At 50.0% G+C, this 55,884-nt stretch carries 54 protein-coding genes and 1 riboswitch (1 of these 55 cut by a window edge); of the genes, 8 read left to right on the forward strand and 46 right to left on the reverse strand.

Annotated elements, in window-relative coordinates:
• Positions 1-490, forward strand: the 3' portion of a protein-coding gene (locus PGU50_RS10045) for a hypothetical protein (protein ID WP_270246862.1). It extends 218 nt beyond the left edge of the window; only the last 490 of its 708 coding nucleotides appear in the window; its start codon lies off the left edge, out of view; it ends in the stop codon at positions 488-490.
• A gap of 98 nt (positions 491-588) precedes the next feature.
• A complete protein-coding gene (locus PGU50_RS10050) occupies positions 589-924 on the forward strand; it encodes a hypothetical protein (RefSeq protein ID WP_215634337.1) in 336 nt (111 codons plus the stop codon).
• A gap of 482 nt (positions 925-1,406) precedes the next feature.
• Here the strand turns inward: PGU50_RS10050 and PGU50_RS10055 are convergent, their stop codons facing one another.
• The 13 genes from PGU50_RS10055 to PGU50_RS10115 form a co-directional block, all read right to left on the reverse strand.
• A complete protein-coding gene (locus PGU50_RS10055) occupies positions 1,407-4,208 on the reverse strand; it encodes an RICIN domain-containing protein (RefSeq protein ID WP_270246863.1) in 2,802 nt (933 codons plus the stop codon).
• 16 nt (positions 4,209-4,224) lie between these two features.
• Positions 4,225-4,623 carry a hypothetical protein gene (locus PGU50_RS10060; RefSeq protein ID WP_270246865.1) on the reverse strand — a complete coding sequence of 133 codons (399 nt, stop codon included), beginning with the start codon at positions 4,621-4,623 and terminating at the stop codon, positions 4,225-4,227.
• 152 nt (positions 4,624-4,775) lie between these two features.
• Positions 4,776-5,036 carry a Txe/YoeB family addiction module toxin gene (locus PGU50_RS10065; RefSeq protein ID WP_118199932.1) on the reverse strand — a complete coding sequence of 87 codons (261 nt, stop codon included), beginning with the start codon at positions 5,034-5,036 and terminating at the stop codon, positions 4,776-4,778.
• A 9-nt stretch (positions 5,037-5,045) separates the two neighbouring features.
• The gene (locus PGU50_RS10070) at positions 5,046-5,297 is read right to left on the reverse strand and encodes a type II toxin-antitoxin system RelB/DinJ family antitoxin (protein ID WP_118199933.1); all 252 of its coding nucleotides are present in this window, start codon (positions 5,295-5,297) and stop codon (positions 5,046-5,048) included.
• Between the two features lie 148 nt (positions 5,298-5,445).
• Positions 5,446-6,357, reverse strand: a complete 912-nt coding sequence (locus PGU50_RS10075; RefSeq protein WP_270246866.1) for a type II secretion system F family protein — start codon at positions 6,355-6,357, stop codon at positions 5,446-5,448.
• A 12-nt stretch (positions 6,358-6,369) separates the two neighbouring features.
• The gene (locus PGU50_RS10080; protein WP_173825516.1) at positions 6,370-7,275 is read right to left on the reverse strand and encodes a type II secretion system F family protein; all 906 of its coding nucleotides are present in this window, start codon (positions 7,273-7,275) and stop codon (positions 6,370-6,372) included.
• Positions 7,275-8,570, reverse strand: a complete 1,296-nt coding sequence (locus PGU50_RS10085; protein WP_270246869.1) for a CpaF family protein — start codon at positions 8,568-8,570, stop codon at positions 7,275-7,277. The genes PGU50_RS10080 and PGU50_RS10085 overlap by 1 nt, the downstream gene beginning before the upstream one ends.
• Positions 8,571-8,573: 3 nt before the next feature.
• Complete coding sequence (cpaB, locus tag PGU50_RS10090; RefSeq protein WP_270246870.1) at positions 8,574-10,070, reverse strand: Flp pilus assembly protein CpaB; 1,497 nt, start codon at positions 10,068-10,070, stop codon at positions 8,574-8,576.
• Positions 10,071-10,190: 120 nt separating this feature from the next.
• On the reverse strand, positions 10,191-10,793 hold the full coding sequence (locus tag PGU50_RS10095; RefSeq protein ID WP_270246872.1) for a hypothetical protein: 603 nt from the start codon (positions 10,791-10,793) through the stop codon (positions 10,191-10,193).
• Positions 10,790-11,278 carry a TadE/TadG family type IV pilus assembly protein gene (locus PGU50_RS10100; RefSeq protein WP_158571902.1) on the reverse strand — a complete coding sequence of 163 codons (489 nt, stop codon included), beginning with the start codon at positions 11,276-11,278 and terminating at the stop codon, positions 10,790-10,792. The genes PGU50_RS10095 and PGU50_RS10100 overlap by 4 nt, the downstream gene beginning before the upstream one ends.
• Complete coding sequence (locus tag PGU50_RS10105; RefSeq protein ID WP_270246873.1) at positions 11,272-11,787, reverse strand: TadE/TadG family type IV pilus assembly protein; 516 nt, start codon at positions 11,785-11,787, stop codon at positions 11,272-11,274. The genes PGU50_RS10100 and PGU50_RS10105 overlap by 7 nt, the downstream gene beginning before the upstream one ends.
• 91 nt (positions 11,788-11,878) lie before the next feature.
• The gene (locus PGU50_RS10110) at positions 11,879-12,118 is read right to left on the reverse strand and encodes a hypothetical protein (protein ID WP_173825528.1); all 240 of its coding nucleotides are present in this window, start codon (positions 12,116-12,118) and stop codon (positions 11,879-11,881) included.
• A 113-nt stretch (positions 12,119-12,231) separates the two neighbouring features.
• Complete coding sequence (locus PGU50_RS10115; RefSeq protein WP_173825530.1) at positions 12,232-13,263, reverse strand: hypothetical protein; 1,032 nt, start codon at positions 13,261-13,263, stop codon at positions 12,232-12,234.
• Positions 13,264-13,470: 207 nt separating this feature from the next.
• Between PGU50_RS10115 and PGU50_RS10120 the strand changes: the two genes are divergently transcribed.
• A complete protein-coding gene (locus tag PGU50_RS10120; protein WP_270246875.1) occupies positions 13,471-14,286 on the forward strand; it encodes an antirestriction protein ArdA in 816 nt (271 codons plus the stop codon).
• Between the two features lie 46 nt (positions 14,287-14,332).
• On the opposite strand, the gene PGU50_RS10125 is transcribed toward PGU50_RS10120, so the two are convergent.
• The 32 genes from PGU50_RS10125 to PGU50_RS10280 all read right to left on the reverse strand — a co-directional run bounded on the left by PGU50_RS10125 (position 14,333) and on the right by PGU50_RS10280 (position 45,315).
• Positions 14,333-14,842, reverse strand: coding sequence for a hypothetical protein (locus tag PGU50_RS10125; RefSeq protein ID WP_270246876.1), 510 nt, complete (start codon positions 14,840-14,842; stop codon positions 14,333-14,335).
• Positions 14,839-15,357, reverse strand: a complete 519-nt coding sequence (locus PGU50_RS10130) for a hypothetical protein (protein ID WP_270246877.1) — start codon at positions 15,355-15,357, stop codon at positions 14,839-14,841. The genes PGU50_RS10125 and PGU50_RS10130 overlap by 4 nt, the downstream gene beginning before the upstream one ends.
• A 275-nt stretch (positions 15,358-15,632) precedes the next feature.
• Positions 15,633-16,112 (reverse strand): hypothetical protein, encoded by a 480-nt coding sequence (locus tag PGU50_RS10135; RefSeq protein ID WP_270246879.1) that lies wholly within the window; start codon positions 16,110-16,112, stop codon positions 15,633-15,635.
• A gap of 106 nt (positions 16,113-16,218) precedes the next feature.
• Entirely contained in the window at positions 16,219-16,605 is a 387-nt protein-coding gene (locus tag PGU50_RS10140) for a hypothetical protein (protein WP_270246880.1), read from the reverse strand.
• Positions 16,606-16,767: 162 nt separating this feature from the next.
• Positions 16,768-16,935, reverse strand: coding sequence for a hypothetical protein (locus PGU50_RS10145; protein ID WP_270246881.1), 168 nt, complete (start codon positions 16,933-16,935; stop codon positions 16,768-16,770).
• A gap of 74 nt (positions 16,936-17,009) precedes the next feature.
• Positions 17,010-19,154: a DNA topoisomerase gene (locus PGU50_RS10150; RefSeq protein ID WP_270246882.1), complete on the reverse strand. Its 2,145-nt coding sequence runs from the start codon at positions 19,152-19,154 to the stop codon at positions 17,010-17,012.
• Between the two features lie 41 nt (positions 19,155-19,195).
• A complete protein-coding gene (locus PGU50_RS10155) occupies positions 19,196-20,263 on the reverse strand; it encodes a nucleotidyl transferase AbiEii/AbiGii toxin family protein (RefSeq protein WP_173825536.1) in 1,068 nt (355 codons plus the stop codon).
• Entirely contained in the window at positions 20,253-20,867 is a 615-nt protein-coding gene (locus PGU50_RS10160) for a hypothetical protein (protein ID WP_008370646.1), read from the reverse strand. Before PGU50_RS10160 ends, PGU50_RS10155 begins: the two co-directional genes overlap by 11 nt.
• A 156-nt stretch (positions 20,868-21,023) precedes the next feature.
• Positions 21,024-22,349: a hypothetical protein gene (locus PGU50_RS10165; RefSeq protein ID WP_270246884.1), complete on the reverse strand. Its 1,326-nt coding sequence runs from the start codon at positions 22,347-22,349 to the stop codon at positions 21,024-21,026.
• A 25-nt stretch (positions 22,350-22,374) separates the two neighbouring features.
• On the reverse strand, positions 22,375-23,331 hold the full coding sequence (locus tag PGU50_RS10170; protein ID WP_270246885.1) for a MuF-C-terminal domain-containing protein: 957 nt from the start codon (positions 23,329-23,331) through the stop codon (positions 22,375-22,377).
• A gap of 32 nt (positions 23,332-23,363) precedes the next feature.
• Positions 23,364-23,846 (reverse strand): hypothetical protein, encoded by a 483-nt coding sequence (locus PGU50_RS10175; protein ID WP_270246887.1) that lies wholly within the window; start codon positions 23,844-23,846, stop codon positions 23,364-23,366.
• Between the two features lie 16 nt (positions 23,847-23,862).
• On the reverse strand, positions 23,863-24,729 hold the full coding sequence (locus PGU50_RS10180; RefSeq protein ID WP_270246889.1) for a 3'-5' exonuclease: 867 nt from the start codon (positions 24,727-24,729) through the stop codon (positions 23,863-23,865).
• 2 nt (positions 24,730-24,731) lie between these two features.
• On the reverse strand, positions 24,732-26,105 hold the full coding sequence (locus tag PGU50_RS10185; protein WP_270246890.1) for a DUF4313 domain-containing protein: 1,374 nt from the start codon (positions 26,103-26,105) through the stop codon (positions 24,732-24,734).
• Positions 26,106-26,143: 38 nt separating this feature from the next.
• Entirely contained in the window at positions 26,144-26,998 is an 855-nt protein-coding gene (locus PGU50_RS10190) for a hypothetical protein (RefSeq protein ID WP_270246891.1), read from the reverse strand.
• 6 nt (positions 26,999-27,004) lie between these two features.
• Complete coding sequence (locus PGU50_RS10195; protein ID WP_270246892.1) at positions 27,005-28,336, reverse strand: hypothetical protein; 1,332 nt, start codon at positions 28,334-28,336, stop codon at positions 27,005-27,007.
• Positions 28,337-28,348: 12 nt separating this feature from the next.
• Positions 28,349-28,930, reverse strand: a complete 582-nt coding sequence (locus PGU50_RS10200; protein ID WP_173825554.1) for a hypothetical protein — start codon at positions 28,928-28,930, stop codon at positions 28,349-28,351.
• 158 nt (positions 28,931-29,088) lie between these two features.
• A complete protein-coding gene (locus PGU50_RS10205; protein ID WP_173825556.1) occupies positions 29,089-29,907 on the reverse strand; it encodes a hypothetical protein in 819 nt (272 codons plus the stop codon).
• 44 nt (positions 29,908-29,951) lie between these two features.
• The gene (locus PGU50_RS10210) at positions 29,952-30,587 is read right to left on the reverse strand and encodes a DUF3846 domain-containing protein (RefSeq protein WP_270246893.1); all 636 of its coding nucleotides are present in this window, start codon (positions 30,585-30,587) and stop codon (positions 29,952-29,954) included.
• Positions 30,588-30,707: 120 nt separating this feature from the next.
• A complete protein-coding gene (locus PGU50_RS10215) occupies positions 30,708-31,658 on the reverse strand; it encodes a hypothetical protein (RefSeq protein WP_270246894.1) in 951 nt (316 codons plus the stop codon).
• Between the two features lie 37 nt (positions 31,659-31,695).
• Entirely contained in the window at positions 31,696-32,754 is a 1,059-nt protein-coding gene (locus tag PGU50_RS10220) for a type IV secretion system protein (RefSeq protein ID WP_118199825.1), read from the reverse strand.
• Positions 32,755-32,764: 10 nt separating this feature from the next.
• Positions 32,765-33,610 carry a hypothetical protein gene (locus PGU50_RS10225; protein ID WP_118199826.1) on the reverse strand — a complete coding sequence of 282 codons (846 nt, stop codon included), beginning with the start codon at positions 33,608-33,610 and terminating at the stop codon, positions 32,765-32,767.
• A gap of 18 nt (positions 33,611-33,628) precedes the next feature.
• Positions 33,629-35,347: a phage tail tip lysozyme gene (locus PGU50_RS10230; RefSeq protein ID WP_118372789.1), complete on the reverse strand. Its 1,719-nt coding sequence runs from the start codon at positions 35,345-35,347 to the stop codon at positions 33,629-33,631.
• Between the two features lie 30 nt (positions 35,348-35,377).
• A complete protein-coding gene (locus PGU50_RS10235; RefSeq protein ID WP_270246895.1) occupies positions 35,378-38,350 on the reverse strand; it encodes a VirB4-like conjugal transfer ATPase, CD1110 family in 2,973 nt (990 codons plus the stop codon).
• Positions 38,268-38,714 (reverse strand): PrgI family protein, encoded by a 447-nt coding sequence (locus PGU50_RS10240; protein WP_118372788.1) that lies wholly within the window; start codon positions 38,712-38,714, stop codon positions 38,268-38,270. The genes PGU50_RS10235 and PGU50_RS10240 overlap by 83 nt, the downstream gene beginning before the upstream one ends.
• A gap of 15 nt (positions 38,715-38,729) precedes the next feature.
• Complete coding sequence (locus tag PGU50_RS10245) at positions 38,730-38,948, reverse strand: hypothetical protein (RefSeq protein WP_118218913.1); 219 nt, start codon at positions 38,946-38,948, stop codon at positions 38,730-38,732.
• Between the two features lie 42 nt (positions 38,949-38,990).
• Positions 38,991-39,191, reverse strand: a complete 201-nt coding sequence (locus tag PGU50_RS10250) for a hypothetical protein (protein WP_118199847.1) — start codon at positions 39,189-39,191, stop codon at positions 38,991-38,993.
• A gap of 65 nt (positions 39,192-39,256) precedes the next feature.
• On the reverse strand, positions 39,257-41,218 hold the full coding sequence (locus PGU50_RS10255) for a VirD4-like conjugal transfer protein, CD1115 family (RefSeq protein ID WP_118218911.1): 1,962 nt from the start codon (positions 41,216-41,218) through the stop codon (positions 39,257-39,259).
• Between the two features lie 11 nt (positions 41,219-41,229).
• Positions 41,230-42,498: a hypothetical protein gene (locus tag PGU50_RS10260; RefSeq protein WP_173825564.1), complete on the reverse strand. Its 1,269-nt coding sequence runs from the start codon at positions 42,496-42,498 to the stop codon at positions 41,230-41,232.
• Between the two features lie 92 nt (positions 42,499-42,590).
• Positions 42,591-42,839 (reverse strand): hypothetical protein, encoded by a 249-nt coding sequence (locus PGU50_RS10265; RefSeq protein ID WP_118199844.1) that lies wholly within the window; start codon positions 42,837-42,839, stop codon positions 42,591-42,593.
• Positions 42,840-42,856: 17 nt separating this feature from the next.
• Positions 42,857-43,495: a hypothetical protein gene (locus PGU50_RS10270; RefSeq protein WP_195501719.1), complete on the reverse strand. Its 639-nt coding sequence runs from the start codon at positions 43,493-43,495 to the stop codon at positions 42,857-42,859.
• 118 nt (positions 43,496-43,613) lie between these two features.
• The gene (locus PGU50_RS10275) at positions 43,614-44,963 is read right to left on the reverse strand and encodes a helix-turn-helix domain-containing protein (RefSeq protein ID WP_118372783.1); all 1,350 of its coding nucleotides are present in this window, start codon (positions 44,961-44,963) and stop codon (positions 43,614-43,616) included.
• Positions 44,935-45,315, reverse strand: coding sequence for a helix-turn-helix domain-containing protein (locus PGU50_RS10280; protein ID WP_118198266.1), 381 nt, complete (start codon positions 45,313-45,315; stop codon positions 44,935-44,937). The genes PGU50_RS10275 and PGU50_RS10280 overlap by 29 nt, the downstream gene beginning before the upstream one ends.
• A 490-nt stretch (positions 45,316-45,805) precedes the next feature.
• Positions 45,806-45,881, forward strand: a riboswitch (cyclic di-GMP riboswitch).
• An 87-nt stretch (positions 45,882-45,968) separates the two neighbouring features.
• Between PGU50_RS10280 and PGU50_RS10285 the strand changes: the two genes are divergently transcribed.
• The 5 genes from PGU50_RS10285 to PGU50_RS10305 all read left to right on the forward strand — a co-directional run bounded on the left by PGU50_RS10285 (position 45,969) and on the right by PGU50_RS10305 (position 54,302).
• Entirely contained in the window at positions 45,969-46,784 is an 816-nt protein-coding gene (locus PGU50_RS10285) for a substrate-binding periplasmic protein (protein WP_117823105.1), read from the forward strand.
• Complete coding sequence (locus tag PGU50_RS10290; protein WP_118217259.1) at positions 46,768-48,924, forward strand: ATP-binding protein; 2,157 nt, start codon at positions 46,768-46,770, stop codon at positions 48,922-48,924. The genes PGU50_RS10285 and PGU50_RS10290 overlap by 17 nt, the downstream gene beginning before the upstream one ends.
• 291 nt (positions 48,925-49,215) lie before the next feature.
• Positions 49,216-51,240, forward strand: coding sequence for an ATP-binding protein (locus tag PGU50_RS10295; protein WP_270246899.1), 2,025 nt, complete (start codon positions 49,216-49,218; stop codon positions 51,238-51,240).
• Between the two features lie 36 nt (positions 51,241-51,276).
• On the forward strand, positions 51,277-54,144 hold the full coding sequence (locus PGU50_RS10300; RefSeq protein WP_270246900.1) for a transporter substrate-binding domain-containing protein: 2,868 nt from the start codon (positions 51,277-51,279) through the stop codon (positions 54,142-54,144).
• Positions 54,145-54,173: 29 nt separating this feature from the next.
• Positions 54,174-54,302 (forward strand): hypothetical protein, encoded by a 129-nt coding sequence (locus PGU50_RS10305; protein ID WP_256170876.1) that lies wholly within the window; start codon positions 54,174-54,176, stop codon positions 54,300-54,302.
• A gap of 148 nt (positions 54,303-54,450) precedes the next feature.
• On the opposite strand, the gene aroC is transcribed toward PGU50_RS10305, so the two are convergent.
• Positions 54,451-55,569: a chorismate synthase gene (gene aroC, locus PGU50_RS10310; protein ID WP_270246901.1), complete on the reverse strand. Its 1,119-nt coding sequence runs from the start codon at positions 55,567-55,569 to the stop codon at positions 54,451-54,453.
• Between the last annotated feature and the right edge of the window lie 315 nt (positions 55,570-55,884).

Below are 55,884 nucleotides of genomic sequence, written 5' to 3' on the forward strand. Positions count from 1 at the left end.
CATCTACGATCGCTATCTCGATCTGCTTGTCACCTACGTCGTCGAGGGTGAATCCGAAACGGACGGCTACGCGGCCGCAATCGTGACGTATGACAATCTCGTTACATTCGGCTTGCCGAGAGGGAAGCTGTTCGAATATGCATCCTGCAACCTCAAATCGGATATACGGATCGGCTTCACCGGCACAACGGGACAGCTCGCTATGTTGGAGATCGGTAGGCTGAGCGGGGGAGTTGGAGGGGCTTCGTCGCTGCTCTTGTCATCGGTATGGGAGAGTGCCGTCAAATTACTCGGCACGGAGAAGATCATATTCTTCGCATTGAGTAACTGCGAGCTCATGGCGGTAGTTGCGGAAGAGCGGATAATTCATGCCTTGAAATCCGGCCTCTTCGATGCGGCAAGGGAATCAGTCCCAGTTGAAGAGTATTTTCCGAAGAGCATTTACAGGCTCGTGTCGGATAAATCGGGCTATTGCCTTCATCGGTTTTGAAAGGTGCGATATACCTTGGGCGCTCGAACATACGGTTGCTTTTCGGCTGCTATAGTGCTATAATACTAGCATATCGCATTAACGGAAGGAGGATACGTATGGAGGAAAATAGCTTTCAGGTCGCTTTGCGCTCGGCCCTGTCTGAGCTGAAGGACGGATCGATGGTCGAGTTGAGCGAGCGTGACCCCGGCTTCCGACAAAGTGAGATGGAAGAGCATCTTGCGGAGCAGGATTGGCTCAAGATCTCTCATGAGATCCCGCAGGAGCTTCGGGATGTGACGGATCGCTTTATCCGCGCTGTCCGCGTCCATGCCTGCGACCAGGTCGATACGGCCTATCTTGCCGGTATGCGTGACATGATGAAGATCGCGGCGGCATTCGGGCTCTATGAGATCGATCCCGACGATGTCTTGCCGGCGCGACAGAGGAAGTAGACAAACTGCCTATACTATGCTATAGTAGTATTGTTTTCGAAGATTCCTTCGGGAATCACCTTGTTGGCCGGTATTCCTATCTACCGGCATCAGCCTATTTTTATACAGGAAAAGAAGAAGATTGCGGTCTCTCTCCGCAGCCTTCTTCTTTTTTTATTCGCAAGCGCTTGCGAATTTTAACGGGTGGATTCATCTTTCATTTCTTGAATAGAGCGCATGTATTCTTTTCTTTGTTCAACCTATGGATTGGCGGCATAGGAGACCTGTCTATTTCGGCGGTTGCAAATACAAAGAGGCTTGTGTATAATAGTATCAGAGGCGAGCTTAGAGTAGTATTCGGGAAACTGGATCCCGGCCAAACGCTCTAGGTCTCGCCCTTTTTCTTTGTCTTAATATTCACGTTTGAAAACGGCTTATAGTAAAAAAAGAGGGGCAGATGAAACTCCATCTGCCCCTCGTTCAGTCACTTCAGTCGATATCCGCTACGACCGGGCGCTCATGACACCGTCGTAGCCGCTCCAAGGCCAATCGACGTAGACCGTCGTGTTGCCCTTGATGGTCGCCGAGAGGATCGGGGACCCGCTGGCGGCCGCGGTAGCATATACACCGGGGGTGCTGGATACGCAGCGCGTCTTCCCGGCATCCTCGCACCAAGCGGACCACGGACCGGCAAACGTCAGCTTCGTCCCATACTTAACGATTTCGTCCTGTGGGTACAGGGCTGCCAGATCAAGCGCGGTGCCAAGGTCGGCGTCCGTCGACCAGTTATACGAGGTGTCCAGCACGCTGCTGCGGGTGGTCGTATCGTATTTCACCGAGCAAGGGTTGTAACCGTACAGCTTCAACGAAGTGGCAAGCTCCTGCGATTCATAGGGCTGCGTGTACTCCGGATCCGTGTACCAGCAGACCAGATCGAGGCAGTTGTCTTTCTGACCGGCGGCAGTCGCATCGGGATTCACCTGATAGGTCGTTCCCATCTCATACTCTTCGTCGAAACACGGATCGGTTTCACCGTCGACATAATAGAACACCTTGATACCGACAGGAGGCGGAGGAGTCGACGGCACGGGCAGAGCTTCCAGGCCCTTCGAACTGTCGCCCTGATACGCATCGACGATCATCTTGTGCCCATCGAACCCCGACGTGTCATCGAGGTTGAGCGCGAGCATCGCCTGTGCCGTGAGATAGCCACCCGAATGGGAGTTTTCCGGGATAAACGAATTGTCCTCGGCGAACTCTCGTGCCAGCTTGGCACCGCGCGGCTTCGGGATGGCGAATACCTGGATACACTTGATAGCTCCCTTGCTGCCGGATGCATCATCCGAGCCGCACAGCTCCGCATCATCCTGAGAACCGCCGTTGGAGTGGAAACGCTCCGTCCAGCCCTGCCCATAGATGAAGGCGCGATAGGCGATATCGTATTCCTTGGCGATATCTCCTTCAAGCCAGATCTTGATGCCGGTAATGCGGTTGCTGACGCCGCCCTTGCCAAGTTCCTCGCCGTCGCGGCAGACATCGGACCAAGAGAAATCGCCTGAATTTTCGATGCCCATGCATCCGGCGTAGCAGATTGAACCGAAGTCAGCGTTGTTCTCGATGAAACCGGTGCCGTACTTGATCCTCAACTTGAAGGACTCAACGAAGAAGTTAGTGTCGCGAACGGGGTATCCCGCGCCAGCATAGGCGTCACGCCAGATCTGATCGCCGCAATTTGCAAGATGGCACCAGCTGCTTAACGTAAAGGCTTCAGGATACTTGTTTTCGGCAAACGGGCTTTCCCTCTCGTCTTTCATCCAGTACCAGCGGTACAGGTATTTCACCGAACCGGTGCCAGCCATATCATAGGGCGTGCATGTCTTTGACGGGTCGATGACAGAGATCGTCTTACCGGGCTCGACACGCTCGGCATCGAGCGAGATCGTGCCCTTGAAGAACACTTCCTCTATACGCCACTTGTGCGCCTCATTCGTCCATTCGGAAGCGTGAATACCGTTGGAATGCAGTCGGACGATGGTTCCTTCGGCGGTCTTGCCGTCGGCTCGGTCGAATGCAAAACCGGATGCATCGCTGATAATGTTATACCTGCCGTTCTTGTCAACACTCTTTGTGACCCAGAAGCGACCGGCAATTGAATTGTCATCCCCGTAGAGTTGGAGCGTTTGAGTGGAAGAGGGCGTGGTGCGGTTTCGGGCGGCTTGCTCTAGATAGCCTCTTCCTCCCGATGCGTTGAGCACACGACTGAAACCTTTCACATGGGCCGGGAAGATGGTGAATGTGATACCGCCACGTTCATCCATCGCGCCAAGGCCCATGATGAAATTGCGCTGCGTGTAATTCGTTCCGCTTCCGTCCGCACCGTAAAGATGGACGAGCGTGCCGGAGGACTGTCCTGCGGAATCGACATCCAGACATTGATATCCTCTTTTGACGGCATCCGGAACGATCGCGACGATCTTGCCGAACAGGGACATGTCCTGGTCGAGGGTAATTTTATCGATTTTTGCGTGAATATCACTGCCCATGAAGGAATCAGAGTTACTTGTAAATCCGCTAAGAAAAACTCTGTCAGGTGTAGTCCAGTTATTGACGCCTCCGCTCACGACGTTATAAACATAAACTCCAAGACCGAAATAGGCGTCTTGAAGACCATTGTTCCGCTTATAGAGGTATGTCGGGGAGTCGTATCCCAAATCGGTCCAGTCAGTAATGCTCCACCACCATCGATTTCCGCCGCCGAGGTTTTCGTTTGAGAAAGCGAAGTATTTATTATCTTCCCAGTCAGTTTTTTGACAACTTCCGGCGATTCCAAGATTGCTCACCCAAAAATGGAGATAGTTATCTTTATATTTGGAATACCAGATTCGATGACCGGTTGCAGTGTTTACATCGCCGCATTTTGCCTGGACGTGAATCCGAAAAATATCATAGAGCTCATCCGTGAAAATCGATTCGACGTATACCCTGAAGGAGAGGCAAAGCCATTGGCTTGCATCCCAGCTATATCCGACCTGCCACCACCAGGTTTTAGATGTAACACCGATATAGTTCCCACCATGATGGACAACAGATCCATTTCCTGAACCGAACCAACCTTTTTCGTTCGGAGGATTTCCGCTCGGACAGGTTGCTCCGAACGCTAATTTGGGCATCATGAGCAATGCCAACGCCGCTGCGCCGGCTTCGAGTACACGGCGGCGGGAGAGTGACTTATCATCACTTTCAGCAGAATTATCCTGTGGGATGAGTTCCGCATTGACGTGGGTGATCTCGTTACTTTTTTCCATTGGATCGTTCAACTCCCTATTCGGCATAACCGGTTTCTTCGTAGTTATCTTGAACGCACAATTTTAATGTGTAGAGGTCAAGGCAGATGATATCGCAGAGCTGGATTACAACTGGCTCAGTGCTCATATGGGAAGCCGGAAGTAAAAAATAGATAGTTGCGACGATACCAGCCGCAAGTGCAACCTTATAGTTATTTTTACAAAACGCAATGGCTGCGAGGGCGAGAATGATTACTGGAATTGCCGGTTGCAGGACAGACCAGACAGAATGCGAAAGTGCAATGTACCTGATAGAAGTTACCAAATTGCCTATAGCGTCCGGCACGGGTGCCACGCTCGCCACGACGGCAGCGAACCCGAAAGCTTCTGCCGAGATCGGGATGACTCTCACCCAGCTTTCTATCTTACCTAGCATGGAACTCCTTTTCATAGAAATAGCTATAGTTAAATTCCATTATATATCTTGCGGTTCGCTTTGAATCGATCTGCTGCAACATGATTGCCATATTTTTAGTATCGTCACGCAAATATGGGCGGGGAATCCATCGTCAGATTTCCCGCCCATATTTAGTTACCATAATGTGTGCGACATTCAGCTATTTGTATATTTCCATCTTTCTGTCGATACACTATTCGGTTCTTCTCGTCTATTCTTCGGCTCCACCAACCGGATAGGTTTCCTTTTAATGGTTCTGGCTTTCCGATTCCTTCATAAGGAGTCCTCTCTATCTCTTTTATCAAGGCATTGATTCTTTTCAAGGTCTTCTTGTCCTGTGTCTGCCAGTATAGATAGTCATCCCATGCATCGTCATCCCATAAGATACCCATATTCCCCTCCTAATCGATAAGATCGTGGGGGCTCAGTTTTGCCTCTCCGTTCTCAATTCTGTTCACCACGCTGTTCAAGTGCTCCATATTTGATTTGGAAAAAAAAGGATCGGCGGTCAATTCGAAGGGGATGCGCTGCTCGCGCACCACTGTTTTCAGAAAGATCGTGATTGCCGTCGACATACTGAGTCCGATTTCGTCGAGAGTCGTTTCCGCGTTCTTCTTTACGTCATCGTCGATTCTTAAACTAATTTGTGCCATGTTTATTTCCCCTTTCTTTGATACTATTATATCATATTGTATATTATATTTCAAGCAGTTTACTATACAATTGCTTTTGTACTTGCAAAAATATAGCCCGGGGTGCAGTGAGAGCACTCCGGGCTTTCGCTTTGCCTAATCGCCTCGTCTACATGATCTCCATGAGCATGCTCGCGGTCGGAATGATGAGCGGGGGAAGGATGAGGACGAGCACGGCGATCAGGAAGAACACCAGCGGGACAGCCATCTTCGTCGAGAGCTTGTTGATCTGCGCGGTCAGCGCATCGTAACGTGCCTTGCGTGCAAGCTTTGCCTGCGATTCGAGGACGCCTGAGATCGAGGTGCCCTTTCTGGTCGCCTCGATCAACGCCGCGCAGAAATATCCCATGAGCGGTGAATCGCATCGGCGGCGCATATGGTCCAGGGCATCTACGCGGGACACGCCGAGGTGCGAGATCTCCATGTCGGTACGCGCGAACTCGTCTGCCAGCGGACCGAGGGCCTTGTTCTCGGCAAGCTGCCTGAATCCACGCTCCACGAGCACGCCGGCTGAGACGGAAATGGTGAGCAGTTCAAGTGCCGGTGGCAGATAGCGATCGATCTCTTCGCCGCGCGTCTTTCCCGCATGCGACAGCCAGACTCCGCAGACTGCCCATCCGCCGACGCCGCCGATGATTCCGACTAGGAGTGCCATCGCGATTCCGTATCCGCCCACGAGGGCGGCACCGGCGAGCATGATGGCGGTGAAGATCGTGATCCCGAGGGAGATGGCACGCCAGGTCGATGGGGTTATCTTTAACCCTGCCAGGTCGAGCTTGTCCTGCAGCTCTCGGGATTCCGACAGCTTGAGCGGGATGACCTTTTCGAACGCCTCTCCGGCGCGGTCGATTGCCTCGGCGATCTTCATGCGCTGCGTCGGTTTGGCGTGCATCCCCTTACGGGCGGCGATGGACATCCTGGCGCGCGCCAGCGGCTTGCGGAAGGGTTCGCCGGCGAGAACATAAGTCATACCGCCGGCAGCACAGGCGAACAGGAGCACGAGGAGATATTGGATATTCATTTCGATTGGCTCCTATTCCACGTCGATGTCTGCCATTTTGTAGATGATGACGGAGCCCGTTGCCGCAAATAGCACCACGACGATCAGCACGGGAATGCCGAGCGGGTCCTGCGTATAGAAATCATATGCCTGGGGGATACCGACCATGATGATTGCGAACAGGATGAGCAGCATCACGATAAGCGCCTTCATGGATGCGATCACAGATGACGTCTCCGACTCGATATGCCGACGGAGCGACAACCGGGCGTCGATGGTGTCTCCGATGCGCTCGAGCGAGTCGGCCAGCGATCCGCCAACCTCCTTGTGCGAAGCCACGGCGGCCTGCAGGAGGACAAGGTCCTTGCTGCCGGTTCGTTTCGCCATGTCATCGAGCGCGGCGACGATATCGCCATCGATTTGCATTGCGCCGGCACAGGCCAGGAGCTCGGATTTCAGAGGGTCGTCTGAATTTTCCCCGACAGAGCGCAGGGCTCTTTCAATCGAGGATCCGGCACGCATGTTTTCCGCGACCATGGGAAGCGACCGCGCCAATTGCTCATCGAATCGTGCTTTTCGGCTCTTTCCGCGGGAACGAACCCACAGCTCGGCAATCAGGGGCCCGATGAGGGCGAAACCGATTCCGATAAGTCCAAGGGCCATGAATCCGATAAGGGCACCCGCTCCCGCGAGCAAGACGAGGAGGAGAATCCACGTCTTGCCATTGACTTCGATACCGGCTTCCGCAAGACGCGGAAGGGGCGTGGGGACTTTTTTGTCTTTATCGTCCGACTCGCCGGTTCTAAGGGCAGTCGAATTCCTCATGCGGCGTACATCGCCGGCAGCCGATAATCCGCAGAACAGGGAGTAGAGGCCGACGGCGATGGAAAGCAATAGGAAGAAAACGCTCAGCATCATGATGATGACGGCAGGTTCCATTACCAGACACCGCCTTCGAACCAACGGGGGTCGTACTCCGCGTCCGCGTCGAGGATCTTTTCCTTTAGACGCGCCGGCTGGTATCCAGTGGCGACATGCCTGCCGTTTTCCGGCGAGCCCTCCCAGTGGAACAGTTCGTTGCGGGTCACGTTACCGTCGGAAAAGCCCTCGACGGCTGTGATGGACTCGATACGGCGGTAGCCGCCCCTCCAGCGCTTCACCTGCACGACGACATCGATCGCGGCACCGATCTGGCGGCGGATCGCCTCCATGGTCATGTTGCCCTGGCTCTTCAGGATCATGTTCTCGATACGCGTGAATGCACCGGCGCAGTCGTTCGCATGGATCGTCGTGAGCGATCCGTCGTGACCCGTCTGCATGGCCTGAAGCATCTCGTAAGTCTCATCGTCACGGCACTCGCCGACGACGATACGGTCGGGACGCTCACGGAGTGCGCCGACCAGGAGCTCATGCATCGTAAACTCGCCCTTGCCCTCTGAGTTCGGTGGGCAGGCGACGCGGGGGATCACGATGCGCTGTTTCAGCTGCAGTTCTCGCGTATCCTCGATGGTCACGACGCGCTCGTTATAGCCGATGAAGGCGGAGAGTGCGTTCAGCATCGTGGTCTTACCGGAACCGGTGCCGCCGGAGATGATGAAGTTCGCACGGGCCTGGACGGCCGATTTGAGGAACATGTACATAGGCTCGCTCATGGCACCGCGCTCCAGCAGGTCCTCAGCGGTTAGCTTGTCCTTGCTGAATTTACGGATATTGAGCGACCAGCCGTTGGGGGAGACCTTCGGGTGGGCTGCGTGCACACGGGAGCCGTCGGCAAGGGTGGCGTCCATCTCGGGAAACGAATCGTCGCAGCGGCGGTTCGCCTCCTCGGCGATACGTCCGATAAGCCGACCGACCTCATCATGCGAGACGAGGTCGATACCGGGGCAATCGACGATCTGGCCGTCCACTTCGGCGCGGGCGACCGGCGTGATAAATGTTCCATTCGGCTCGACGCCGACGGGATCGATGAAGATCTCGGCAACCTTGGGATCGTCCTGCAAGGGCTGCAGGGGACCCAGACCGATGAAATCGTCAATGGTGCTTTTGATGATGTAGCCGATCCAGTTTTCGTCGGAGATACCGAAATCGGCGCACACTTCATGGGCGACACCGTCGATCTGGGCCGGAAGCGCCTGACGGTCGATAGAGCCGCCGTCGGCCATGGTCACACCGAGCAGGTCGCGCATCTCCTGGCGGATACGCTCCTTGATCCTGAGAACGGTTTCGTCTGCCATGGGCTACTCACCGCTCTCGGTGGTATCGGCAGAAGAGGGCAGGGTAAGGGTAAGGCCACCGGCGGTGCGGATCTTGCCTGCCTGCTCGGGCGTGACCTCGAGCGTCACGGTGCTGTATCCGTCAGAGGAGCCGCTACCGGAGCTGAAGTTTCCGTCGAGGGCGGCGATACGCACGGAGTCGGCGATGACGGTGAACCCGTCGCCGCCGAGGGAGCCGTCATTGGGCTGGATGACCTTGACCCTGTCGTTTACGCGGAGCATGCCGCCCATGCCGGACTGGGCATCGACGGAGATGGTCACGGCCTCCATGCCGTCCCCGATCGCGGCGGCAAGGGACTCAGGGTTGTCCTTGCCGGCAGTCGATGCGTTGGTGAGCTGGGAGCCCTTGGCGATGTACTGGGTTGCGACACGGCCGACGGGAGTCTTGGAGGAGTCGTCGATATCCTTCTTGGTAATCGCGCCGTCCGCCACCGTGCTGTTCGGAACGGAAACGAAGGCGAGGTCGCTTGCGGAGATCTCGTCGCCGGCGTGGATGGTCTTCGTGGCAGCGACGATTTCGGTGGTGCCGGAGAACGCTTCTGCGATTCGGTTGTTGGCGTCGATCTCCGATACAACGGCGACACCTCCCGCGAGGATGGCGATAACAGCGAGACCGGCGGTGACCTTCTGCAGGCGGGAGACCTTCACGGCAATCTTCTCCATGCCCGTGAGGCTCGGACCGTTGGGGGACGCGGCGCCACGGCGGCCGGCTGCCCTCTTTTGGGCTTTCGCTGCCTTGGCTTCTTCTTTGGCCTTCTTCTTCTCGGCCTTGCGTTCGGCACGGGACGGCTTCGATGGCTTTGCAGGCTTCTCGCGCTTCTTTTTCGGCTCCTGTTCCTCAGCAGGTTCAGGATCGGTAAAGAAGCTGGAGGATTCCATCTCGTTGACGGGAATGTACTTGTCGGTCTCCTGCGGGGGATTATACGGAAGGTGCGAGGCCTGATGGTAAGCGGTTTCCACTTCTGGCTGGAATGCGGTGGCATCCTGCGCCGGAAGCGTGGCAGTCGTATCGGGCGTCGGCTGGCGATACGGATTCACGGCAGGAGAGGGCTGGTCGTAGACCGGATGCGGCTCGGATGCCGATGCAGCCGGGACATATGCAGGCGGCTCATAGGGAGAGGGGTGCTGCGCTGTAGGTGCCTGAGGGTGCTGCGGAACCGTCTCTTGAGCCTTCTCGGCAACCGTATCGGGCGTCGGTGCGGCATATGCCGGCATAGCCGGAACCTGCGGCTGATAGCAAGGTGCGGCAGCCGCGACCGGTGCCTGCTGGGACATGCCCGGCTGGCTGGCGGCTTGAGGTGCGGGAGGCTCGGGCTGCAAAGCCTGTGCAGTCTGCGCGTCCTGCATCGCCTTGTAGGATGCGGCGTGGAGATTCGCGATCAGGGCGGCTGCATCGCCTGCCGAAAGCTCGCCTGAACGGACTTTCGCGAGGATCGCATCGGTATCGTTGGTGTCTGGCATGGTGTTCCTTTCTCGCTTTCCTGTGTAGAGATGCTGTCAGACACGCGGCATAGCAAAAGGATATCAGGCATTGGCACATGATGTCGCCTGATATCCTTTCATTTTAGCTCATCGGGAAGGCTATTTATTGTTCGTTGCCTGGTTGACGGCTGTTTTCATCTCGTCGATCACTTCTTGCGGAAGCTCTTTCGTGGACGTGTACTCCTCGTATTCGGGAGTGTCCGAACCGGCTTTGAAGGAATACTTTCCGTTACCCGAATCCGCCGGTCTCCATGCCTTTCCCGCAGTGTAGGGGACGGCATGTGCCGTGACGTGCGCTCCGATGGGGATATTGAAATCTCCGAGCGAATAGGTCGCAAAGTATCCTTTCAAGGACGATTCCGTCTGGATGCCCCAGGCCCACGCGCGTTTGCTCTGCGGGACGGCCGAGGAGGGGGCTTCATAGAACCAGACCTCGACTTCGCCGTTGAACCCGTTGGCACGCAGGGACTTGACGGCCGCGGTCGCGATTGCGAGTCCGGGGTCATCAGAGTTCTTCGCGACAAGGAGGTTCTGCGACGCCATGGTGGCGTCCCTGGCTGCGGAGCAGTCATTTGTCTGGGCGTTCTGCTGGTCGAGGGCTGCGGAGAGCTCGAATGCGAAGCCGAGTGCGATGAGGAGCACGAGCATGATGATGACGTTCAGGATGCTGATTGCGCCGGATTCGCTGCGGACGCGCGTCATCGCGACACCTCCATTTTCTCGGAAACCGGGACCTCCACTTTGATCGTTTTCGACATCTTGATACCGTCGAAGCTGCCGACCGAAATCAGGGTCGGGACTTTATAGTCGACGGTCGATTCGAGAAGTGCCGTGGTGCTTGATTTCGAGATGGTCGTGATTCCCGTGGAACCGGAATCGGTGACGGTGGCCTCATCGGACCTGTCCGTATAGGAGACCTTGGAGTTCGTCACGGTGATGTTGTCCTTGACGATACCCGGCGTGTTCGATGCGAGTTCGTCCTTTACCGCCTGGTTTACGTTTCCGGATGCGATTGCGGCGGAGAAATCGGACTTCATCGCGGCCGACTCGATTGCGGCGCTCATCGCGGTGCCCTCATATGCTATCAGGCAAACTTGGATAAGGCAGAATGCGAGGACGATGAGCATGGGGAGGACGATGGCGGCCTCGAGGACTTCCGCGCCTCTTTCAGAATGAGTCCTTACCACGAGGACGCACCTCCTTCCACCGTTGCATCCTTTAACTCCACGGCGTTGGATTCGATCGTCATGCCGCCTCCGAACCCTCCGGCGGCATAGATCGCGTCGCCGAGGACGGTCTGTGGCTGGATGGTCACGGATACGGTCGCGGTGCATTTCCGGGTGGAGACATTCGACTCCCTGTCCGTATAGGACGATCCGTTTGAATCGGGAATCCGGTGCGTGTACGCTTCCCTCTCGGCATCCGAGACATCTGTCTCGATCTTCATGTTTTCAGCGAAAAAAGAGGAGGCGGCATTTGCGGCAGCCTCCTTAGCTGATGAGGCATCGCCGCCGGGGTTTACGGCGAGCTCTCGGGCGGCTGCATGGGCGGCGTTGTCGACAGCGGTTGTCGCCGCCGAAATCTGGCCGAATTCCATGGCAGCCATGGCAAAAATCAGGAGGAACGGGACACCGAGCGCAAATTCGATGATTGCGGCGCCCGATTCGGACTCCGGTTTCTTGAAGATGCCTTTCACGCCCTGTTCCTCCTTGATTGCAGGATTCTCGATTCTCGGAACAAATACCTTAGTAGTATGGTATTATGCTATTAGAGAGAAAGGAGGTTGACTACGCCGGGTTCTTGCCGGAGTTGATCTGGCCGGCAGAGTTGTTGGCGGCCTTACGGGCGCTGTCGAACCACTGGGAGATGGAGTTGCCGGTCTTGTCCATCTGGTCGCGCATCTGGTTGCCGAAGGCGATCAGAGCGGCGCCGATCACGACGGCGACGATGGCGACGATGACGTACTCGACGGTGTCGGCGCCGCCGGCGATCTCACCGGCATAGACGCGATTGCGAATGGAATTCATGGGAATTCTCCTTCCTTTGTGTCCATTCGGACGGTTACAGAAACTCTATTCTCAGTTGTTCCTCGCAGATCGGCTACCCCAAACTTCTCTGCGGGGGACAGCGGGATAGACTGCTACATGATACACCCAAGGGGCACGCCGGTGCAAAGCCAGACGAGCAGGAAAGGCCCCATGGGCACGCGGCTTTTAAGGGTGATCTCTTTCGCACGGTAGCGGGGGATGTAGTTGGCGAGCATAGCGATGCACATCGCGCCCATGCCGTATACCGTGCCGTGGAACCCGCACGCCGTCGCGATCGCCGGGACGAGCCTGCGGTCGCCGGCACCGACTGCATCGGCGCCGCCGGTGATGCGGAAGAGATGGTTGGTGATGGCGAAAATCGCATAGATTCCCACACCGCACAGCAGATTGCCGATCAATCCGCTTACACCGCCGTGCCCGAACGCCGTGAGTACGGCGAGAGGGTACGTGGCGATAGACAGACCGAAGGGCAGAACGCGTGAGCGCTGGTCGCACATCGCGCCGACTGCCGTGACGAGAATCGAGGTAATCCCGCCGAGAAGAAAGAGCAGCGGGGAGTGGAGGTTGCCGGTCATCCCGACATAGCAGGTCGCGGCGGTACCGAGGCCAACGGCAAGGGAAAGCATGGCAGAGGTCATCTTGGAGACCGGTGCGACGTATCGGGCACGGTACTCCTCGACGGTCTCATAATCATCGAGATTCACGCCGTCTGGCATGCGGCTGCCCGTCTCGATAAGCGCCTCGACTTTCTCACGCATGAGTTCCTTGGTGCGGACGAGCCTCATGGCGTCGAGCCACCAGATCGCAAGGTCCCGTTCCTCGCGCTTCTCGGCGCGTTTGCTCGGCTCGCGGTCGGGATTCTCCGCCTTGAACTTCTTGTAGACCTCAAGGTTCTCATCCCACCAGGAAAGGATCGCATCGCGCTTGCGGGCGAGGATGTTCCCGCTGATGGACGGGAGGGCGAGGCTGCACACGCAGCCCGTCAAGCCGCCTGCGACGATTGCCGCGACAGGTGACTTTGTGAGCATGCCGAGTGCGATAGTAAGGGTTTCGCTCGCGGCGAGGACGGCGACAGGCGTCGCGTCATATGCCTCCCCACAAGAGGGCTTCATGGTTTCATTCATAAACACGCACTTTCCTTTTGGTGTTTCTCTTGGGCTATTTTACCAACTTCGTTTTGAAATTCAACGTGCGGATGACACAAAATTATTTCTTGTTTTCCTTTCTTTGGCGGTATGAGTGGATATCAATCCTACTGAAATAGAGATGGGGGGAAAGTGGTAGAATCTTACAAAAACAGCCCTACGGTTTATAGAGTAGAAGGGATAGCCATGGAACAGGATTTCACAAAAGGCCTGAATGTGTGCATCGGAAATTACGGTTACTACAACGAGGGCAGCCTTCACGATGCATGGATTACCTTGCCGAAGACGGAAGCTGAGATTCGGGACTTTCTCCATCTCAACCACCTGCAGGATCCACAGCATGAGGAAATCTATATCTCTGATTATGATGGCATCCCCTTCGGCACGAGGCTGCTCTTTAACGAGTTTTGCCATCTCGAGGACTTGAACCTGCTTGCGAAGCAGCTCGTCACGGCAAACCCAGCCGATCTGGAGAAGGTGGGCGCATGGATTCAGGCGAATGACACTCCTGAAAGTCTTGTTGGGCTTATGAATCTCATCGAGCAGGCCGACGACATCCCATTTTACAGCTGGGGATACGATGGTGCTTACGACAAGGATGAGTTCGGTAGTATGATCTATACCACGATGTCACCGGAGAAAAACTACGGGCACGAGATGGTTGAGCAAAATGAGGAGCTGAAGCATATCCTCGACAGTTCGAGTCAGATTGAAAGCGCCTTTGACTATGAGAAATACGGACGGGCTTACATCGAAGGTGGCGAAGTCACCGTTCTTCGAGACGGCTATATCGATAACTGTGCAGACGGACCTGACGTAGATTATTACGATCGGAACGAACTGGCTTCCCTCATTGGCGACCGTTATGACGCGAAACATCCCGCGACCTCGTCCAAAGCGGCGGACCGTAGCCTATCACATAGGCAGGAAGTCAGCCGAAGCGCGGCCGAATTGCTCAATGACGGGAAACAGGTTAAAGAGGCTTCATCCCAGGAGCATTAACCGAAAAAGGCATATGGAGCCATACCGGTGAAGTCCCTTGCACGGATTAACGTGTGGGGGACTTTCCCTTTTTTGGAAAATCAATCTTTATGCGTTCAGCGTCGAGCTGTTTACAGCAGACCTTGCACTTCATGGCTTTGGAATTCAGGCCTTGTTGCATCTTGAATTCAACGGCATCGAGGATTTCCTGTTCCGTGCACCGTGAGATATCGGATACGGCGGCGACCGTCGCGCCGCATCCCGGAAGCTCGAGTTGTTTGGAACCGGTGAGAAGTCGATGCCCGATCGGCCCTTTCCGGTCGATCTCGGTAACTTGGAGTGCGCCGTCCTGCCTGGTACTCCGTGTCAGAACCGAATAGTATTTGCTGGAGTCTCCGCAAAAACAGGCGAGATCGAGGCGGCCTGACAGGACGGCGTTATAGACTTTCTCGCCGATTTCCCTGTTTTGGAGATAGAGTTCTTTATACCTATCGTTTTTGGGGTTCTTAAGTCGGGCGGTCGCGGCTTCGTGCAGGGAGGCCAGCCTGTAAGTTTGGATAACCGGACGAGCACTCATCGGAAATCACGCCCCTCGAAGTTTTCTAAACCTACGTGGTTACGCGCGGCTTCAAGCTGTTTGCTGCCGTCCCTGCCGATGGCAGCCTTTTCCTTCAGACTTCGATTGCCCCTCTGTTCGAATCCAATCGCCTGCAGGATGTCCCGCTCATTGCACTTCGAGATGTCGGGAACGGCGGCGAGGACGGCACCGTATCCCGGAAGATCGAGCATCTTCTGGTTCGTAATACGGCGATGCCCGATCGGTCCCTTGCAGTCGATATCCGTGAGTTGCAGGGCTCCTTCCTGTTTCGGGCTACGCGTAAGGATGGAGTAAAAGCGGCCGTCTTCCGTTTCACAGAAAGCTACGAGGTCGATTTTTTTATCTAGTACCGCGCTATACAATCTGTCACCGACCGCGCGGTTCTTTTCATACCACTCTTCGAACCGAGTGTCTTCCAAATCGAAATACCCGGCGAGCGCCACCTCATCCAGGCGCAACAGCTCATACGTTTCGATTCCACTTCGATTCATCATCGCGCATCACCCGAAAGGCAGGAAGCGCCCTTTACTTTGTTTGCTTGTCTTAAGTTGTCACCGATCACAGCTAAATCCCCCATTTCTTTATTTTTCTTTGTAAGATTCTACCATCTCTCATCAAAAAATGGGCACCCATAGCCGGATGCCCCAAAGAGAAGAGTGCCAGAAAAATCAATCAGCGAGCCCTGGCGAGCGGATCATAGGTGCCGTCAGGCACCGCATGAATAGCGCATCGCAGGCAAATCGCTGACATATCGATTCGGCTTGCAGGTCTAGCCGACAAGCGGCTTATCGACCATAGCGGACAACTTGGCGTACAGGTCGAGCTCGACGGAGATTGCCGTCTCACCGTAGGCGATGGCCTGGAACATGCGGTACCGCTTCAGCCCCAGGTCCTCCTCGACGGTCGCGCCGTCGGCCTCGATCTTGTCATAGGCAGCCTTGATCGAGGGCATGCCATGATCCTCATTATGGCTGATGTCGTTCTGCAGAAGTTCGACGAGACCTTGCATGCTCATCGAATCGCCGCCCTGGCGATAGAGCAGGCAGACACACGCATCGAGAAGCATGGCGCGGGCGGTCGCGAAAAGGTCCCCGCTTTTCTTGATGACATCTGCATCCAAGCCATGTGAGATGCACCCCGCCAGCACCAAGGCGTCCTCCTGACAGGAAATGAACGAAAACGGGTTATAGTTCATAGTCAAACCAACCGTAGTTTCCTCGCCCTTAACGGCTTCGGTCTTTTCTTCCATAATGAAATTCCTTTCTATCGATCTCCGGCTTCTGCTTGGACATCATTTACTGACTGCATTGTGGTCAATTGTATCAAACCGATCGCGGAAACCATCGGCTGTCGCATTAGTCAAAGTTCCACGGGTTACCGGTTACGATTCCGTTGACGCTATCCGAATAACCGAAATTGGTCCTGTCAGAAAGGCCATCGTTTAAAGTTGGGAGTCCCGAACTGAACTCCACATCCTTGCTTCCATATTTAGTGCTGGATAGGTGTGCGACCATTTTGACAGGTTTCTGGGTGTCAGCAAGATAGTGGGCTTGGCCGATATGAAAATTGTCGGACTGTCCGCTAAATACTGATGGCGAACCGTTTAATTTTTTAAGCTGAACGGTACCAGGTGTCTCGCCATCGGTGCCGGTGGGAGTAAATGGAAGACTGTAGTCAACAGTGCATTCTATTTCATCATCAGAGGGGAGGCGTCCGACGAGAAAGACAACGCGTTTGTCCATATTGGAATCGCCACCGACAAGGACCATTCGCAGATCAGGGGTACCTGGCCATGTCTTTGTTGTATTACCGGTCGAACCGCCAGATCCACTCGAACCGCCGGCATTTCCGCCTCCGGTCCCACCGGTGCCGTTTGCCTTGGAGAACCAGCTCGAGATGCTGATTCAGGTCTTCGAGACCTGCCCGGAGACCTGGTTGCCGAAGGCAAGAAGCCCTGCGCCGATCACGATCGCAACGAGGACGACGATGACGTATTCGACGGTCCCGGCACCGGATTCCGGATACGGCCTGCATGATCGTTTTCTAATGTGGGGTAATTTAAACGTGGACATGAGCGATCTCCAATCGATGACAACGCGAACGGGCGGGACGATGATCCCGCTTGGTAGATAATTCTAGCCCCGAACTAGCCTTTGTGTTTCTTTCCCTTGAACTCGGGGAATTTCATATCAAGCGACCAGGTCTCGCGATTCAACGTGAGATACGCGTCATAGGTTCCATCCCCGCTTTTCTTCTTGATTCCCTTGATGAGCGATGTCTTTCCCTTTTCGGCGATTTCCCTGCCGTTCTTGTCGGTGAGCTTCTTCGGCTTATCCTTTGGTCCGACAAAACGGTAGATGGAAAAGTCGCAGGTGCCGTCCTGGGTAAAGACGGCTTTCCCATTTTTCTCGCCTGTCTTCTTGAAATGGACTCCGGCGCAGCGGAACTGGTTTTTTGTCGCATAGAGGTCCTTGCCGCATTTCGGGCACTTGCCGATGACGATCGCGTCCCCACCGCCCAGTTTCATACCGTCCAAGGCACCAATGTTATCCTGCATTGCCTTCATATCGTGCACGACCATATCGGTGACGGTATTGATGACATCGGATGGTTTGCGCGAAAACCGTCCCACCTCGTTCATGGATTCGAACAGCTTCTCGGTGACTTCCGGTGAGGCGATCTGGCAATTTGCCAGCAAGGCGTAAGACACCTCGCCGCACTTCGTCATGGTGAGTGCGCCCTTGTTTTCCTTCATGAGGGCGCGTTCCTCATTGGCGGTGATTTCCGCAAGCGTGCTCGTTCTGGTGGCGCCGGTACCGACGTTATATTTCTCGAGCTTCTTCGTAAGCCATTTCATTGTCGGTTTTTGCGGGCGTTTGTTGGCTCCTTCGTGCACATACGGGGAGGCGACCTTACCGAACTCGCAGGCGTTCTCCGCCTCCTCCCCTTCCGATTTCTCGGTAGAAGAGGAGTCCGAATCGAAAATCGCCTTGAACCCTGGTTTGATTGGGATCTGGGTCTGCCCGACATATTCGGGAAAGTCCCTTACATGGCCTTTGATCAGCTCATATTCATAATCTTCAGCGAGCATCGCTAGATAGTTCTTGGCAAGTACGGAATAGATCGCGGAACCGATTTTTCCGTAACCATTTTCAAGCTCGGCAAGGGATTCGGGAACATTGATTCCCGGTCTGTTCGCGCCGTGCGCCCCACCTTCCTTGACATGTGTCTTCCTTGCGGCGCGATGGGAGAGCAGAGACGTATCCACACCGACCACGCTGGCAATCTTATCGACAAGCGGAAGCAATTCGCCGAATTGTTCCGGCGTGACCTCCTTATCCTCGGTACGCGGGTAGCTTACGATCTGGTTTTCGTACATCTCCTGATATGTCTTCAGGACATTTGCCGGCTTGAACCCCTGCTTCGCGAGGATAGCGGACAGGCCGGCGAGGTCGAGGAGCTTTCCGGGGGCAGTGTGTTTCTTCGCCCTGGAATCCTCTACGACAGCGCTGTCGTGCAACTGCGAAAGGTCTACCTGATCGGGGCTATCGAACCGGATATCTTCGGGGTCGTCGGTCTTTCTGGCAAAGATGTTGCCGTTTTCGTCTTTGAAACGCGCCTCGTAAAACGGCTTGCGGACATATTCGTTATAGGCTTTCAACTGGTCGCCGGTCAGTTTGACCATGACCGATTTCAACCGGCCCTGGCGTACGACCGTTCGGAACCCCTTTTTTCGCGCTACGAGTGTTGCCGCACGGGTGAACTGCATGCTCGCGAGATCCCAGCGCTCGCGGACGACTGCCTTCACATAGTCGCCGTCCTTGTCCATAGATGGAAGGGTCTTGCGTTCCCTGAAAGCCTTCTGCACGCTTGCCGGCGCCTCGTCGCCAAAGTACATACGCTTGGTCGGACCTCTCCAACCGCATTTCTCCAAAGCCTCCCAGGCGAGCAGTTCGCCCTCGCCGGACGGGTCGACATCCGTTGCGATCACGACGCAATCGGCCTCTTTCAGCTCATCTTTAAGACCGGAAATGATGTCCTTGCATCCGCTTAGGATCCCCTTCTTCCATGCAAAATCGTTGAGATTCCACGGCAGATTTTCAAGATCCCAACTCTTATAGAACTCGACCTTTTCAGTAGGAACCTGTTTATCGGGAGGCAACAGCCCCATAACGTGTCCGCGCAGATTGGTAATTTTATATTCAGTTCCGGCATAATTACCGGTTTTTCCACCCAATGCTTTTGCAAAATTTCGTGCAGCGCTAGGCTTCTCGGCAAGAATCAAATCCATTATTGCTTTCCTTTCTAAAAGACTCTCACAACGATAACGTTTTAATGCTCAGTTTTGTCAAAGGAATCTATTTGCCGATCTGTTCGTTCGTTAGAAAGAGCTTTTGACGCCTGGCGTAAATCATGGTTTCGCTCTGACAGGCGTTGATGCGCACTTGGTTTTTTGATATTGCCGAATGCTTCTCGGTGAATATCAGAAAGATTTGAGATCATTTTCAATCGATAGTTGGGATCTAGTAAGGTTGTTTCAACAGTCTCAACAGGAAGCATCTTTTTCATTTCCTGCAGGAATTCATTGCTGTTAATGAATTCTGGGATATTTTTGATGGTGTTCTCCAAGTTACTTTTGTATTCTTGGGAATCTGTTTTGTAATCAAGAATTTTATATTCAAGTAATGGGAAAGTAGCTGGAGTAATATCCGATTTTTCTATCATCCAGTTCATATCCCAAAGATCTCGCCATCTTGTATAACTGGAAGCAGAAAAGGAGAGCAGTTTATCAGCCATGATTTCATCGCAGGATTCAACGTGAATCTTTAAATCAGGAAATTCCTTAAAGAACTGCGGGTAATGGCAGATGGCGTTTTTCGTGAGCGATGTATGGGCTCCGATAGAAGCGGCTTCCAATTTAATTTTCTGCAAAGGGATATCTCGCTGATTTGGATTTAGATCATATTTGACAAACCATTTAGCAACTTTCGTCTGATTTGAAACGTCATTTCTATTCCAAATGCTGTCTTTAGGTTGCTTAAGACTGACCTCACCATTGCACTGTTTAATGAGATTTTCATTGATAAGCGAGTTTAATTTCTCTGCTTGGTAAAAGTCTGAACCGACAGAAAAATCAAGGTCTTCGCTATACCGTGGAGCACCATAACAAAGACGCAGCGCGGTTCCGCCTTGAAATACGAGGGATGTATTCTGCATCTGGGGAATAAAGGAATTGAGCAAGTCTATATGAAGGAGTTCTTTTTCAATAAAAGGAATGAGAGATGAAGAATCAACTCTGAAAGCTTCTTGTTGAGCAAAATCTCTGACTTGAGGAAGAGCGGAAACGTAAAGCATAATGACTCCAAAAAAATAAGCAGGAAGATGCACACTAGAGTACATCTTCCTGCTTATCAAGAAAATCCCAAGTATCGTCGTCTTCGCAAGGATAATATTGGATATTTCCGTCGCGACAGCCATGGTCTTTGTCGTATTGCTCTCTTAAAAGATCAAGGGAACGTTTTGTTTTTTGTAAGTCCCGATATGTTTGAAGTTTGTCTGCAAGCGGAACCCTTCCCATCGACGACCTATCGATGGTTCTTGGTTTCTCATCTGTTTTGCTGTAATGAACGAAATCGATGCTTCCGTAACCCGTGTTATACCATTTTGACTTTCCTGTGGTCATATAGGTTACGACCGTGGGGATCTGCGAAATGAGACTCCATGCTGAAGCAGAGGACTCAAGGCTTTCATAGAAGGAGTCATTTGGTCGGATTTTCTTACCAATCAAATCTAAAGTACCGAGTCCTCCGTATTGAGAAAAGCGAAAAACGTATACATTATGGTATGCACGATTCAAAATGTTTTCTTTAATAAGTGACTTCAATGTTCCATTCAATTTGCTGCCGGTTTCATTAAAAAGTTCTGACAGCTCCTTTTTAGTGTAAACATGAGTAAATCGCCCATCATTGCGGGCAAGTTTTTTCATAGCGTCGATAGTACGCATCTTATCACCTGCTTTCAAAGTATATTATATCATATACTTTGATTAAGTAAAACTCGTCTAACCGTAAAAGAAAGCAGGAAGCCGACTGAAATCAGTTTCCTGCTTCTCTTAATTGTAGATTGATGTTTCAATCAAAAATTTGTTCAGCCTTAATCTTTAATGACTCGGATTATCGTGCACGGAACTAGCTTGATGCCCTTCGTTGACCTTGTCGGCAACGGCCGTCTTTGCATCCCTGACGGCAGCGAGAGAGCGGTCATGTTTACTGTTCTCGGCGAGCTTGTCACGGGCTTGTTTCCCGAGCGTATGCCATTGGGAAATGTCGCATTTCGTGCGTTTGCCGGCCAGCTTGGCATCGATTGAATCTTTCATATCCGAAGCCACGATTGACGCGAATTCCGGGCTGATCGGTACCGCGATGTGGTTTTCATCGACAAACGCCGCGTCCATTGGGTCTCGGGGATCCGATTTTTGAGACAGATGGTCACCTGGGTCGAGGAAGAGGATATCCATGATGATCTGCTGCGGCTTCTGGGATGCGGCGATTGCTTCCAGCTTTCCAAGCTGCTTAGCCGAGATCGCCGTATCCACGGAGATGGCGGTGTTTCCCCTCGCCGATGGATGCCATGCCTGATATTCCTCACTCGACATTCCGGGCCTATATCCTTGCGGGACGATCAGGCAACCGTTCTTTTCCTCTAGCATACCGGAGGTAAACAGGGTCGCTTCGCGCAGGAGGTTCTTTTCCGCGAGATTGCGGAAGGTGGTTACCCGTGCGAAATTATCCATCGCTTTCTGAACGGGTTTCTCCAGGGATCCAAGGCACTCGAGAATATGTTTCGTGGAGGGATCCGGGTCTTTTAGGTCAAATTCCACATCCGAGAAATACTTGCCGGTCTCTACGCCCTCATGGAAGTCCCTGATCGAGTCGATTCCGTCTTCCCCGATGAGGTTCGTGAGTTTTGAATAATTCTTTTCGACTGCTTCCGCGTAGCCGGGATGCTGTGGATCGGTTGTCAGTCGCAGCCCATCATACGCGTCGATAATGTTCATTACGACAGATGTCTTATCTGCTTCAACGGGCAGATAAGTGTATTTGAAATGTTCCGCGTTGCCCGCATAGGAGAGCTTTACATCGAATGCAGGCCCTTTTTCGGAATCTTCGATAGTGATATCTAGATCGAGGTTCTTATAGACCTGGAGCGGATGGGGCATCTTCACGTAAGCCAACAGTTCCGGCACCAGGCCGCTCTTTGGATAGTTCCCTTCCGACAGCCATGCGATAAGCGACGGCATCTCGCCTTTGAGTTTACCGATCAGCCTTTGCGTCGTTTCAAGCGAGAACGGATCGTCCGTTTCGTTCCATTCAGCCAGCGCATTGTGGATGGCGGCGTTCTGGATATGGTTATCGGCCATCTGAGCCACATCGATCAGTACGTTTCCATCGTTGTTTAAGACATTTACCAGGCCAAGCGTGTTCATTTCTTAATTCTCCTTTTCAATGGTTTTACTGCGAATCGCGGTTGTCGTCGTCATATCTGAGAGTGATGTTGCGCGGTCTATCCCTATCTTGCGCGAGCCTATTTCGCCTGCTGTCCGCGACCTTGAAATGCATGGTGCGGTTAAGGGAATTATGTTCCCTTTCGCGATCGGACAGCTTCGGATTTATTTCCGCTTTCATCTTGCAAATATAGGATGAAGGTATTATAATATCCATTGAAAGAGCTGCAAGCGCCGGAGGGAATCGTGTCCCACCATAGCGGGGTAGCTCTTTTTCCATTTGTTCATATTTCTCAGAATCGATATACAGGATCTTTTCCTCGTTTGCAGCACGCGCGAGATATGAAGTGAAGTTGTCACGTCCGTAAAGGCTGGCTATCACATTGCTGCAGCCGTTATCGTTCGTCTTGGTTCCATACCCGTTTGGGAAAAAGTATGCGATGACCGGGACGCCGTCAGGGTCGTACATATCGAGTACGGCGGCGACGCCTTTGCCCTCAAACGACCTACCGTTTACCGTATAGTTCGGCTGGTCGAAAACGACTACCGGCTCTTCGAGCTTTTCCGGAAGCGATTTGATCTGCTCGATGGTAAGCCCATGTTGATGGCTGTCGGCCTCTTTTGGGGCGATTGCATTCCTGAGATGTCTTTGCGTATAGATGAAGGGCAGGTTGTCGAATCCGGCCCTCCTGAATACATACGGTGTGTTGGGCCGGGGTTCCAGAACGGCGTGCGGTGACAGCATGCCGCTCAGGCTCGCATCGACATCGTAACCGAAATCCAGATATTCCGAACACTGTATCCCATATTGCCTGATTGCCTTGACGTCCATTTCAGGCAATTCGTCTCCTCTGAGCAAAGCGGAGAGGATCGAGTCGTTGATCGTTCTTTCTGCTTTCGGGCGCTGGATCGAGGATTCGTATTCGCGAATCGTTCGCGCAGCGTTAAGCGTATAGCCATCCATATCGTTCCTCCCCTGTAGCTCGACGGCAAGTTCTATTTTTCCTGCACGTCTAGTGCAACCGAATCGTTTTCGCGATCGTCATTCACGTGGACGGCCTGCTTCGCTTTTGCATCCTTTACATCGGAAAGTCCACGGTGGGAATCGGACTTGATACTTTTATATTCCACACCGATTTGGTCCCAGACGATTTCATCGAGATTGGACTGTCCACCGGACTCCCAGATGTTTTCACATGCGTTATCGCGGATCTGGATAGCTTCGTCGATCGTGATATCGGGATATTGCCTCAGTACGGCGTCCGGGCTTACGGAGATAAATACATCATCTGTCGGCGTCGCGAGCACGTCGATGCGTTTCCCGAGCGCAGCGAGCATCTTTTCCATATCATCCGATGACAGGTAGCGGAAATACTCAGCCGCGCAATCGAGGAAGAATTCCTTCATCTGGTCGAAATCATCGAGATCCGGCACACAGAGGTCCGGATCATCGAACGGGATTTTCTTATAGTCGTCCATGTTGGTTCTCCTTTGCTTATTTTGTAAGGTCCTGTGGAACTTCCGCATGCTCATGCTGGCTGTTCAGGGCACTTGCCGCGCGTCCGATATCTACAGACCGGCCGAACGGGCTTCGCTGTGACCGTTCCGCTTTGTCGAACCACTGGTTGACGGTCATGCGCGTGAACTGGGTGGTGGTACCGGCTCGTGCGCAGAGTTTCGCAGAGCTCTGGAGCCGATGGAGAATCGGCTCCGTGACGGCAAACGGGCGGCCTCCGGGATTGAGGTCCCAGCAGTCTTTTGGAAGCCCCTCTGAACCGTTCTCAATCGGTTTGGCGTGCATGATAGCGTCTTCGGTAAGCTCAAGGTTCTCCACACACCAGTTATGGTCGTCGACGCATTTCTGTGCGGCAAGGCAGGCGAGGGTGTCGGAAAGCGAGCCATGCGGGGCGCTCGTCCAGTTGTAGCCGAGACGTTCAGCTGCCATGGAGAGCGGTTGGTATCTATGTCCCGTATTTGAGTTTCCGAAGGCATCCATGAATTCTTGCATGGTGTCGATGATTGCGGCATCGGGGTTGATGGTGGCACCGGCGGCCTTCAGGAAACCGATATCGAAGGCTACGTTGTAGCCAACAATCTCGTCGGCGATACGGCCGAAGATGCGGCAGATTTGTTCCATATAGGCATCGATAGTGGTCAGGTGTTCCACGTCATCCGGGGAAATGTGGTTCACCGCCTGGGCTTCCGGCCACTCCTTCTTGTGTTTCGGCTTGAACCTCTCATCGAAGAGAAGCCGTCCGTTGGCATCTACAATAGTGAGCGACAGGATTTCGTCGCCCTCCTCGGGATGCAGGCCGGTGGTCTCCGTATCGAGGTAGACGCGGTTGGGATTGTTGCTGCTCATGGCTACTTTACCTCCTTGTCTTTTGCAATATCGTTCCTGTCGACGTTTCGATCCGCATCGAGGCGCCCCGACGACTCTCTTGCATTGCAGGTTTTTTCGGAAACGCTCTTGTTTTTAGACGGTTCCTTTTTGCAGGTGCCGACATAGTGCCCGGCACCCACACCGGTGATGACGAAGTCTTCCCCGTTGTCTTCCCTGCCGATCATGTCCACGAGTTCATTCTGGGTATAGCCGGAGAACGTAACGCTATCGTCGATGGCAAGACCGTAGGTGTCCTCGAAACTGAAATTCGTCTCGATAATCTCAGATGGGTCATCCTTCCAGTACATCTGGACAGGCATGATGAATACACTGATTTTATTTGGTACCTTGTAGTCCTTAATCGCGTACTCCGGAAACGTATCGAGGACGGCATCGAGTTTCTGCGAATCCTCGAAGGTCTTGCCGGCGAGAAGGCCATACTGTTTACCGGAAATATCGACGATGGTCTCGGTGGCGTTCGTCTCGATACCGGAGAGCTCGATCTTCGGAACGAGCGCGAAGTTATAGCCTACCTTCACGGCGACCAGCTTATAGTCGTCGGGGGTATTCGCATCCATGAATTCTTGCGTGTTGCGCATCTGGGAGATCACATCGGCGTCAAACGTGAATGCCGGATAGGAGCAGGAACCGGAATGGGAGACGATGTCTTCCACGGTTCCGAGCCCATAGATAGCCTCGATGATTGCCGGGTTATACAGGTTGTTCATGTCGAGGAAAACAGTCCTGTCGTTCTGGCATGGATTGTTTAGGTTGACGGAGATATCTGCCCAGCGCTCTCCGAAATTATCGCTTTCCGGCGTGACGTCGTAAGCGCCGACATAGAGGCTGCCGTTATCGAGATAGCTGTCGCAGACGAGCTCGAGCTTATATTTCTCCCCGAAGTTTTCCACATCGAACGTGACCCCGTGCTTCATGAAATCGGGATCGTTCCAGATGATCTCTCCGTTAGAGTCGATAAGCTCAGGATACTGTTCGCGCACGTTCATGATTTCCTGTTCATCCAGGTAATCCGGACCTGCCTGTGTCATGTAGCACTCGGCGTAATCATCGGCGACAGACGACATCGCCATGCGGTCGATCCAGCCGAACTCATCCTTATGTTCGATGATCTCCTTGGTCGATACACCGTTCTGCAAGGCCATGAAGGTCGAGCGTTCCCGGTCAGAAGGAAGGGTATCGCACCAACGTTCTTCTGAAACGTAGCCTGGGGAATCCAGGTGATATACGTTGCCGAATGGTACGGCATAATCGCGGACATGGCCCTCGAGGATATCTTCCTTCTCCGCATACCAGCTTTCGAGTTCATCTGCAGTCTTGATGTCTTTGAATTCCATGCTCTTTTGCTCCTGTATTTTCAAATCTAGTCAGAGTGTTACTTTGATTCCTCGTCATGGATAGGGATACCTGCCTTCGGCTCCCGCTCGGCATCCAGACGACCGGCGGCCGTCTTCGCCTTTGCCTGTTTGTCCGACAGCCGCCTGCCATGGGCGGGATTTTTTTTCTCGGTAAGGATGCTGGACTGTGGACCCACACCGGTGATGACGAAATCTTCCCCGTTGTCCTCCCTGCCGATCATGTCCACGAGCTCGTTTTCGTTGTAGCCGGAGAATGTGATCTGTTCGTCGATGGCAAGACCGCAGGTGTCCTCGATGCTGAAATTTGCCTCGACGAGCTCGGATGGATCGTCCTTCCAGTACATCTGGACAGGGATGACGGAGATCCAGGACTGATCGGGGTTTTTATGATCGTTGAGTTCGTGTCCTGGGAAATTGTCGGGACCGGCAGCCTCCTCATTCCCCTGCTTTGCAAAATCGGGATCGCTCCAGATGATTTCTCCGTCTGGACCGATAAGCTCTGGATAGAGCTCGCGCACGTTCATGATTTCCTGCTCCTGCATGTACTCCTTGCGGGCCGGCACGATAAAGCAAGGAGCCAGGTCGTATTCCTCGGCATCGCGGCAGGCACGGTCGGTCCAGCCGAACTCGTCCTTATGTTCGATGATTTCCTTGGTCGATACACCGTTCTGGATAGCCTGAAACGCGGTCTGTTCCTCTGCAGTTGGAAGGGTGTCGTTCCACCGCTCAAATGAGACATACCCGGAGCAGTCCAGATGGTACACGAAACCGAAGGGCACCATGTAGTCACGGGCGTGACTGTCGAGGACCGCCTGCTTCTCCGCATACCAGCTTTCCAGCTCGTCTGCTGTCTTGATGTCTTTGTATTCCATAATCGGCTATTCTCTTTCCATATTCTTGCCATTGGGGATTTCCGTGTTTGGGTTGTCGAGATGAGCGGCGCTTATGGCACATGCATCGCGCTTGGCTTCTAGACCGCTCTTTGCAGGTTCCTGTTTCTCATCGCGAGTCGGCGTGACGCTGACGGAACCGCAGAAAGGGTCGCTGAAGGCACTGACATCTTGGGGGCTGTGGTACATTCCGCGCAGACCCTCCTTGGTCTCGGGGCCGCTGTAGTCATCCATGGCGATCCAAATGCGGTTCATCGGGATTTCAAATGGCTTATCGAGGTCGACCATCATATAACCCGCGCCGTAGACGGGATCGTGGATACCGATATACGGTTCGTATGTTCCCGGGGAGACGGTAAAAGCATGACCGGTATCGACTGTGTGTCCGCTCATATAGCGTGAGTCCATGCATGCCACGGCATCGAGGAAAGTGGAAGAGGGGACTTTAGCCATAAGGGAAATAGTCGTCTCGTTTACCGCCAATGCCTCGAAAAGCTCGTCCCGCATGGTGCGTTCGAATTTAGTGGTCGGATAGTTCACCAGTTTCTCGACGGCGGTGCCCTGCGAGGCACACAGCTCATCGATGATTGTCGTACCGATATCCGCCGGACGTTCGTAAGCCACGTAGCTGGGCACTTTGCCATAATCTAAATTGTTCTCTGCGTCCTCGATAACCTCGAGGTTTTCTTCGCGCCAGTCGCATACGCTCTGGATCAGCCTGTATCCTTCCATGCTGTCGACCTTCTCAGTCAGAATGAGCGTCATATCGAACTGCATGGCATCAATCATCTGGTCGCATTGGAATCCATACTGGATATTGAATCTCTCGGAGACGTCCGCGTTCAGCGCATCGTGGTCCAACTCATACTCTCCAGGCACGAGGACCCCGCGGGCAAGGCCGGCAGATTCGATATATCCGGCAAATTTATTGAAGATTTCCGCGCACTGGGAGGAAAGGGCATCCAGATAGGCCCAGGATGTAGACAGCTCATTGTCGAGCGCCATAGAGAGTGCCGACTTGAGGTCGGCCGGCATTACCTGTCCGTTCTTGATTTTCTCCTCGTCGATATATCCGCTCGCCCAGTCGAGGTCGCGGTCACCGAGGAATCCGGCGACGATATGCTTGCAGTAATCCTCGCCCTCGTATGTCATATACGGATCGAGGAGGAGTGGCTTGCGCTCCATGATATTCTTCTTATCGTTTTTCGGATCGATTGTCGACCAGTCAAGCGCCTCGCTTAGCATATCGGCAGCTTTCTCTTCGCCGAACAGATCGATGACGTCGTTGTAGGTTCTGATTTTCGTCTTGATTTCACTCATATCGGTTCTCCTTTACCGGGCGATTTCATTCTGTCCGCAAACGGGCGCATTGCCGCCGATGTGCGCAAGCGACTCGATACAGGACGCCTTTTTGGCAGCGAGGCCGGCTTGGTCGGGAAGGACGCTCTTGCGGCGCTCGGCGATATCGATGTCGGCGTTTGCACGGATAGTTTCAGATGCCATGTCGCAAGTGGAATCTTTCGGCAGGGCATCGATTGCAATGGCGAGGGCGATCAGGTAATTCGTGTCATGTTCATTGACCACCTCTCGGAATACCTGGTAAGGCAGTGATGCTGCCGTTCCGGGCATACCCTCGGCAAGTACATATCCGTCGGCGGTGTCTTCAAATTCGGGATGCATGGTGGAAGAGGAGATGCCCCATCCGCCGAGAACATCGCGTTCCCAGACCTCCGCGATGATATTCCATCCGCGGTCGTTGGCTGGATCGTCGATAGCGCGGCAGTAGAGGAATTTCGGCTGCATGTTCGGTTCTTTGACGATCCATGCGTAGGCATGGTGCACGATATCGTTGGCTGCGGCAGGGCAGAAGTAGTTCTGGAAGCGATCAGAGGTCTTCTTCGTTCCGGTTTGCATGTTACCCTCCGTTCCGGCGGCGTGTTTTGTAAGATTCTACCACTTTGGCTGCGTTTCGCCTATATATCGATGACGGATACGGCACGTCATCTGCAAAAGGTATCGTGTAGAAGGGCACGGGGGCTCACCGAAGCGGCGATTCCCCGTGTTTGTGCCGTCTATCTGTCCTGTAATGGCGAATCAGGTGCGTTCTGGTCATGGTTCAGATTCCTTGCCGCATCCGTGGCCGCTGCATGGCGTTCCGTGAGTCCCCGCGGATTGTGGGTTTGCACGAGGTCGTCCTTATGCAGGCGGACATCGCATTCCTTGACATATTTGAGAAACGTCGGATGCGTGATGCCGAGCTTCGTCGCTGCGGATCTTGCCGAGATGTCTCCGTTCTTATATTCGCTGTAGAGACGGTCGAATCCCTTGGGAAGGGGTTTCAATCCCCTTCCTCGGGTATCCTGTGCATTCGTGATCTTGTTCACATGATAGGAGAATGCCTGTTGGCTCAAGCCGGCGATCTTGGCGGCCTGGGCTTGGCTTAGGTCCCAGTTCTGATATCTGCCGAAAGCCTCTCGAAACCGTAAATCATATCCGTCCAAAGGATCGCTAAGTGACTCTTTCAGCTCCGTCTCGATATCGGCGGGCATATCGATAAGCTCACCGGTCTCATCACGTGAGAGGGCGACGATATTGCCGAAAATGAGAGAGAAGGGCTTACCGTCGTTTGTTCCGACGATGAGGCTCTTTTCAGACAGGAAGCCCGAGTCATCCATGAAGGCATCGGGGTTGATGGCGCGGTTTGGCAGCAAACTGTCTGCACCGGCGGCATTCACATAGATATCCACATCGGCGAACGTGGCACCGAGTTCGTCATATTCACCTTGGACTGCCTCACGGATGTCTCGATACGGTCTGTCCCTGTCGGCGAGAAAGGTCTGAGCCTCTCCACCGACAGGGAAGATCAGGCCTATGACTTTATTGGATTCCATCGTTTCACCGCCTTGTTTCTTTAAAACGATTCATAGAGCTCTGATTAGTGACTGATTGGGTACTCGCGGTCGATTGGACGCGAATTGCCGATATCGCTACCGCTGTCGTCGTGGTTGCCCTTGCTCTGGCCGAGCACTAGCGAGCTCTCCCTGGCTTCTGTAGCGACCTCGGCGAGGGACTTCGTAGATTTCTCATGCTTGTCGCCGGCGTCTTGCTCATTCTGAAGCTGAAATCGATCCGGTTCGATGCCGTACTTAATGTGAATATACTCTTTGTAGCCGGTGGACGGGTCCGCAAAGGTCTCTTTCAGCTTGTCGATCGTCTCCTGAGGAAGGCTTGCGATTTCGCCTTCCTTGTCGACACCGAAGGCGACGAAATCACCGCAGATTAGCGAATAGAGCTTCCCCTCCTTGACCGGATGGCCGAACGTCAGCTGGTCGAGATATCCGACTTCTTCCATGTGCTTCGTGGCGTAGATGGCGCGGTTGGGCTGGCTGCCGTTGAATAGATATTCTTTATTGAACCACAGGTCAACCCCATTACCGAGAACCCTCAGTACATCAACGTTGCCGTTGACGAAGTTCTGCAGTTCGTCCAGCGAGTTATTCTTATCGATCCAAACCTCGATCGGCATCGAGCCGACGGGGATTAAAAGGCCGTGAGCTTGCATTTCATTCATACGGGGTACCTCCTTGCGTCTTGATGCTTGGTAAGATTCTACCATTCGATACCGGAAAAGGGCACCTCGGTCGGGTGCCCTGTTTTTTCTTTCAAATTCGCAAGCGCTTGCGAATTTCATCTAGTTCACGGTCACCGTTTCGTCCCAAGCCTCCTTGATTACTTTCGCATCATAGTGATACCACGGATGGCCGGTTGACTTCTTGTGGCCTTCGATATCATCGGTGATATCCGCCCCGCATGTGTCGCAGATCGCGATCCTAATCGTCTCGGCGGGATGATGGATAGTCTTCGTGGTTGTCGGCGTTGAAGTAGAAGAGGGCTGTCCGTTGCCAGACGATGGAGCGGAAGCACCACTATTCATATCGGCAGAAGAATTTTCTGCCTGATTATTCTGATTTTGACCGTTAGAAGAAGCATCCTGGTTTTGCGAAGCCCCGTCGTTTGCCGGAGTCGCTTCAACATTGTCTTCAGACTCGCTGCTCTCAGCAGTCTTATCGACATGTTTAGCTAAAAAAACGAAAGCTGACACCTTTTTCCCTTCACCTTTGACGGTGAAACTGGTGCTTTTTGCTGGTTTATCATAACCGTCCGGTGCCGACTCAACGGTCAGCAAATACTTGCCTTTCGGCAGGGTACAAATCTTGACCTCGTCGTTGACTGCAGCGGAAATATCTTTGACAACAATCTTTCCGTTCTTACCCTTTTCGGAAATCGAAACGGAAGCCTTAGAATCTTCAGCAGCTCCGTCAGCTGTCACCATGACGGAGATAGCACTCTTTTCAGCGGATTTTTTCTTCTTTGCATTCTCAGTCGAGGTCTCTTTCTTCTGAGTTTGCGTTTGTTCTTTCTTTGTGTCTAAGCCGTTTCCTTTATTACTCGAAAAAACGGTAAAAGCAGTCACGCCGCCGAGGAACAGCACCAGAATGACGCCGACGACAACCACGACAGCAATGAGCTTTTTTCGCTTCTCGCCATCGTTTTGTTCTTCGATATAATCCTCATGGTCTTCATCAGGGTGAATTGTCTCAAGGTTTCCCCACCAAGACCCTTGTTGTCTTTCATCATCCATGGCACTGCACCTCCTTAATAAATGTTTTCACCTAATACTAACCACCGAGAATATCGCGGGCAATGGTTCCAGATTTAATGATAATCAGTGTCATAGCCAAAACAGCGCATAATGATCCCCACATTTCTCCCTTAATTCCCGTGATCTCTCCACCGCTGAAACCTGACAGCAACGACGGAAACGCGCTTAAAGCCAAGATGATAACTGCTCCGGAGAGACAAATTCCTAGGTAGTTCTTGCAAAAGCTAATACCATAATTCTTTGTTTCATCAAAGCCAAGCAACGCAAATGGAATAGGCGAAAAGGCTGTGAAAACGTAAAGCTGGATTGCCCTCATGTAGCACATGACAGATACAGCCCCCTTTACCACAAAACTTGCAAGCAGCATTGCGAGGGAGGTAACGAAAAGACTTCCCGCTGCTCCTGGGCTATCCCCAACTTTTTCCGAAACGGTAATAGCATCCAATGAGTCAATCTTGACTTGGCTGATACCATTAACAATATCGTTAAAAGTATCGTATGCTGCCGCACATATATCCACCGAATTTTTAATTAGCCAAATGAAAATCGTTGCATAGACGATTAGAAAAACAATGTCCTTAATAGCCGGAAGTGTTGCTGAACCATCAATTCTTTGAGAGATTTTTATCAATTGAATCAGCATTACCAAACTCAAAATTGATGCTGCCACCGGGACCACAAAGTTCTTATGTACAGTGGTGACAGTTGTATAAAATCCTCCTGTTTTTTTGCCTAGAAGGTTGGAAAAGCTTTTCCCTAGAATGGATTTTGTCGATGTTGTCTTTATATTGTTGATTGAAAGGTTGATCAGACTTTCAGACCAACCTGCGAGGAATGGTGCGGCTCCATGCGCAATGGCGTCTCCTGCATCAGAAAGACGATCACCAACCCATCCGGAAACAGAACCCCAAATATCGAAACCGGAGTCATCTGTACTATCTGCAGCGAGAGCAGGCTGAGGAAACGCTAATGCAATAAGAAGAGGGAGAATTATGAGAATCTTAGCTAGTCTTTTTGCAAGACATAGGCTCCCGTTTTTAGTTTTACTGGGTTTATTGTCTTCAAGCTCGTTCATTTTTCCTCCTTTACATCAATTCGCATTCTTGATTACTCAAATGGTAGATCACGGTTATTCCCGTAAGCTGTTGCTCGTCTGAATCCTCCAAAGAAAAGTCGAGACGATACTCGTTAGCATTGAAATCTGCAGTCAGGATCCCGTTGCAGCTCGCTTTTACAGCCGTCGGATAGAAGAGCGCACACTGCTCACGCACATAATCTTCAATGGTATCCTTCGCATTTCCTAGGATTTCACTCAAACCATCATCGATACCGTCGATATCAAAGGAACCCGCTGCTTGTGTTCGCGTATATTCCTCATTGGTTCCATTGTTTTCCACGTCGATAGACATCTTGAAATACGTGCCGTCATCGTTTTTGTCGACGGTCAGGACATGCGTTTTGTCATCGTCTGATTCATAGGCACAGTTATAGCGAGTAAGGTTCACCATCTCGCCGACATCGACTTTTTCAGTCGATAGACCCTTGATGATAAAAGGCTTTTCAACCTTGTTCGGATTGGCTTCCGGGTCGGCGATGATTATGGATGATTCGGTAAAATAAAGCGTACGTCCGGTGCCACTGTAGGTTGCCCAGATATTGGAAGAGAGTAGAGCGGAGAACTGTGCAGTCGACTGGTCATATTTATCGACAATCTTCTGCTGTGCTTTTGTCAACGTGACAGAACTTTTTTTAATCTGCTTCTTGCGCTCCTTTTTCTTTGCCTTTTGCTCTTGTTTTTGCTGTTCTTGGGTTTGAACAGAGGTTGTATATACACCGATTCCAATCGAGATAGCGCAGAAAATGGCAATTAAAAGTACCGCAACTTTCACGATTCCCTTATGGTCTGTTATTAAAAACCAAATGTCTCGCATGCTTTTATTCCTTTCCTTTTATTTAGATAGATCGACGCCGCCAAGCCATCCCCATTTACATCCTGTCCCTTTTCCATAAAAGCCGACAAATTCTTGAAGGCTCTTGATGGTAATAGGCCCCTCGTTGCTGATGACCTTATTATCGCCGATATAGATTCCGACATGCCCATAAAGACGACCCGCGTCGCCTGTTCCGGGATGTGACACGTCAGCGATAATCATCCCAACTTTTAAATCGCGAACGTTGGTGCTGGTGCAGTAAGCACGACACATGTCGCAAGCGTTTCCCCCAAAGTAACCGATGCCGGCGTTTTGAAAGACGTTTGTGACCCAGGCGGCACACCATCCCTGTCCTGGCGACGTAGTCGTATTTGCGGCATTGACTACATCTTTTTGCCTTCGGGTGGCTTTTTTTAAATCCTGGCCATTTCCGTCAATACCGTTAGTTCCATTACTGGTTCCCAGTGCATCGTAGATACGCTGTGCCTGTGCTAAACGATTCGCATCGGCCGCTTCACTCTCCCCGCAGCGCTCGAACTGGCTTCTGAAAAGATAGACACATTGTTTGAGATCGGACTGTGCACAAAAAACCTTATACTTTGCTTTATTCCAACCCGAACACGATTCAGCGAATTCATCCCAGAACCAGTCGAGCTGAACGGAAAGATCGGACATATCCTTCCCCTTTTGCTTGGCAAGGTTTTCCAATCCGGTCTTACGGCCGCCGAGCCATTGGCAGATACCATATGCTCCCGATGAGGGGTTAATTGCAGTAGGACGGCAACCAGACTCCTGAAACATATTGCCCATGATTGCGGCAATATGGGTACGATCGACACCTTTGTCGATTAGATATTGTGCAATTGTGGCTTCATCACCAGTGAGCGATCCTACAGTTGTTGCTTTGGTTCCGGATATCGTACCGAAAATTAAGAAAAAAATCGGAACAAAGACTACTAATAATAAGGGAAGGATTCCAAGAAAACCTAAAAATAGACCGATAGCAGAACTGATACTAGAAAGAGCGAGCCGAATGTCCCAATAGATTACAGACATCGCGTTCTTAACGGTGCTTACGATTCCACTGCTCGTGGAAACGGAACGGTAGGCAGCCGAACGCATGTATTTGTACATCTGCTGGTTGAACTTGTTGCCGGCGCCGGCAGTAAACCGTTTTCTCGAAAGGGCTTTAATTCGCGCGGTTGAGCGTTTTAGCATCTTCCAAGATTTACGGGTGTTGCTGACTGCACCTTTTGCAGAGCTGACAGTCGCTTTGCTTAATCCTTTTGCTTCTTGATAAAGGTTGTCCACATCCTCAAGTTCGGAATCCTTGATGGCAGCACGCTTTGCAGCTCGAAAACCGTCCTTGGCAGCTTTCTTCGCGCCCTTCGCTAGATTCTTTCCGGAACGGGATTTCGTTCCGGAAAGGTCGATATCCTCGCCGTTAAGCCCTGCTTTAAAGGCCTTGGCCGTTGTTTTTGCCGTGTCAACGGTATCTTTCACAAGGTCAGAACCGGCACGCGCGGCGTTTACGGATCCTTTTACAGCCGATTTGCCAGCCTGGTACATCTTATCGACATCACCGAGTTCAGTGCCGCCGATAACCATGTTTTTGGCAATTGCAGCGGCGGAGCCGACAAGACCGGTGTTGACTGCATTCGTCGATTCTGTGCCAACAAGGGAACTCTGACCAGCTCCTCTTGCAGAATCACCTGTGACGAAATCGTCTGCTCTCATCTTGTCAGCTCCTTTCCTTTTCAGCTAATTTTATCCAAGGCGGGATTTTTCGCGTGCTGCAAATTCCTGCATGCGCTTCTTGTCGGCTGCCTCATTCGGGTTCGTCGAGAAGAGATCATAGAGTACGTTACCGGACGGGAACTTACCGCGAATCGGGACACGCGCACCGCCGGCGATAAGCAAACCATCGCCCGGCTCGACAGATTCGTCGATGAACTCCTCCTCTTGTTCGGAAAGACCGAGCAGGCGTACCCATTCGGCGCGGTCGAGCGGTGACTGTTTAAGCAGGAGCAGGAAGTCGGAATTCAGGACAAGATTTTGAGCGGCTTTGTTCTTCAACATTGCGACGGCGTTCTGACTGATACATGTCAGCAAAAGTCCGAATTTTCGGCCCTCGTTCGAGAAGCGGGAGAAGTAGTTCAGAACAGTCGGATAGGCGAAGAGTGACTGCACCTCCTCGACATACAGCCATGTACGCACTCCGCGTTTCGCATTGAAGTACATGCGGTTACGAACCGCCTCGCAGACGTTGATCAGGCCGAAGACGAGCATCGAGTCCGGCAGGTCCTTCAAATTGAAATCCACGATACGAGACTTGAAGTCGACGTTGCTCTGATGGTTGAAGAAGGACTGGGTGCCCGTCACGAAACGCTCGTAACGCAATGCGATGGTCTTTGCTTCCGGCTCAGGTTGTTCAAGCAGCTTATTGTAGAAGTCTTCAAGGAGGGGCGGCTGGTCGCCGCGTTGACGCGCGTCGAAGAAAGCCTCCTGTACACAACGCGTGATGATCGACTGGTCTTCCTCTCCAAGGTCTCGTCCTGCTTCGGCGGCGGAGGCGCCGGCCTGTGCAAGCATGGCATCGATCTTGAAGGCAAGCTGGGCATCAGGGCTGAGGCTTTCGACGGAAACGGTATCGAACGGGTTCAGATAGGTATCCGAATCGACGGCGAAGTTGTATGTTACGCCACCGTAGCGACTTGAGATACCGGTATACTCTCCAGCACGGTCGATAATGTAGATTTCATCTGTCGGGTTGCTGAGAATCGTACCGGTCATCTCGGTCTTTACAGACATGCCCTTGCCGCTACCTGTCTTGCCGCAAACAAAACCCATCGGTGATGCGAGGAGCTTGCGGTTACAGAAAATCAGGTTAGAAGAGTGCTTGTTCTGACCGTAATAGTTGCCTCCCTTATCATCCAGTTCCATTGTTGCAAATGGCATGAGGATGGAGACCTCGGCAGTTGTGGACATGCGGGAAATCTCGCAGTGGTTGTGACCTAACGGCAAGATAGAGTTGAAACCTTGGCGCTGGCGGTATTCATAGGTACTTACCTCGATAGAGTTTTGGCGGGCGGCAGAGATGATGGAAAGCACCTGGTTATCCAGTTGCTTCTTAGTCGGTGCGTATGTATAGAAAAGCCCCGTGAAAACATAAAGACGTTGATTTTTGTTCTGAAGATTATCGATGACGTCTTCGGTCTCCTCTTTAGAGTACTTGAGCTCCTGCGGAAGGATTGAAAAGTCATAGCCTTTCTGAACTGCAGAGCGCTGTTCCTCGATGATCTCCTTATCAATCCAGGCCAAACGCTGTCGCGTGAAAGCGACGGCAGCCGCTTTATCCATAGGCTGTGCGAACCAAGTGACGTTAAGCGGAATCGGGAGCTCGGTGATATCGGAAAGCGCCTGGTCGGTTAGTTCCGAACCAAGCTTCTTGATAACAAGAACCTGACCCCACATATCACCCGTCTTGAAGCAGTCGGCAAGTCCCTCCGGCTTGAAATCGAGTGTCGTCGGTGCGATACAATCCTTTGTCGTCTGCACCATTCTGGCGGAGATATCCCGTCGATAATCGAAATTAAACGGCTTGAGCGGGTTGAGCTGGCTATTCAGAAGTGCCAGTCGTTCCGCACCGTCGAGTACACGGCTCTTTGAACCGATGGATGTGAGAATCTGCGAGATCTGATTTTCGATACGGGTAAGTTTCGGAACGGCATCGTCCACCGTGGCGGCGGAAACTGAAAAGGTGATATACATCTTACGCCGGATGTTTGAAACACCCTGACGCATCTTCTCGTTCAAGATCTCATTGAAGACGGCGGCGTCGTTTGCAGCGTTTACATTCAGCTGGCTGCTCGGATTGAAGAACTTGCGATGACCGATCTGTTCCTTGAGAAGCGGGGTGTTGATGATATTGAATTGTACAAGCGTGTCTGCACCGAACTGGTCGTAGAGACGGCAGATCGACGTAAATACGGCTTTCTGGGCATCTTCGCGCACAGAATGGTAAGAAGTGTCCTCGAAACAGATGCAGGAGGAGAACATTCCCTCCTCGACCTCACATATACCGTCTTCATACATGCGGTTGTATCCGATGAATGAAGTGACATCTTTTGCGGTTTTTCGCTTGTAGCGAGCAAATTCATTCTTTTTCGAGAGCTCCTTATCACGCTCTTTTAGTTGTTTCTGAATGGACTTATTGCTCTTTGCGTTCGCCTTGAGCTTGGCATTCGTCTCCTTTTGGAGTTTTTTCATCTCCTTAGCCTTGGCTTTTCTTTCTTTACGGGAAAGCTTTTTCCGTGGCTGTTTATCGAGCATATCGCCGGCAATCCCGCTCAGCGCATCCATATCGACATCAGAGGAATCTTCGACATCGTAGGTATGCGGATAGTTCGTCGGGGTGGCGAATTGCCCATAATCAACAGGAGTTTGTTCCGGTTCCATCTCAGGTACAGCATATGCAGTCTGAGGATTGGCTTGATAGGTATTTGCAGATTGTTGAGGTTGCACGGCCTGTTGGGCAGATGCGGTCACCGGAACGTTGCTTTCATAATCCTTGCGGGCGGCAGCAATCAGTTCGGTTGCCGTGGCGGCGTCGATTTCGCCGGCGGCAACCTTAGCCATGATAAAATTGATTGTATCGTTAATAGATGACTCGACCTGCCCTTGGGCTGTAAGCTTCGAGCCCGTTTGTCCCATCAAGGAACTTTCTGGTTGAGTTGTCATAAAGCTTTCCTTTCCTGCTTTGCGTGATCTCATCCGGCGTTTTCACGAACCCGCTCTTAAACATTGACGGTTTGTAAAAAAGTCGATTATCGGAGAGCTGGTGCTGTAGCCAAAGGAGAGCAAATTGCTCGAATGGCAGCCCGTGAGGCTTCCAAAAGCCACAGCACCAACAGGGCAGTGAAACCGCATAGATGAACTCAAGGTGATCGGTCGGATCGATCTTCAAAACGAGATTCATATAAACGGCGACAGAAATGGAAAGCCCTAATGCGACAGTGATTGAGATAAGGGTACGGCCGGTAAGCTTACCGATGACTTTCGGTTGATATTCGGCGATATCCTTATGAATTGCAACGCTAAGCATCGGGCATTTCCTCCTTTAGCCGGCGAAACTGGTGTCCAGGCTGCCGAGAAAAACGGAGGCTGCGATGACGATACCTCCGCCGACGATCATGGCGATGGCGCCGGCGAGCTGGCCGCCACCGCCTTGCATACCGTCTTTAATTGTCATACCGAGATTGACAAGACCGAAAACGATGAGGACGCCGCCGAGAAAGGTGACACCTCCGGAGATTTTGGTCATGATTTGAGAGAGCATACGCTAAATTCCTTTCTTTAAATATTCTTAGATTTCATGAGCTTAATGCCCGGTGTAGCCATACAGCGCCATTGCTGCCGCGACTGTAAAACCAGCTGCGATCATTGCAATGGCTTTAACGATTTCAGGCTGGCGCCTTCCACCGCTTGCCAACGAGATGCCGAGATAGATTAGGCCGGCAATGCCAAAAGCAGTACCGGCGAAACCTATCGGCTGGGCAAAAATCCTTATAAGTTTATCCACCCATTCAATTCCTTTCCTTTTTCCCGTGTCGGTTGCACTGGTTCAGTGTATACCAAACGCGTGAGTTATGACGCGTAGGTAGCGTCTTTTGTCCTAATTTCGTCCATGTATTCCAGGATATCGAACGGCTCATCATACAGACAGCGGTTTTTGACCTGACCCGGCTTGTTTCGACCGGGGTCGAGATAGATGTAGTTAGGGTGTTGCTCGACCGGGTATTTCAGATCTTTAAGCGGATTTGTACCGGCGATGAGCAGGATTGCCTCGCGGCGATTCATCTTGCCGATCTCAGCGGCGTCGATCAAGTCGCGACCTTGGATCTGAATGTTTTTCGAGCTGGAACCGGACTGTCCGCGCGTCTCGCCGAATGTCTTCTGGTTAATCGTCTGCTTGCCGATCATCTCGGAGATTTCCTTGTTGGTGGAATTCGACTTGCCACCTAGGAAGAGAGTGGTATCGCAACAATCGATAATCGTCTTTGCCTTTTTATCATAGCGGCTTTCCAGCTGTGCGACAGACTGGAGGATGATCGAGATGCCGATGTTACGAGAACGAGTAACGGCGATCGTCTGCTCGATATCGGGAATCGTGCCGATATTTGCAAACTCGTCGAAGATGAAATTGACCATGGTCGGCAATTTGCCGTTGTATTTCTCGAGCGCACGGCGGCACAAGATATCAATCGATTGCCACATCATGATTGCGTGCAGGAACGAGAAGGTTTTATCAGTATCCGACATGATGGCGAAGATAGCAGTGCGTTGCCCGGGATCTCCCATCTCGTCAAGATTCATCTCATCGTATTTCAACAGTTCGCGCACCTGCTCGATTCGCATCGGGGCCATGCGCACGTTGCAACTGATGATGATGGACTTCAGCGTCTTGCCGGCGGCTACTTTGAACATCTTATAGTTTGCCAATGCGAAATCCTGATCGGACGTCAATCCACCTTCACGTGCAGGAGACAGGCCGTCATTGTTGCGTTCCATGAGGCTTGACTGCCAAGTGAACTCGTCGGTCGTGTTCTCGCTGATTGCCATTCGGTCTGATTCCGCGTCGGCATAGGAGCTTGAGGTCGACGGGCCTTGGTAGAACGGGTTTCTTTCGTAAACTTTGCCCGTCTCGATCTCATCGAAGATCATGTCGAGCGGAGATTTGAAATTCTCATCGTTTTCCTTGGCTTCTGCCATGGAAAGAAGTGTCAACAACCCGTCCAACGAGTAATCTTCCGGTGGGAACCAGTCTCTCAGCAAGGCGATGAGCGCGGTATAGAGCAGACGTTCCGAATTTTCCCAGAACGGATCTCCGCCGGACTGTTTATCTCCATTGGTATTCGAGATCAGGCAGTTGACGAAAGAAAGGATATCTGCGTCTGTCTTAACGTATTTAAGCGGGTTGTAGTGCATCGATTTATTAAATTCAATGGTGTTGAACGCCCTGATGCGGTAACCGTTGTCCCTGAAAAGATATCCGCACTCTGGAAGGGATGTTCCTTTCGGATCGGTCAGAAAGTAGCTTGCATTAAGCTGCATGAGATTAGGTTTTACATAGTTACGGGTCTTGCCAGAGCCGGAACCGCCGATGACCATGACATTGAGGTTTCGGTCATGTTCGAGGTCGAACTTTGGTTTTTTCAGGGCAAGGCCATAATTTTTCGTGAAGAGAAGATTGTTGGACGGATCCGTTTGATCCTTGAAGGCGACTCCTTCTTTAAGGGTGCCCCATTTCGCAGAACCGGCTTCCTCTCCATAGCGATAGTTGCCGGCATACATGAATGTATAGAGCCAGACGATGAGAACCGTGATGGCGAGTCCGATTGCATACAGCATGGGAACGGATGCCGTTGAGATAGCGGCAGGCGCCGCGACGATCGAATTGACCGTCACGAGCGCCCCGTCGGTAATCTCCATGGTGTTGAAATCAAAGACTTGTCCGAACCGATTGCCGAAGTAGAAGGCAAGAACGGTCAACATTAGAACTACCACGACCTGAATTGGACCCGGAGTTTTCGATTTATTGGACGCCAAGGAGCATCACCTTACCTAGCCTTATTCTCGGAGCCATGCGCATCGCCGTGATCCTGACTGTCGTGGGCATGTGAACGCTCATGATTGCGCTGATCTGTGCTCTTAATGATTTCTTCCTGTTTTTGCTTCAACGGTTTCGACATTTTCTGACCGTTGAAAGCCTCGCTGTTACGGGAGAATTTCGGATCGAGGTTGTCGGCGCGGACCTGCTTGTGATGCTGATTGGCATCCGTGAATAGAAGCTCTCCATCATTGGCGAACTGCACGGCAATGCCGCGCAAATTGCACTGACGGGCGAAATTGTTGAGATTCGGTCGGCCATTTGCATCACGAGACGCCTCGAAGGCATTTCCGACTTTCGCGGAAAGATCCTCCTTCCAGGATTCGACCTGTTTGGTGCGAGAATCTGGATCCATTCCATCGTGACTGCGAATTGCTTCCGCACGATTTGAGATTTCATCGGAATCGAGCATTTTTACGGCATCCGCATGGTTTCCGAGCACTTCGCTCGCCTTGTCCTGAGAAGGATACTTGCCAAGCTGCATAAGCTCATCTTCACCGATAACGCCCTTGTCTTTGAGCATGTCCAGTTGTGCTCGTTGTTCTGGTGTCGCGTAGTTCCTCAGATCGGGCTGGATTGCCATAGTGTCGTGGCCTTTTGCTTCAAGAGCAATCTGCAATTCGCCGATTGACGGGTTTTCCGAAAAGTCTTTCTTGATTTCATCGATCGAAACACCCTCATCGGCTGCCAGAACGGTAGCCGTGAGCTCAATTTGTTCGGGTGTTGCGGGATAGTCAGACCAATCTCGGGCATCGGCTTGCTTTTCATGGTCTTGTCCGTGTTCCTGGGACTGCTCTTTTTCGGGGGTATCGTTTTCGTGCTCGATTTTTTTACCGAGTTCTTGTTCAACCATCTTGGAAAAGGCCATGATTTTTGCAATATCGGAAGTGCTGAACAGAAGATTGTTATCTTCATGCATCGTATCCATGCCCATTTGCTTCATTGTGTCTGCAAACAGCTTTGCAACAGCCGGATCATTAAGGTCAAGTTGACCATAATCTTTTCCATTACGCGACAGGCGGCCGAATGTGCCATCATAGACTTTTTTGAAGACACCTCCGACGAAGTCTTTCATTCGACGAAAGATACCGCGCCTTTGCGTTTTGGTGCCATAGCGGAGATCTTGCTGCTTATTACGCATAAGCTCTTCAAGCAACCGCAAGAAAGTCGCGATGACTTTCATTTGTGAGGAGTATGCTTCCTCTCCCAAATCTGCCATTATCAATCATCCCTTCTGGATGCCTTTTGCATCCTACGGTACTAATACGCAATGATTATGCAATCTGCAAACCATACATCTGGAAATTCATATTACAGCCGTGAATCAATATCTTGATCCGAAATGGAATTTCGGTCATCAGCAGCACGGTCATCCTCGATGGAGCGCCGATTGAATTCATATCCCGATTCGATTTCAGGTGTCGATGGATCGAGGTCCATTCCATCGTGCGACTTAAAGCGAGCGTCTTGCTCCCTGAAACGATTTGTAGCCACGATAGCATCAGCAAGAGTTCTTTGATTGCGTGCGGCGGCACCTTGAACCATTTCACGGCTTGTCATTTTTGTCTCCTTTCTATTTAATGTTCGTCGAGATCACCGTCGTCAAGTACTTGACATGGACGGTCGAAAACGCGACCACGCTCATCTGCCTTATATTGTGCATCAAGACTGTCTTTAAGTGACGTGACCTTATCCGTAAGTCGATCAGACCTATATTGTTCCAGATCATCAAGACTTTCCACTGGCATTGCGGTGTCAACATTCTTGAAGTTCCCGTTCTCCTTGAGAATGGAAACGCGTGCATCGAGATCGTCGTTGCCGCTTGCAATCATGTTGTCGCGGAACTCCCTGTCGAGAGGACGTTCCCAAAGCCTTGAATCGCCCATGATGACGGACTGCACGTTGAATTCTGTCGGTGCGATATCCTGTGCTTTGAGCTTTTCCCGGATATCCTCCTTGACCCATCTGACGCTGGCGTCCTCGATAATCTCAGGGTCAGCAGCCTCATGGGCGCATCCGAGATCGCTGAAGTACTTTCCGTATGACCACGAGGCCGTCGCGCGGTCATAGTCTGTAGCCACGCAAAACGGCTGCGCGTTGCCCGGCTGGAAGAGGAGTGCCGTGCCGTCTTGGAACTGCTCGAGGACGATGTTGCCCTTTGTATCGATAGCGCCTAGGGCATTCATCATTTTTTTCTGCTGGTAATTGCTGCTCATATGATTTCTCCTTTCTTTGGTAGGGTCTTGAGAAATCTTTTGTAAGATTCTACCACTTCACATCTTGCACGGTCGGGGGAACGTGGCATTTTTCCGTTCCCCCGTGTTTTCAGATCGTCTAAGCTGTCGCGACCGCTGATGTGCAATGGGTTTCGTAATACTCGTTGGCCCGTTCCGTTGCCTTGCTCCACTCCTCCTTGAGGCGGCTTGCTTTCTCCACGTCAGACGTCATGCAGGCATGTCCCCAGAGTGACCGTGCCTTCGAAACGGCTGCCTCAAGATCCCTGAAGGTCGGATCGGTCGCGGCAAGTGTCAGCCGATCGTTCTTTGCCTCCGTTGCGGCCCTGAGATCCGAATCTTGACCACTTGTAGCCTTGGTGGCTGTCGTTGTTCGAATTACAGGTTTCTTGGCGAAATACGCGAAACCATCGCTTTTGACGAACCAATCTGACAGTTGCTTCGCAAACCTCGGTGAAGGGTTGTTCTGCCGATAGGCTTCCGCATAGTCGATATAGGCCTTTTCGATGGCGGCGGGAGAGTATCCTTCCCCGATTCGCTTGGCATATTGTTTTGCTGCCTCGTTCCGAACGGCTCCCCTTACCGTCTTGATGGACAGGGAACAGAGGCGGTTGAAAGCCTCGAATTCGGAATTTGAAAGGGTATATCCATCAGCGACCGTAGGGAGCGGATCATAGGTGCCGTCAGGCACCGCATCTAACGCGTCCCGTCTATTCGCATTGCGATCCGGCTCGCCGTCATCTCGTTGAGTCGGATCAGTCATTCCCTCGGTGACTTTCCAGTCGCTTGGACCTTCATCAGCGGAAGGATGGGCGGCAGATCTATCTATTGATACTTTTGGATTGATATTAGTATCTATATATAGCTTGTCGCCAGATTGAAGACAACCCTCGTCTTCAGATTGAAGACATGGCTTCAGATTGGAGCCCCTGTTTTGAGCCTTGGCTTCAGATTGACGACAAGGCTCGTTACCTGCTGATTGCTGAAGACGCTCAGACTCAGAATCCCCCTTATGACTCACCATGTCCTCGTTATGGAGATTCGCCACCAAGCTGCTCTTGATTTCATTGCGTCGGTTTGCAATCTCGTCGATTTCCGTCTTGATGGCGATCGGGTTCTGCGGCAGCGTGTAGACAGTCCTTAACCCCGCAGAGGTCGCCGTGGTCTCAATCGAAATGAAGCCCCATGAGACCAGTTCCTTGCGGATCTTGTAGAAACGGTTCTTGCTAATATCAAGCTCTTCGAGAATGCGGGAAGTTGATGGGAAAGCCGTGTCCCCCGCGCCGGCAAATGAGCTCAGGTATCCGTAGAGTGCCTTCGCCTCGATGGATAGGCCCTTTGATCTCATCACGAGCTGCGGCGAGAGTCCATATCCGTGGGAGAGCAGCGCATCGAGCTGCAAAAGGTTGCGCTCATCGATTTCAGTTGCGTTTCCCTGCATTTCCATCATTCCTTTCCTTTTTAAAATTCATCGCTTTGTTGTTATTGTTGATCAGGCGGGTGATTAGAATCTCCTCGGCTTCTGCAGTCGGCACCGGTTTGTCAGGGAAAGAGTACTTTGCGACCCCGCCGCCGGACGTGATCTTGTTCTCGACCTCGATGAGTCCAAACGCTTCGAGCTCGTTTCGATATCGATAGAATCGCGTCTTGCCGATGCCGAGCTGCCTGATCATCTGATAGGTCGAAGGCGGTACACCATCATCGAATGAGCAGAGGTATGCGTATAGCATACGTGCCTCAATCGACAGCCTGTTGTCGTGAAGCACGTATGCTATCTGCGGATTCATCATTTTGTGTGGCATATGTAGAACCTCCTTTTAGGTCTTTCGAACTTTCGGAAAGGAGGTTTGGTCCTATCGAGTGTGGTATACTCGAATCAACAGAGCCGCCTTTGAACCTCGTTGAGAGTTCTCAAAGAAGCTCACTTTCCGAAAGAGTCCGTCCGTTCGCCAAAACTTTGGGACTTTTTCAGCTTACCGGGGCCGCAAGGCCCCTTTCGTTTTTCATGGTATCACACTGATTTCGGGTTCGTTGGGTATTTGAGTATCATCAGGCTCTGGTATTTACAGTAGATACGGTGTTTTCCTCCTTTTTTGATTACTTTCTTGATTACTTTTGATTACCCAGCCCTTTGAACCCTTGATTTACGGGCTTTGTAGCGCCAGCGTCGGGTATATGTATCGGCTGTTCTTTTTTATTTTTCAGCGTTAAAGCGGTGAGGTTTTTCTTATGCACGATAGATTGTGGGAGTATAATAACATCAATATTTTTGCATAAGTTTAAAAACTATAATAGGATGATCGGCAAACCAGATGAAAATCTGGGACGCAAAGCTACAGGGCCTGTAAAATGGCAGCCAGTTGCATGAAATGAGATGCACTGTCTGTAGGACAGTGTTTTTTTATTTCATAGATATATGAAAAAAACGAAAAGGATAGTTAGGAATAGGCGGAAAATGAAAGGGAAAAGAGTGATTGCAGGCATTCTGCTTGCGGAAATTTTAGCAGTCACCTTGGCAGGGTGTAAAAACATAGATAACACCAGAGAAGAAACAGAAAAGCCGGTCATTACACTCGGCAGCGATAACTACCCACCATACAATTATTTGAATGAGGATGGTGTACCTACGGGCATAGATGTAGAACTTGCTACAGAAGCTTTCAAAAGAATGGGATATCAGGTGGATGTTGTCCAGATCAACTGGGAGAAGAAAAAAGAATTGGTAGAAAGCGGAGAGATTGACTGTATCATGGGCTGCTTTTCCATGGAAGGACGCCTTGATGATTACCGCTGGGCAGGACCATACATAGCAAGTCGACAGGTGGTAGCCGTAAACGAGAGCAGCGATATCTATAAGTTGAGTGATCTGGAGGGAAAGAATCTGGCTGTCCAGTCCACAACCAAACCGGAAGGTATCTTTCTGGACAGGATGGATGAGAGAATCCCAAAACTGGGCAATCTGATCAGTCTTGGACACCGGGAACTGATCTATACGTTTCTGGGAAAAAGGTATGTGGATGCAGTTGCCGCACATGAGGAATCTGTTGTCCAGTATATGAAGGATTATGATACAAGCTTCCGTATCCTGGAAGAGTCTCTGATGATCACCGGAATAGGTGTTGCTTTTGCAAAAGATGATGACAGAGGAATCTGTGAGCAGATGGAACAGACATTGGAAGAAATGCGCCAGGATGGCACATCCCTGAAAATCATTGAAAAATATCTGGATGATCCCCAGAAGTATCTGGAGGTGGATGATCTTGGATATTAAGAAAAAAGAAAAACGAATCCAGCTGCTCGGCGGTCTGCTTGGAATCTGTGTGGTGGTAGTCTCCCTGTTTTATTTCTTCCACGCAGAAAAAGCGGAAGCAGAGAAAAGAATGGTGGAGATTGTAAATTATGTGAAAGTGCAGTGTTCCACCTACACCCATTATAATGAATCATCGGAATCCAAAAGTCTCCTCCGTGCCATTGAAAGTGCCAGACAGATGAGTACAAATATTAAAACGGAAACAGAAAACGGTGGGCAGCTAAGCCGGGATTTTCTGAAGGGAAATCTGCAGACTCTCTGGGTGGATGGTATCCTTGTATTGGATGCAGATGGAAAGACGGACTGTGAATACAGCACAGATGAATCTCTGACTAATGAGATTACGGAGTATCTGCAAAAAGACATCATCATGGATTTTGCCGGATATGAAGAAAGAAGCTATTCGGAACGGTTTACCAGGGAAGATGGGTCACATATCGATATTGCAGCCTGTGCCAGAAAAGATGCACCGGGCATCGTCGCAATCTACTATTACACTTCTCCTGAATTTGCCAGAAACTATACACTGACGATACAGGGGCTTTTAAACGGTTATAGTACTCAGAAAGATGGAACGATTCTTGTTGCAGACAATGGGACAGTTGTTGCCTGCAATGATGAGAGCCTGTTGGGGCAGAATACAGCTGACAACGAAGTGGTTCAGGCAATGAAAAAGCATACAGACAGTCAACATATCTATCATTTTAAGAAAGAAGGAATCGGATGTTACGGAATCATGCTGAAGCAGCGTGATTATTATATCTATGCATATCTTCCTGATACGGAAGTATTCCACAACCTTCCATTAAATGTGATGAGTGTTATTTTTCTTTATTTTTTGATGTTCGGTTTATTCTGGTTCTGGACATATAAAACCAATCTGACACATCAGAAACTGGAACAGGAAAAAGATGAAAAATATAAAGCAGAACTTCTGATAGCTGCAAAAAAGGCAGAAGCCGCCAATGAGGCAAAAACAGAGTTTCTTCAGCGAATGAGTCATGATATCCGGACTCCGATTAATGGAATTTGCGGCGTGCTCAATGTGGCAGATCATTATGCAGACGATATGAAAAAACAGACGGAATGCAGGGCAAAAGTCAAAGAGGCTTCTCATCTGCTTCTGGAACTGGTAAACGATGTCCTGGATATGAGTAAGCTGGAGTCAGATGAAGTGATTCTGGAAGAAATACCATTCAATCTGAGCGGTATTTTCAGGGAAGTATTTGTTGTGATCGAACAGATTGCAGCAGAACAGAATATTCGGATTGCGTGGGAGAAAAAAGAAATCATACACCGGAATCTTATCGGAAGTCCGGGGTATGTGAAACGTGTGATGATGAATATTCTATCGAATGCGGTGAAATATAACAGAGAAAACGGACATATTTATATCAGCTGCGTAGAAATTCCATCCGAACAGCCAGGAATGACAACAATGGAATTTGTCTGCAGGGATACAGGAATCGGAATGACTGAGGAGTTCCAGAAATGTGTGTTTGAACCATTTGCACAGGAACACACAGGAAGCCGAACAAAATTTGCAGGAACAGGTCTGGGAATGTCGATTTCAAAGAAGCTGGTCGAAAAAATGGGCGGAACGATTACCTTTGAAAGTGAAGAAGGTGCAGGAACCACATTTGTGATCCGGGTTCCGTTTAAAATAGATCTGGATGTGGATAAATCTAAAGAACAGAAAGATTTATCAGAAAAAACGATAAAGGGGCTGCACATTCTTCTGGCGGAAGATAATGAGCTGAACATGGAAATTGCAGAATTTATGTTTCAGAATGAAGGCGCTGAAGTGACCAAAGCATGGAATGGACTGGAGGCTGTTGAAATATTTGAAAAAAGCAGACCTGGTGAATTTGATGTGATTTTGATGGATATCATGATGCCAGTCATGAATGGTTATAATGCCACAAAGAGGATCCGTTCTATGGACAGAGAGGATGCTAAGGAAATACCGATCATTGCAATGACAGCAAATGCATTCACAGAGGACAGAATAAGAGCAAAAGAAGCAGGGATGGATGAGCATATTTCCAAGCCTGTTGATGGGAATTTACTGGTAAAGGTAATTCATGAATTGTTGAACTAGCGGAAAATAATTTCAAATGGGAGATTCGTAATGAAAAAGAAAAAATGAAACAGAGTTTTGGCTGTACTCTTAATGATGGTGATAAGCATATCGCTTCTGTCAGGCTGTGGCAGCAAAAACGCGGAAAAAGAAGATGCAGAAACCAATGAACTGAACAGTGGCATGAATTCCATTGATTACAATGCAATTTCAGGTCAGTTAACTATAATTATGGTCGCCTTTAAAGAAGGATGGATACATCGGGATCATTGGATATTTTGACAGTTAAGTTTTTTTAAGAGAGGGTAGCGTATGGATGATTTTAAAAAACTCACAGAACAACTTTTGAAAATATATATTAATGACGGATCAGTAAATAATCTTGGTATAGAAAATTATTTTGATGAAAATATCAGTCTGATTGGAACTGGGAAACATGAGTTATTCACGAATCTGCATGAGTTTTTAGAATCATTCAAATTTGATGTAAAACGAAGAGGAAAAATCAGACTCGAAGTAAGAAATTTACATCAGGAAGAAGAAAGACTTGATGATGACCATGTTCTTGCACATGGAACAGTAGATTTTACTGGTCTGTTTAAAGATGGTTCAATCTGTTTTAAAATGGAGACAAGATTTACGATTATCTATAAGTGGACGAATGGAAAATGGCTGGTTCAGCATCTGCATCATTCAACACCGGATCTGGAACAGATGGACGGTGAAGAGTTCCCTCTCGCATTGGGGAAGCAGGTCAAAAAAACCCGGCAGGCCCTTCATGCATTAGGTACTGCTTATTATCATATTTCAAGGCTGAACTTAAAAACAAAGAAGATAGAACTTGTCAAAAGATCTCGAGAAATGGATATGGGTATTAAAGAGAATACTGCAGATTGGGATCCTCAGTTCAAGATTATCGAAGATATTATAGCAGAACCATTTGTGCAGAAGTATATGGAATTTTTTGACATACAAACCATGGCGGCACGTCTTCATAATAAAGAATCTATGTCTTCCGAATTCAAAAAGAAGGATGGATCATGGTTTCTTTCCATGGTTGTTCCTCAGAGTTATGATAAAAATGGAAATGTGACATCCGTGTTGTTTGCAAATAGAGATGTGACAGATGAAAAATTGAGGGAATTAAAACAAGAGGAAGAATTGCGGGAAGCTAAATTAAAAGCGGAATGTGCAAACAAAGCAAAATCATCATTTCTGTTAAATATGTCTCATGATATCAGAACTCCTATGAATGCAATCATTGGTTATGCAGAACTGGCATCCAGACATTTGCAGGAAACAGATAAGCTTGGCAGATATCTTGAAGAAATCCAAATATGCGGAAAAGAACTTTTGTCGATGCTTGGTAATGTTTTAGATCTTGCAAGAATTGAGAATAATAAGGTTGAGATGGAATACACTGTTTCAAATGTCCATGAGTGTTTTGAAAATTGTGTCATTATGTTCCAACAACAGGCAGAAAGTAAAAATCAGACGATCTCTTTGACAGAACAAATCATGTATCCGTATGTGTATATGGATGAACCTCACCTGTCAGAAGTCTGTTTTAATATAATAAGCAATGCAATAAAGTATACAAATACAGGAGGTTGGATATCCTGTAATGTTGTACAGAAATCCTGTGAAAAAGAAGACTGGTGCAATATGATCATTAGTATTACCGATAATGGAATTGGTATGTCTGAAGAATTCCAAAAGCGTGTTTTTGAAACTTTTGAAAGAGAACGTAACACTACATCCAGTCATATTGAGGGCAGCGGCATCGGAATGGGCATTACAAAAAAGCTTGTAGAGCTCATGGATGGCACAATAGAAGTGAAAAGTAAGCAGGGTAAAGGTTCCACATTTACAGTAACTATTCCTTGCAGAAAAGCGTCAGAAGACGATTCTCTGGTGAAGAAAAACAGTAATTTGCGCAATAAGAATTGTTTGAACGGTGTTCGGATCTTACTGGTCGAAGATAATGAGATCAACACTGAAATCGCAACGGAATTATTGACGGAAGAAGGATGTATTGTTGAGACTGCCAATGATGGTGTTGCATGTATTGACATGATTGAAAAGGCTGATGCTGATTATTACAAGATGATCCTTATGGATATCCAGATGCCGGTTATGAATGGATATGATGCTACATTAGCTATCCGAAAGATGAAGGATACGAAAAAAGCCAGGATCCCTATTATTGCGATGACTGCCAATGCTTTCGCAGAAGATGCACAAAAGGGTCTTTCTGTTGGAATGAATGCTCATGTTGCAAAGCCTGTTGATATGAATATTCTTGTCCCAACCATGCTGAAATTTTTGGGTTTGTGACGTGTAATAATCTGGTGATTTAAGGAGAAAAGAACAATGTACAAAAGTAGAAAAAAATCAGACGTACTATTTGCAGGTATATTTGTGATTTTAGCAATGTGGATGATATTATCAGTACACTGCCGGGCCGCTGAAAAGAATAATGATGAAAAACAGTCACAGATCGTCCGTATCGGATCCTTTGAAGATACCTTTGATTATATCGATAAAAACGGTGTCAGACGAGGATATGGGTATGAACTCCTGCAGGCTTTGGCAGGCTATACCGGATGGAAATTTGAGTACGTGAAATGTGACTGGTCCAACTGCTTCGATAAGCTTGAAAATGGTGAGATTGATGTCATGGGCGATATCTCTTACACCGATGAACGTGCACAAAGGATGCTTTTTTCAGATGAAGCGATGGGTGAAGAAAAATATATCCTTTATGCTGATTTGTCAAACATGAATATTGGAACGTCTGATTTCAAATTTATGGACGGGAAACGTGTAGGTGTGCTCATGGATACAAAACCAGAAAGTATGCTGACAGAATGGGAAAATAAGAATGGCATACATACAGAGCATGTAAATGTGAATAATAATGATGATGTCGAAAAGAAATTAGCGAACCATGAGATTGATGCTTTTGTATCTCTGGAGGAATCCATCTGGTCTGAACAGGGAATATCATCCGTTACCACGATTGGAAAATCAGGCATATATTTTACAATAAATAAAGAGCGCAGCGATATCAAGACGGAGCTGGACTATGCTATGCGCAAGTTAGATCAAGATAGTCCCTTTTTCAAGGCGGATTTGTATAAGAAATATTTTACGCTTGATTATAGTCAGGTTCTTACAGGTGAAGAAAAGTCCTGGGTGGAAGAACATGGTAACATCCGGATAGGATTTCTGAGCAATGATCCGGCGGTATTTTCCATGGAAGAAGAAACTGGAAAACTTACCGGAATGTTGGCAGAATATGTATCCTATGCCAAAGGCTGTCTGGGGAATCAGATACTGGAATTTAATATACACGAATATAATGATTATGACGAAATGATTCAGGCTTTACAAGAGCATGAGATTGACATGATTTTTTATGCCGGCAGAAATCCCAGTTTTGCAGAAGAAAAAGGATATGCACTTACAAACACAGCTTGGACTTACAGTCTGATGGCGGTAACTGATGAGAAAAATTTTGATGAGTATAATGTGTATACAGTAGCTGTGCCAAAGGAAAAAGAAGCCTTAAAGCAGCATATTGCTTTCAGTTATCCACAATGGAAGCTGGTAGATTGTGATTCGCTTGATGATGCGGCAGATATGGTCTTGAATGAAAAGGCAGACTGTTTCCTCATGGGAGCAAGCCAGGCGATGATATATGATAACAGTCGAAATTTCAAGAGTGTTCCACTTACAAAAACAATGGAGGCATGCTTTGCAGTAAGAGGTGGAGAGGGTAGTCTTTTATCAATACTGAATAAAACCTTAAAGGCCATGCCGTCTGACATGCTTACAAGTGCACTTGCTATCTATGACAGTACGGCAGATAAGGTAACATTTTCTGACTTTGTAAAAGATAATCTGATTGCTTTTTTTATTACGGCAATATTTTTTGCACTCAGTATAATTAGTATTATCCTCGTACTTTTACGAAAGGCAAGAAAAGCAGAAGCTGTTGCAAAGCTTGCAGCAAATAATACACAAAAACTCAATGATAAATTGGAGATTGCTTTGAAAAAAGCAGAGGATGCCAGTCTCGCAAAGACTCGTTTTCTTAACAATATGTCACATGACATCCGGACGCCTATGAATGTAATTCTGGGCTATGCACAGCTTATGGAGAATGAACTGAAAGGAAAAGACATGCCTGAAACCTTAGAACATTTGGAAAAAATGCAGCAGTCGGGGAATCTTCTCCTGTCAATCATAAATAATGTACTGGATATGGCCCGGATCGAGAGTGGAAGGATGGAGCTTGATGAGAATTACTGCTGGATTGAAGATGTCAGGAAGTCTTTGTTTGCAGTATTTGATGAGAAAGCAAGGAAAAAGAATATTGCGCTTCATTACACGATGAATGTAGAACATGAGCATGTACTGACAGATGTTACCAAGGTGAAAGAAATATTTGTCAACATCCTGAGCAATGCTATAAAATATACTCCGTCCGGTGGTTCTGTTATGATGAGCGTAGATGAATTGCCATGCGACGAGCCAGGATACATGATTGTGAGGAACAGAGTGAGTGATACAGGAATTGGCATGAGTCAGGATTATATGACGAAGATTTTCGACGCATTTACACGTGAACAGAACACTACAAAGAGCAAAATCGCAGGAACCGGACTGGGAATGTCGATAGTCCGGAAATATGTTGATCTGCTTGGTGGAACAATAGATGTAGAGAGTGAACTCGGAAAGGGCAGCACCATTACAGTTACACTTAAACATAAGATAGCCGATGAAAGCTATTATGTAAAAAAACATATTGAAGAGTCTGGAACAGGCAGTGAAATCCTTGAAGGCAGGAATATCCTTCTGGCAGAGGATAATGATCTGAATGCAGAGATTACAGAAGCAATCCTTGAGCGTGCCGGCATTAAAACAGAACATGTGGAGGATGGCATTCAATGTGTAAATATGATAGAAAAGATGCCGGCAGGTACATATGATATGATCCTGATGGATATTCAGATGCCGAAAATGAACGGTTATAAAGCAACACAGGCAATCAGACGCCTGCCGGATAAGGATAAAGCATGCATACCTATCATTGCAATGACAGCAAATGCATTTGAAGAAGATAAGAGAGAGGCTATTGCAGCCGGGATGAATGGTCATATCGCAAAACCCATTGAGCTTGATAAACTGCTGTCGATGTTAGTGGAAGTAATAAGGCAACAAGAAAATTGCTGATTTCATGTTATACTGAATGGAGTGTCATTTTGGAAAATATGCAAAAGCAGGGAGAGATGCATTGTGATACAGAAATCGTAATTCTGATAGGAACGTCAGAGTATATTTTCAAGATGTTATTGGAGAATGGAATCGGTTATAAAAAGCCACCTGACTGAGGCGGCTTTTTGTGTGTCAGAAATTATTTCAAAGCCCAGAAAGTTATTATAAAAAATGAGGAGGAACTCTATGGAACAGAAGTCTGACGGTACAATAGCAGATAAAACATACAAAATATACATGAAGTTTTATCTTGGAAATCAGATATCAAAATAAGACCACCACATCAGTGCCGTAGAAGCTTTTGAGTTTGTCCATTCGAGCACTCATGTTGGTGAAGAGCAGATCGAGGATCGTGATTGCGGCCATGGATTCTACGACTACGACGGCGCGTGGGACGATGACCGGGTCGTGACGTCCTTTAATGATCATTTCGGTGTTTTCTCCATCTTTGGTGACGGTGGACTGTGGCTGTGAAATGGACGGAGTCGGCTTTACTGCCGCGCGGAAGATGATCTTGCTTCCGTCACTCATACCGCCGAGGACACCGCCTGCATGGTTGGTGTCTTTGGTGATCCTTCCATCTTTTGTATGGAAGGAATCATTGTTGATACTTCCTTTTGTATCTGCAGCTTTAAAGCCGTCACCGATCTCAAAGCCTTTGACTGCTCCGATGGACAGCATTGCTTTGGCAAGATTGGCGTCCAGTTTTTCAAATACGGTATCACCGATTCCTACCGGCATACCGGTAATAACACATTCAATGATGCCTCCTGAGGAATCCTGATTTTTAATACATTCTTCCAGATAGGCAGATGCTTTTTGGGCATATGCGTTGCTTGGCATATAAATCGGGTTCTGGAAAACCTCTTCCGGATGGTATTCATTTTCCGGAACAGATACCGGACCGATTGCTTTCGTATAAGCATGTACTTCAATGCCAAGTTCTTTCAAAATCTTAGCAGCAACTGCACCTGCTGCAACTCTGGCAGTAGTTTCTCTTCCGGAAGAGCGTCCCCCTCCTCTGTAATCACGGAAACCATACTTTTCATCAAATGTATAATCTGCGTGTCCCGGCCTGTATGTGTTCATAATATTTCCGTAATCACGGGAACGCTGATCCTGGTTCTGTACGAGAATTGAAATCGGAGTTCCGGTCGTCCGGCCTTCAAATACGCCGGACCAGATCTGTGCCATATCACTTTCCTTACGTCCGGTTGTAAACTGGCTTTGTCCGGGTTTTCTTCTATCCAGATAAACCTGGATATCCTCCTCTGAAAGAGAAAGCCCTGCCGGACACCCGTCGATCACAACACCGATCCCCTTTCCGTGCGATTCCCCCCATGTAGAAATCTGAAACAATCTTCCATAAATAGATCCTGCCATACTATATACCATCCTTTCTGTAAGCTTTTATTTATAAAGAATTAATTTGTGAATCAGTCAAAACGAAAAAACGAACAATAAAGCAGAAGAACACTTGCGCGATGGGATTTGAAACATTTCGTTTATTCTACTACAATATATTTATGGATAATCCCCTTACATCCAGTAAGGAATTATCCATCTTGTTGCTTAAGCTGTTAGAATGTAGGTAGCAATTGGATATCGTCCTTATTCTTGGACCTTGCGTCCGTAAAATAGACTGATAACCAGCTCCTCATTCGCAGCGTTCGTTTTATGCAGGTTGAATCGCCATAG

This window comes from Coprococcus sp. AM11-30B (genome assembly GCF_027674365.1).
In the GTDB taxonomy this organism is placed as follows: Bacteria; Bacillota; Clostridia; order Lachnospirales; family Lachnospiraceae; genus Allocoprococcus; species Allocoprococcus comes.

Coding starts and splice junctions, on each gene's coding strand:
- PGU50_RS10265 (WP_118199844.1), bottom strand. CDS start 42,839: ATGACAAGCCGTGAAATGGTTCAAGGTGCCGCCGCACGCAATCAAAGA.
- PGU50_RS10080 (WP_173825516.1), bottom strand. CDS start 7,275: ATGGAACCTGCCGTCATCATCATGATGCTGAGCGTTTTCTTCCTATTG.
- PGU50_RS10190 (WP_270246891.1), bottom strand. CDS start 26,998: ATGGAATACAAAGACATCAAGACAGCAGACGAGCTGGAAAGCTGGTAT.
- PGU50_RS10075 (WP_270246866.1), bottom strand. CDS start 6,357: ATGAATATCCAATATCTCCTCGTGCTCCTGTTCGCCTGTGCTGCCGGC.
- PGU50_RS10130 (WP_270246877.1), bottom strand. CDS start 15,357: ATGATGAATCGAAGTGGAATCGAAACGTATGAGCTGTTGCGCCTGGAT.
- PGU50_RS10135 (WP_270246879.1), bottom strand. CDS start 16,112: ATGGAAGAAAAGACCGAAGCCGTTAAGGGCGAGGAAACTACGGTTGGT.
- PGU50_RS10060 (WP_270246865.1), bottom strand. CDS start 4,623: ATGCTAGGTAAGATAGAAAGCTGGGTGAGAGTCATCCCGATCTCGGCA.
- PGU50_RS10280 (WP_118198266.1), bottom strand. CDS start 45,315: ATGCCACACAAAATGATGAATCCGCAGATAGCATACGTGCTTCACGAC.
- PGU50_RS10240 (WP_118372788.1), bottom strand. CDS start 38,714: ATGCTTAGCGTTGCAATTCATAAGGATATCGCCGAATATCAACCGAAA.
- PGU50_RS10295 (WP_270246899.1), top strand. CDS start 49,216: ATGGATGATTTTAAAAAACTCACAGAACAACTTTTGAAAATATATATT.
- PGU50_RS10110 (WP_173825528.1), bottom strand. CDS start 12,118: ATGAATTCCATTCGCAATCGCGTCTATGCCGGTGAGATCGCCGGCGGC.
- PGU50_RS10150 (WP_270246882.1), bottom strand. CDS start 19,154: ATGGATTTGATTCTTGCCGAGAAGCCTAGCGCTGCACGAAATTTTGCA.
- PGU50_RS10050 (WP_215634337.1), top strand. CDS start 589: ATGGAGGAAAATAGCTTTCAGGTCGCTTTGCGCTCGGCCCTGTCTGAG.
- PGU50_RS10275 (WP_118372783.1), bottom strand. CDS start 44,963: ATGATGGAAATGCAGGGAAACGCAACTGAAATCGATGAGCGCAACCTT.
- PGU50_RS10300 (WP_270246900.1), top strand. CDS start 51,277: ATGTACAAAAGTAGAAAAAAATCAGACGTACTATTTGCAGGTATATTT.
- PGU50_RS10270 (WP_195501719.1), bottom strand. CDS start 43,495: ATGAGCAGCAATTACCAGCAGAAAAAAATGATGAATGCCCTAGGCGCT.
- PGU50_RS10245 (WP_118218913.1), bottom strand. CDS start 38,948: ATGCTCTCTCAAATCATGACCAAAATCTCCGGAGGTGTCACCTTTCTC.
- PGU50_RS10085 (WP_270246869.1), bottom strand. CDS start 8,570: ATGGCAGACGAAACCGTTCTCAGGATCAAGGAGCGTATCCGCCAGGAG.
- PGU50_RS10120 (WP_270246875.1), top strand. CDS start 13,471: ATGGAACAGGATTTCACAAAAGGCCTGAATGTGTGCATCGGAAATTAC.
- PGU50_RS10235 (WP_270246895.1), bottom strand. CDS start 38,350: ATGACAACTCAACCAGAAAGTTCCTTGATGGGACAAACGGGCTCGAAG.
- PGU50_RS10185 (WP_270246890.1), bottom strand. CDS start 26,105: ATGGAATTCAAAGACATCAAGACTGCAGATGAACTCGAAAGCTGGTAT.
- PGU50_RS10195 (WP_270246892.1), bottom strand. CDS start 28,336: ATGAGTGAAATCAAGACGAAAATCAGAACCTACAACGACGTCATCGAT.
- PGU50_RS10230 (WP_118372789.1), bottom strand. CDS start 35,347: ATGAGAGCAGACGATTTCGTCACAGGTGATTCTGCAAGAGGAGCTGGT.
- PGU50_RS10290 (WP_118217259.1), top strand. CDS start 46,768: ATGATCTTGGATATTAAGAAAAAAGAAAAACGAATCCAGCTGCTCGGC.
- PGU50_RS10095 (WP_270246872.1), bottom strand. CDS start 10,793: ATGACGCGCGTCCGCAGCGAATCCGGCGCAATCAGCATCCTGAACGTC.
- PGU50_RS10220 (WP_118199825.1), bottom strand. CDS start 32,754: ATGAACGAGCTTGAAGACAATAAACCCAGTAAAACTAAAAACGGGAGC.
- aroC (WP_270246901.1), bottom strand. CDS start 55,569: ATGGCAGGATCTATTTATGGAAGATTGTTTCAGATTTCTACATGGGGG.
- PGU50_RS10125 (WP_270246876.1), bottom strand. CDS start 14,842: ATGAGTGCTCGTCCGGTTATCCAAACTTACAGGCTGGCCTCCCTGCAC.
- PGU50_RS10145 (WP_270246881.1), bottom strand. CDS start 16,935: ATGTCCACGTTTAAATTACCCCACATTAGAAAACGATCATGCAGGCCG.
- PGU50_RS10215 (WP_270246894.1), bottom strand. CDS start 31,658: ATGGATGATGAAAGACAACAAGGGTCTTGGTGGGGAAACCTTGAGACA.
- PGU50_RS10115 (WP_173825530.1), bottom strand. CDS start 13,263: ATGAATGAAACCATGAAGCCCTCTTGTGGGGAGGCATATGACGCGACG.
- PGU50_RS10160 (WP_008370646.1), bottom strand. CDS start 20,867: ATGCGTACTATCGACGCTATGAAAAAACTTGCCCGCAATGATGGGCGA.
- PGU50_RS10205 (WP_173825556.1), bottom strand. CDS start 29,907: ATGGAATCCAATAAAGTCATAGGCCTGATCTTCCCTGTCGGTGGAGAG.
- PGU50_RS10285 (WP_117823105.1), top strand. CDS start 45,969: ATGAAAGGGAAAAGAGTGATTGCAGGCATTCTGCTTGCGGAAATTTTA.
- PGU50_RS10065 (WP_118199932.1), bottom strand. CDS start 5,036: ATGGGTATCTTATGGGATGACGATGCATGGGATGACTATCTATACTGG.
- PGU50_RS10200 (WP_173825554.1), bottom strand. CDS start 28,930: ATGCAAACCGGAACGAAGAAGACCTCTGATCGCTTCCAGAACTACTTC.
- PGU50_RS10225 (WP_118199826.1), bottom strand. CDS start 33,610: ATGCGAGACATTTGGTTTTTAATAACAGACCATAAGGGAATCGTGAAA.
- PGU50_RS10055 (WP_270246863.1), bottom strand. CDS start 4,208: ATGGAAAAAAGTAACGAGATCACCCACGTCAATGCGGAACTCATCCCA.
- PGU50_RS10170 (WP_270246885.1), bottom strand. CDS start 23,331: ATGGATGGCTATACGCTTAACGCTGCGCGAACGATTCGCGAATACGAA.
- PGU50_RS10070 (WP_118199933.1), bottom strand. CDS start 5,297: ATGGCACAAATTAGTTTAAGAATCGACGATGACGTAAAGAAGAACGCG.
- cpaB (WP_270246870.1), bottom strand. CDS start 10,070: ATGCCAGACACCAACGATACCGATGCGATCCTCGCGAAAGTCCGTTCA.
- PGU50_RS10210 (WP_270246893.1), bottom strand. CDS start 30,587: ATGAATGAAATGCAAGCTCACGGCCTTTTAATCCCCGTCGGCTCGATG.
- PGU50_RS10140 (WP_270246880.1), bottom strand. CDS start 16,605: ATGGACAAACGCGTTGTCTTTCTCGTCGGACGCCTCCCCTCTGATGAT.
- PGU50_RS10260 (WP_173825564.1), bottom strand. CDS start 42,498: ATGGCAGATTTGGGAGAGGAAGCATACTCCTCACAAATGAAAGTCATC.
- PGU50_RS10175 (WP_270246887.1), bottom strand. CDS start 23,846: ATGGACGACTATAAGAAAATCCCGTTCGATGATCCGGACCTCTGTGTG.
- PGU50_RS10165 (WP_270246884.1), bottom strand. CDS start 22,349: ATGAACACGCTTGGCCTGGTAAATGTCTTAAACAACGATGGAAACGTA.
- PGU50_RS10155 (WP_173825536.1), bottom strand. CDS start 20,263: ATGTACTCTAGTGTGCATCTTCCTGCTTATTTTTTTGGAGTCATTATG.
- PGU50_RS10180 (WP_270246889.1), bottom strand. CDS start 24,729: ATGAGCAGCAACAATCCCAACCGCGTCTACCTCGATACGGAGACCACC.